Source organism: Gilliamella sp. A7 (genome assembly GCF_002142015.1).
GTDB classification, from domain to species: Bacteria; Pseudomonadota; Gammaproteobacteria; order Enterobacterales; family Orbaceae; genus Gilliamella; species Gilliamella apis_A.
Map to the genome: position 1 here is coordinate 1 of NZ_NASN01000001.1, position 57,671 is coordinate 57,671.

Genomic DNA, 57,671 nt, shown 5'->3' on the forward strand with positions numbered 1-57,671 from the left:
TTAAATGACTATTTAAGATAAATTGATAAATATGGGATCTGTCTTCCATAAATGAACATTAATAATATTTATGCTTGATTAATTATATTTTTTTGTTCTAAAAAATTGCGGTTATTTGCAATTGCTCAAACTTAGTACAAATCTTAATATTTCTTTAAAAAAGAAAAGCGGTTTTTACATTGTTATTATGTTGTAATAATTATACAATCAATAATAGTTAATTTAATGGTAGATATTCTTATCAAGATAAATCAACATGTTTAAGAACGTTCTTATATTACTGTTTATGTTTTTTACATCCACTGCATCAGCCGATAAATTAGCACTGATTGAAGCGTTGACATCTTGTAATCCTGACTTTTTTAAACATGTATATGAACACAAAGATGAGCTAAAAAATCACACTAACGTTGAAACTTTTAATCAGAATCAAGCCTATATTCCTGTTGAAAACCGTGGTGATACAACAAAAAACTTCGTTTATTTTAAAAGTCCAATCACATATAAAAATCTTAAGCTTATAGGTTACTATGATAGCGCTATGGATTTAAAAAAAATGGGAAAATATTATTTTTGGGGTTTCATTATTGAAAATGATATCAACCAAATCCGCGATAGCTTAGATTTTTTAGAATGGAAAAATATGGAAGAAAACCTGCTATATATTGCTAATCCCAAAATCAGAAGTATTAATGACGATATTCAAGTTTGGCATAAAAATACCGGCTCTGTCGTTGGCGTAAAAACAATTCCCGCACCTAACACAACTGAAAAGCTATTATTACTTGAAAAAGGCGAGAACATGCATCTTTTAATTTGTTCAATTCAAGGCATTGTTACTAATAATCTACTTAAGCAAGAACGCCCTGATATTTATGCTGATATGATAATTAAATAGCCGACTCATCCATCTCGCCAGTGCGAATACGGATCACTTGCTCAACGTTATAAACGAATATTTTACCATCCCCAATTTTACCTGTTTGCGCTGTTTTCATAATAGTTTCAATACATATTTCTAAAATATCATCAGGTACAACAAGTTCTATTTTTACCTTTGGTAAAAAATCAACCATATACTCTGCACCACGATAAAGTTCAGTATGTCCTTTTTGACGACCAAAACCTTTCACTTCTGTCACAGTCATACCTGTAATGCCTTGATCAGCAAGTGCTTCTCGAATATCATCTAATTTAAAAGGTTTGATGATTGCTTCAATTTTTTTCATATCTCTTTACCCTTAATTCGAGATTACCAATTCTTAAATCCAAAAGCAGAAGAAATTGGATAGCGTCTGCCTTTGCCAAAGTTACGAGCAGTAATTTTCGGGCCTACTGCTGATTGTCTTCTTTTATATTCGTTAATATCAACTAATTTAATAACACGTCTTATTGTTATTTCATCATAACCTTGTGCAACTAGTTGTTCAATCGAAAAATCCTGTTCAACATAACCCTTTAATATTCCATCTAAAATATCATATGGTGGTAAGCTGTCTTCATCTTTTTGATCTGGAGCAAGCTCAGCTGATGGCGGACGAGTAATTACACGTTCTGGAATAACATAAGAGCGGCTATTTCGATATTTAGACAATGCAAATACCATAGTTTTAGGTACATCTTTAAGTACATCAAAACCACCCGCCATATCGCCATAAAGTGTTGCATATCCGACAGACATTTCACTTTTATTACCTGTAGTTAATACGAGTCTACGACGTTTATTTGACAACGCCATTAAAATAACACCGCGACAACGTGCTTGTAAGTTTTCTTCGGTGGTATCTTTTGCCGTACCTAAAAACATCGGTGTTAAAGAGGTCATGAATGCATCAAACATCGGTTCAATTGAAATAATATCAAACTCAACTCCCAATATTTCTGCCTCTTCCTTTGCATCAGCGATACTAATATCAGCCGTATAGCGAAATGGCATCATAACAGCCTGTACTTTATCTTTACCTAACGCATCAACGGCAATAGCTAAAGTTAACGCTGAATCAATACCACCAGATAACCCTAATACCGCACCTTGGAAACCATTTTTAATAATATAATCACGTGTTGCAAGTACTAACGCATCATAAACAGCCGATAATGGATCGCCATTAAGGTTAGGTATTGGTTTATGATTATCATTGAGCTGAAAAACAGAAATTTGCTCTTCAAACGAATTTAATCGATGGACGATATCACCCTTCTCATTACAGACAAACGAGTTACCATCAAAAACAAGCTCATCTTGACCACCAATTTGATTCAAATAAACAATTGGTAATCCGGTTCTTACTGCATGTTGTTTAATAAGTTCTTGACGATACTTCGGTTTTTCATAGACATACGGTGAAGCATTAATCGAAATAACCAAGTCGGCACTGTTTGCTGCAATTCGATCAATAGGTTCACATTGCCAAAGATCTTCACAGATTAATAAGCCAACTTTTTTACCTTTAAAATCAACCACACAAGTTTGCTCACCAGCAGCAAAATAGCGTTTTTCATCAAATACATCATAATTAGGTAATTGCTGTTTGTGATAACACGCTAATTGTTGTCCATCGAAAAATAGTGACAATGAGTTATAAACCAAACCATCTTGCCAATGAGGATGACCGACAATTACTCCACATTGTCGACTAGCTTGTTTGATGGCCGATATCGCTTGTTGGCAACGATTTTTAAAGTCATCACGATAAATTAGATCTTCTGGAGGATAACCACAAATTGCAAGTTCAGAGAAAATAATAAGATCATGAGATGAATGGCTTTGCATCAATTCAATGATTCGCTGTGTATTACCTTCAATATCACCTACACGCCAGTTTTTTTGTGCTAATACGAAAGATAAGGACATATAAATTCAACATTACAGATAAAAATTGGCAGTAAGTTTAAATGATTCTAAGTTGCGCTGCCACTTTTTTATCGTTAACATGCAATATTAAATTGGCATAAACTTGTTGGGAAATAATTATGCAAAAGATCTTAAATGTAGCATTAGAAAATCGCAGTTATCCTATTACTATTGGTGAAAACTTACTTAGTCAATTCGAACATTTCAAACTACACAGCGGCCAGCGAGTACTTATTGCCACGAATGACACGATTGCTCCGCTTTATCTACAACATTTGATTGACATGCTTGAGGCTCATGGGATAAAAACAGATTTTGTTATAGTCCCTGATGGTGAACAATATAAAACCATGGAAACATGGAATCAAATTCTAACCGCTCTACTTGCCAACAATCATACTCGAAGTAGCATCCTTATCGCACTTGGTGGCGGTGTTATTGGCGATGTCGCTGGTTTTGCCGCTTCTGCTTATCAACGAGGAATTAAATTTATACAAGTACCAACAACGTTATTATCACAAGTAGATTCATCCGTTGGAGGAAAAACAGCCATTAATCATCCTCTTGGTAAAAATATGATTGGTGCATTTTATCAACCACAAGCAGTTGTTATTGATATTAATTGTCTTAAAACTCTACCACCACGAGAGCTTTCAGCAGGTTTAGCCGAAGTAATAAAATATGGCATCATTATGGATTCTGAGTTTTTTAATTGGTTAGAAACGCATATTAATGATCTACTTAATTTAGATGTAAATGCCTTAAGTTATTGTATTTATCACTGCTGTAAACTAAAAGCACAAGTTGTTGCTGCCGATGAAACAGAACAAGACATGCGCGCTATTTTGAATCTTGGTCATACTTATGGTCACGCTATTGAAGCGGAACTCGGCTATGGTAATTGGTTACATGGTGAAGCAGTTAGTGTTGGAATGTTAATGGCGGCACAAACAGCTAAATTGCTTGGGAAGTTGACAGATAAAGATATTGAACGAATAAAAAATCTATTAATTAAAGCTAAACTACCAGTTAAAAGACCGGAACAAATGACAATTGAATCCTATATTCCACATATGCTACGAGATAAAAAAGTTCTGTCAGGACAAATTAGATTGGTCTTACCAACTAAAATAGGTGCAGTTGAAGTCATTGATGTTGTTGATAAACAATTGATTTTAGAAGCAATCACATCTATTTAAATTCTCATTTTTTTCATATAACCTACCATATTCAATATACGGATGCATAGAATTCTCTCACCGCATCCGTACATATTTATTTACATTCACTGAAGTTAAATTATAAACAACCGTAAACATTACTTTACAGAACATCAATTAATCTAACAATAAGTTAATTTTTGATTTACTATTCCGTAATTTTGTGTTTACATATTGCTTGTTTATGTAATTAATATTTTACATATAAAAATATGAATGATTTTAACAAGGAAAATCAAATGTTAAAAGACACACTAAATAATGTTCGAATCAGAGATGAGCATATGTTAATCACACCCGAAGAAATAAAAAACCTTTATCCATTGTCATCTGAATTAGAAAATCAAATTGCTTCATCCCGACAAATCATTGTTGATATTTTAGAACGTCGAGATCACCGATTACTTATAGTTTGTGGTCCTTGTTCTATTCATGACCCTGATGCAGCTATTGAATATGCACATAAATTAAAAAAACTTTCTGATGAAGTAAAAGATAACTTATTTATTGTTATGCGAGTTTATTTTGAAAAACCAAGAACTACTGTTGGTTGGAAAGGTATGATTAATGACCCTCATATGGATAGCTCGTTTGATATTGAACATGGCTTAAAAAAAGCACGTAAATTGTTACTTGATATCACTAAGATTGGATTACCAATTGCAACAGAAGCATTAGATCCAAACACACCGCAATATATTGGTGATTTAATCAGCTGGTCAGCTATTGGAGCGAGAACAACTGAATCACAAACTCATCGAGAAATGGCTTCTGGACTATCAATGCCTGTTGGTTTCAAAAATGGCACAGATGGTAGTTTAGACGTAGCTATTAATGCAATGAAATCAGCTTCAATGGCACATCGATTTGTTGGTATTAATCAAAAAGGGCAAGTTACAGTATTACAAACTTTAGGTAATCCGCATGGTCACGTGATTCTAAGAGGCGGAAAAACACCTAATTATGATGCTGAAAATGTTGCTTTATGTGAACAGCAAATGGATAAGGCTAAATTAGTCCCTAACTTAATGATAGATTGTAGTCATGCCAATTCCAATAAAGATTACCGCAATCAACCTATCGTTGCAGACTCGATTATTGAGCAAATTAAGCAAGGCAATAACTCAATTATTGGAGTAATGATAGAGAGTAATTTATTTGAAGGTAATCAATCATCTGAACAACCAAAAGAAAATTTCAAATATGGTGTATCCGTTACTGATGCTTGTATTAACTTTGAAACGACTGAGCAATTATTGCGAAGAATGGATAATGATTTAGCTAAACCATTACTTAGTCGACAAAAGCAGACTATCTAAATTTAGACTATTTTCTATTACAATAAGTAAATTAGCCGACCATTGGTCGGCTAATTTTTTTTAACCAAGTTGTTTACGTGCATTACGGAAAATTCGCATCCACGGGCTATCTTCTCCCCAATTATTAGGATGCCACGAATTGGTTACGGTTCTAAATACTCGTTCAGGATGCGGCATCATGATTGTTGCTCGCCCATCACTAGATGTCACCGCAGTAATACCGTTTGGCGAGCCATTTGGATTAGCAGGATACTCTTCTGTCACTTGACCAAAGTGGTTAATATAACGTGCGGCAATCAGACCTGAGTTTTCTAAATCAGTTAAATGCGCTAAATCATAGGTTTCAACTTGACCTTCACCATGTGAAACAGCAATCGGCATATGCGATCCAGCCATATCAGTAAAGAGTAATGAAGGGCTAGACTGAATTTGAACTAGACTAAATCTAGCCTCAAAACGTTCCGATACATTACGAACAAAACGAGGCCATAACTCAGCACCAGGTATCAGTTCTTTTAAATTCGACATCATCTGGCAGCCATTACAAACACCTAACGATAAAGTATCATTGCGTTGGAAGAATTGCTCAAACTCATGACGAACTTGTTCATTAAATAAAATAGACTTAGCCCAACCTTCACCGGCCCCTAATACATCGCCATAAGAAAAACCGCCACAAGCAACTAAAGTATTAAATTGATTCAAAGTCACTTGACCTGATAATAAATCCGTCATATGAACATCAATTGACTCAAAACCCGCTCGAGCAAATGCTGCGGCCATTTCAACATGTGAATTGACACCTTGTTCACGTAAAACTGCAACTTTAGGCTTCACGCCTTTGACTATGTAAGGTGCAGCAATATCTTGCTCAATATCAAAAGTAAGATGAACATTTAAGCCTGGATCATCACCATTTTGCTTAGCTTGGTGTTCCTGATCTGCACATTGTGGGTTATCACGTAAGCGTTGCATTTGCCAAGTGGTTTCTGCCCACCATGTTCTTAATGTCAATCGCGATTCGCTATACACCACGGCGCTATTATTACGAATAATAAATTGCTGTCCTGTTTTAGCTGTTCCTAATGTATGAATCGACTGAGATAACCCAAACTGCTTAAAGCATGTCATGACTTTTTCTAAATCACTATTACGAATTTGAATAACCGCGCCGAGTTCTTCATTAAATAGTGAGGCAATGATATCACTACCAAGTGAATTAATATCAATATCTATACCACAATGTCCTGCAAATGCCATTTCTGCTAAGGTTACCAATAAACCTCCATCAGAACGGTCATGGTAAGCAAGTAAGGTATTTTGCGCAACTAAACTTTGGATGGCCTGATAAAAAGCGGCTAATTCTTTAGCATCATGAACATCAGCTGTTCTTTGTCCTAGATGACGATAAACTTGTGCTAATGCTGTTGCCCCTAATGCTTGATGACCTTTAGATAAATCAATAAATAGTAATAGATTATCCTCATCTGTACAAAGTTGTGGGGTTATTGTTTTACGCACATCTTCAACTCGAGCAAATGCGGAAATCACCAATGATAACGGTGAAGTTACCGTTTTTTGCTCACCATCTTGTTGCCATGTCGTTTTCATTGACATAGAGTCTTTACCAACCGGAATAGCTAATCCTAAAGCAGGACATAACTCTTCACCAATGGCTTTAACAGCTTGATAAAGACCAGCATCTTCACCTGGATGACCAGCTGCAGCCATCCAGTTAGCTGAAAGCTTAATACGTTTAATGTCGCCAATATTTGTCGCAGCAATATTGGTAATTGCTTCACCAACCGCTAATCTAGCTGATGCAGCAAAATTAAGCAGAGCAACAGGAGCTCGTTCCCCCATTGACATGGCTTCACCGTAATAACTGTCTAAACTTGCTGTTGTCACCGCGCAATCGGCAACCGGTACTTGCCAAGGTCCAACCATCTGATCACGAGCAACCATACCTGTTACCGAACGATCACCAATGGTAATTAAGAAAGTTTTTTCCGCCACAACGGGCAAATGTAATACTCGTTTCACCGCATCATATAAATTGATATCGGATGTTGAAAAATGATCGCCTTGTGCTTGGCTAGATTTAACATCTCGCAACATTTTTGGCGTTTTACCCAACAGCACGTCTAACGGTAAATCTATTGGATTATTATTAAAATGTTCATCATGTAACACGACTACTTTATTAATTGTAGCTTCACCAATTACTGCATAAGGTGTACGTTCACGCTTACAAAGTTCATCAAACAATTCTAAGCTTTCTGGGTGAATAGCTAGTACATAGCGCTCTTGTGATTCATTACACCAAATTTCTAACGGTGACATACCTGGTTCGTCACTTAGTATTTTGCGCAATTCAAACTGACCGCCACAACCACCATCACTAACTAGTTCAGGCATCGCATTGGACAAACCACCAGCACCAACATCATGAATAAATAAAATTGGGTTTTTATCACCAAGTTGCCAGCAACGATCTATCACTTCTTGGCAACGACGTTCCATTTCTGGGTTATCACGTTGAACTGAAGCAAAATCAAGATCAGCATCTGATTGTCCTGATGTCATAGATGAAGCAGCACCACCTCCTAGACCAATATTCATGGCAGGCCCACCTAATACAATTAATTTGGAGCCGATAGGAAATTCGCCTTTTTGAATATGTTCACGACGAATATTGCCCATACCACCTGCTAACATAATCGGTTTGTGGTAACCTCTGACTTCATCACCATTATAGCTATTTACTTTCTCTTCATAAGTACGAAAATAACCAAGTAAAGCTGGACGACCAAATTCATTATTAAATGCCGCACCACCTAAAGGCCCATCCATCATTATGTCAAACGCACTGACAATTCGATCTGGTTTACCAAAATCTTGTTCCCAAGGTTGTTCAAAATTGGGAATTCGTAAGTTCGAAACAGAAAAACCAACTAATCCTGCTTTTGGTTTGGCGCCTTTTCCTGTTGCGCCCTCATCTCGAATCTCACCACCACTACCCGTTGCCGCACCCGGCCATGGTGATATTGCTGTTGGGTGATTATGGGTTTCCACCTTCATTAAAATATCAGCATATTCCTGATGATAATCATAGCTTCGACTATCATATTCAGCAAAGAATCGTCCAACTTTCGAACCATCCATAACAGCGGCATTATCCTTATAAGCGGATGACACATAATCTGGCGTATGTTCAAAAGTATTTTTGATCATTTTAAATAATGATTTTGGTTGTTTAACACCATCAATAATCCAATCAGCATTAAATATTTTATGACGACAATGTTCAGAGTTTGCTTGACCAAACATATAAAGCTCAATGTCAGTCGGATTACGGTTTAATTTCTGAAAATTCTCAACTAAATAGTCAATTTCATCTGGTGCTAAAGCCAAACCTAATTTTAGATTAGCTTCCTCTAATGCTTGACGACCTTGTCCTAACAAATCAATAGTTGTTACTGGTTTGGGTTGATCAGCCCTAAATAATTGTTCTGCTTGCTCGAAACTGCTTAAAACGGTCTCCATCATTCGGTCATGTATCAAACCCAGAAAAGCATTTTTTTGAAAATCAGTTAACGGAGAACTAGCTTGCACATAATAAGCAATACCTCGTTCTATTCGATGGATTTGTGATAATCCACAATTATGTGCAATATCAGTAGCTTTAGATGACCATGGCGAAATAGTACCTTCGCGTGGAGTAACTAAAAAGAGTATTTTACTGGCTTTATCTTCGACATTTATTTGCGCACTTTTAGGGCCATATTGTAACAATTTATCTAAGGTTAATTGTTGTTGAACGGTTAATTCATCACTTAAATCAATAAAGTGAATGTATTGGGCTTCAATATTTGTTATAGGGATAGATTGTTCACGACAAGAGGATAAAATTTTATTAATACGAAATGCAGATAGAGCAGAAGAACCAGCTAAAATTTTCATGCTAAGAGTACTCTTTTTAAGCCAAAATAGGAAAAAAATAGAACAACATTATAAAATAAACTGAACAAAGAGGCTATCTTAAAAATCATAATATAATGTAATTAAAGAATTTTGAGGAAAGGGGTTTTTTAATGTTCAATTCGGCTTTTTATGATTATTTAAAACACTACAATTTTTTAAAATAAATCTTTAATGTTTATTATTAAATTAAGAAAATTTTTAATTACAATCTGTTAGTAATCATTATTATTGAGGATTATATTCATACTGCAAAAGTAAGCCAAACTAAGCTTCTGACGATGATATCAATAAAAATATTAAGTAGAGTGGATTAATACGCCAACCAAAGTTGGCGTATTGATTATGATTAAGCTTCGTTCCAACTGTCTCTTAATCCCACTGTTCGATTAAATACTAAATTATCTTCAGTGGCATATTTACTATCAAGACAAAAATAACCTTCACGTTCAAATTGATAAGCGTGTTCTGCTTCAGCTTTTTGCAAACTAGGCTCAACAAACCCATGTTTAATAATTAATGAATTTGGATTGATAGTTGATAAAAAATCCTCTGCACTACCTGGATTTGGAGTATTAAATAGCCGATCATAAAGACGAATTTCAGCTGGCTTTGCAAATTTAGCTGACACCCAGTGAATAACTCCTTTAACTTTACGTCCATCTTCAGGATTTTTATTTAATGTAGCAGGATCATAACTACAATAAATAGTTTGAATATTACCGTCCGCATCTTTTTCAACACGTTCTGCTCGTATCACATAAGCATTACGCAAACGAACTTCTTTACCTAATACTAAACGCTTATAATTTTTATTTGCTTCTTCCCTAAAATCAGCTCGATCAATATAAATTTCACGCGTGAATGTCACTTCTCGATGACCTAATTCTGGGCGATTAGGGTGATTTGGCATGCTAAGTACTTCATCAATTGTTTCCGAAAAGTTTTCAATGACAACTTTAACAGGATCAAGTACCGCCATTGCTCGTGGCGCATTTTCATTGAGATCTTCACGAATACAGAACTCAAGTGTACTCATTTCAACCGTATTTTCTTGTTTAGTTACACCAATTCGACGACAAAATTCACGAATTGATGCCGGTGTATAACCACGGCGACGCAAACCCGATACGGTAGGCATCCGAGGGTCATTCCAACCGTCAACAATTTGTTCAGAAACTAACTGGGTTAATTTTCGTTTAGAAGTAATAGCATATTCAAGATTTAGTCTTGAAAACTCATACTGATGTGGTCTTGCTTCAATAGTAATATTATCTAAAACCCAATCGTACAAACGACGATTATCTTGAAACTCAAGCGTACAAAGTGAATGAGTTATATTTTCAATGGCATCCGAGATACAATGTGTAAAATCATACATTGGGTAAATACACCATTTATTGCCAGTTTGGTGGTGCTCAGCAAATTTTATACGATATAACACGGGATCACGCATAACAATAAATGGTGATGCCATATCAATTTTTGCTCTTAAGCAGGCTTTACCTTCAGCAAATTTACCTTCCTTCATTTGGATAAATAATGCTAGGTTTTCTTCAATGCTTCGATCACGATAAGGGCTATTTTTACCTGCTTGTGTTAATGTTCCACGATATTCGCGGATTTCATCAGCAGACAACTCATCAACATAAGCAAGACCTTTATTAATCAGTTCAATTGCATATTCATATAAACGGTCAAAATAGTCAGATGAGTAACAGATTTCACCATCCCATTGGAATCCTAACCAACGAACATCTTCTTTTATAGATTCAACGTATTCAATATCTTCTTTGGCAGGATTGGTATCATCAAAGCGTAAATTACATTTACCCTGATAATCTTGCGCAATCCCGAAATTTAAACAGATAGATTTTGCATGACCAATATGTAGATAACCATTAGGCTCAGGCGGAAAACGAGTATGGGTTGTTTTATATTTTCCTGCCGCAAGATCTGCATCAATAATTTGACGTATAAAGTTAGTTGGACGAGTTTCGTTCTCTGTCGGTAATACACCGCTCATAAAAAACCTCTAATTATATATGTTTACTCATGACCAATTTAGAAATGAGATTTTTCACTTTTATCATTTGATCAAAGAATATAGCAAATTTTTTGTTTTTTCGAAACGTTAAAAACGAGAGTTTTAAGTTATCTGAAAAAATATTGTTATTTAAATCTATATCTTTCTTAATAATTTTTGATTAAATTTTATTAAATCTAGCTTGATTATTCTTCACCTGATTTTATCGAAACCACAAATCTAGCACCCCCTAATGGACTAGTCACCACAAATGCTTTACCGTCATGAAATTCAGCCATTAATTTTACATAAGCAAGGCCTAACCCATATCCGCCGGTTGAACGTGTGCGGCTAGTATCAAGTCGAGCAAAAGGCATAAAAATTTTTTCACGAGCATCAAAAGGAATACCAGTCCCATCATCATCAATCTCTAAAATCACTCGATGATCCTGTTTTGTGATATTCAACACCGCTTTATGTGCAGCATATTTAAACGCATTGAGTAGTAAATTTTTGACAATGGTTTCAGCCAAATTAGTATCAATTTTAGCTTCGACATTTTGGCTATTACAAATTAATTCAAACCCTTTTGGTTTAAATAGTGCTAATGATTGACAAACTTTTTCGCCCCATTCTTTCAACGATACATTAGTAAGATTTAATTCGATATTACTCTGCTGCATTTTGAAATAATTCAAACTGGCATTTATCAGCGTTTCAAGTTCATTAATATCATCGCTCATTCCTTTTTGCAGTAATGCTTTTTCATGCTCATCGCTGGACTCTTCAAGCATACTTAACTCAAATCGCATCCGTGCAAGTGGCGTGCGTAGTTCATGAGCCATCGCATGTGAAATCGTTTGATTGGTACTAACTAAATGTTCTATGTGAGTCCCCATGTTATTAAGTACATTAGCTAACGGTTTAAATAACCAACCTTTTACATTTTCAGTACGCGCTTTTAAATTTCCTTGTCCCAATTGCTCTGCGGTTTGACGGATATTAACCAGATCTTTCCAAACTGCACTGAAAGCAAAATAGATTAAAATAAAAAAGACTATGGCACTAAACAAGGCCCAAATAATAAGAAATACACCCAACGACATGGTATTTGATTCTAATATATCTCGCATTAAAATCGGACCTAATTGCAATAAATGTCCATCCTTTAAATCAATATAGACAACCTCGTCATCACCATCATAAGCAAAACCAAGTTTTTCTAACTCTTTTTTAACTGAATGAGACAAAATAGTCTGTTGTGGTAAAACTTTTATTGGATAACCAAAAGAAGGCTGTAATTCATTAACTACATCTTGCAATGGACGTTGCTTATTTTCATCTATGTGTTTACGAATTAAGTTGACAGTTCCGCGTTGTGATTCACGAAAAACAAGATGATCATCGGGCATATCAGTTAATGACGAAGGTAATGAGTCAAATACCAATAATGCACCATAAGCAATAATACATTGTAACGAAAGCAAAATAACAAGGTAAAAGACTATGCGGCGATTGAAAAATAGCGGTTTAGCTAATAATTGTTTCAATGGTTTTCCCCTTCACGCATAAACAAATAGCCTTTTCCTCGCACTGTTTTAATCCGCGATGAATTATCGGGATCATCTAATAATTTGCGTCGCAATCGAGAAATGCGAGCATCAATTGATCGATCGCTACCGTCAAAATCAATACCTCTTACTTGGGAAAATATATCGTCTCGCGATAAAATTTTACCAGCGTTATTTGCTAATAACCAAAGTAAATCAAATTCTGCCGTAGTCAAATCGATATCTTGCCCATCTAATAAGACCTTTCGATTTTCACTATCAATCACTAAATTATCAAAGACCAGTGTATTATTATTAAACGTAGCTACTAGCTCCTTATAGCTTTCTTTATCGGTTTCGATCTGTTTTCGTCGCAACAATGCACGAATACGAGCAAGTAATAACCGCGGTTCTACAGGTTTAGCTAAATAATCGTCTGCACCTAATTCTAAACCAACAATTTCATCAATATTGTCTTCACTCGCGGTCATAATCAAAATATAGTTTGTAAACCACGAACGTATATCTCGACATATATCAAATCCAGATTTTTCTGGCAGCATGACATCTAAAATAACTAGATCTGGGTTGATCTGTTGTATTTTTTCCTCGGCACCTGCACCACTATTATGCCAATCAACCATATACCCTTGACGGATTAAATAAACTTGGATTAAATTAGCTAATCTTTCATCATCTTCGATGATTAATATACGTTCACTCATTTTCGGTTCTCTTTACCGTATAATGTGTACTTCAAAATACCTTATTATACAGGTAAATGAAGCCTCGTTACAAAAGATATACAAAGAGCCTACAAAGTTTACGACCTCTATATGAGAGAATTGGCGCCAATATCTATAACTAAGCAATTTTTACGTTAACTATGAATACTTTTTCATCAATTACTAATCATCTTTTTCAGCCATCTTATACTCACCACCAAAACCCTATTATTTTATGTGATTTTGATGGCACAATTAGTGTTAAAGATGTTACTGATACTTTACTTAGTCAATTTGGTCAAGATGGTTGTGATGAACTTGAGGAATTATGGGTTAGTGGCAAAATCGGCTCTCAAGAATGTATGAGTAAACAGATTGCACTAATGGATGCTAGCTTAGATGAAATCAATCAAGCATTAGCAAAAATTGAAATTGATGATAATTTTAAAGCATTTATTGATTACACAAAAAAAAATCATATTCCAGTTCATGTAGTTAGTGACGGCTTAGATTATGCTATTCAGTTTGTGTTAAAACACCATGGTATTGAGCATCTGCCTATTTATGCCAATAAATTGATGCATGATAATCAACGAAGCTGGCGTCTTGAATTCCCGTTTGCCAATAAGGATTGCATCAAACAAAGCGGTAACTGCAAATGCAATCATGTTAAACAGCAGCAACATTTTCCTCAAATTCTATATGTTGGTGATGGCACTTCCGATTTTTGCGTTTCTCATCATGTTGATCTCGTTTTCGCCAAAGATAAATTGATAAATTACTGTGAAAAAAACAATATTAAGCATAGTGCTATTGAGAGTTTTGCTGATGTAACCGAAACGTTAAAACAGATGCTACAAACACTAATTCCAGTGATGGTGGTAAAATAAAGGAATAATAATGAGTACAATTGAAGATTTATCTTATTTTTTACCTGGTAATAAAAATGGTGTGCTATTAATTCACGGTTTAACTGGTACACCAAACGAAATGCGTATTTTAGCCAATGGTTTACATAAAGCTGGATTTACTGTGTATGCAATACAGCTAGCGGGTCACTGTGGTACAGAAGCAGATCTTTGCAAAACAACTTGGCAAGATTGGTATAAAAGTGTTCAAGATGGCGCTGATTATTTAGCTCAACATGTTGATAATCTGTTTGTCGCTGGTCTATCTATGGGCGCATTATTAGCTTTAAAATTAGCTGCCGATCGTCCAAATCAAGTTAAAGGTGTTGGTGTTTTAGCACCTACATTTTATTATGATGGCTGGAGTATGCCATTTTGGGCTAAAAAATTGTTCTTTTTATTAGTCTATTTCAAAAAACTTGGTATTTTTCAAAAAGTATCTTTTATTGAAAAACCACCTTATGGTCTGAAGGATGAGCGGATTCGGGCAGTTGTGTCAGAAAGTATGTTAAGTGGTGATGCCGCCTCTGCTGGACTGGCTGGTAACCCTTTCCCAGCTTTAGCAGAAATGCAGTTATTAGCTAAACATATGCGTCAGGAGTTACCTAAAGTTACCTCGCCGTGCTTAATCATGCATTCAGGTAATGATGACATTGCCAATATTGAAACAAATGCAAAATTAGTTGAAAAACGCGTATCAGGCCCAAAACAATTAATTGTATTAAATGATAGTTACCATTTAATTACCATTGATAGCCAACGCCGAGAAGTAATTAAAGAATGTGCTTCATTTTTTAATAATCTTGTAGAAGGAAATCAAGCATCATGTCATCCTTAGTTATTTTTCTTTGGGTCAGTAATATCTGTTTTGATACGTTAGGGCAAGTAGCCTTTAAATATGCAGCAATATCACCGACCAATCGAGATGGTTGGTACTATTGGTTGGATTTGGCTAAAAATCATTGGATTTGGGTAGGAATAGCATCTTACATGGCCGAATTTTTATTGTGGCTAGCCTTTTTGACCTTAGTGCCACTTTCTCAAGGCGTGTTACTCGCCTCATTTAATATTATTACTATTATGTTAGTTGGTCGAATTCTTTTCAAAGAATTACTTACCCTTTATCGCATTATTGGTATGTTATTAATAACTGCCGGTGTAATTTTTGTGGGGATGTCTTAATATGGCTAAGTTCTATTTGATTGGTTTTACCGTATTATTAATGTTTGATACTATTGCCCAGTGCAGCTTCAAATTAGCGGCTGAGCATGCCCAACCGCTTGCGATGAGCTTTGAATGGATTGTTAGGGTATTTTCTGGACATTGGATCTACGTATCAATTGCAGGTTATATTTTTACTTTCTTTACTTGGATGACTTTATTAAAAAAGGCACCTGTAGGACCCGCTTTTGCAGCGTCTCATTTCGAAGTTGTCACAGTAATGATTGCATCAGTTTGGCTATTTAATGAACCGATAACACTATTTAAATTAATCGGAACAATATTGATTGTTTCAGGAATTATGTTTCTAGCATTGGCGGAAAGTAAATTAACCAATAGAAACACTCATAATAGTTATTAACCAAATCTAAATCAAAAATCAAGCCTAGCTATATTTTATTAAAGAATAATAGGTTAACAATACTAGGCTTTTAAAGCATTTAATAATGTTAAATTGAGCTGATGCTGTTCTTGTTGCCAACTATTTAAGTTTTCTAATGATATTTCTGGTTGTTTATCTAATGAACTAAGCAATCGTTTAAACCAGCTTTTTGGTTGCCAGATTGATAACTCACCAGTGATATCACTTCCAATAATTCGTGGTTTAATTGAGGAAATAGTATCCAACAAGTGATAGGTTTGAAGTTTTCCTTGATCCCAATTAGTATGAATAACATCTTCACTTAATACATCTTTATCTATCGATAAATAAATTGGTTTTGCATTACGATATTGCTCAGATAAAAATTGGGTAATCAAATCATCAGGCGAATCAAAATGACGAAAAGCATGATTCAAACCAATTCTTTTCGCCCAAGAAACATTGACATCTAAGCTCCAATAAGTCAATTTTTTATGAAATAGCGGTGACCACCTATTTTCCCAAAAATGCCATAATCCAATATCATTAGAAGTTATTCCTAACACATGCACATGACTTACGAACGGTAAACTTGCTACATAGCTTACCCATGAGCCACAGTGAACACCAAATAGATAACGCATATTGTCTGGATGATTATCAAAAATAATCACTTCAATTGGATTATCTGCTGAATATTGCTTAGCGAGCTGTTCAATTAGTAATAACGAAATATGATGATAATCACCACTCCCCATCAACACTGTGCCATAGTTTTCTGGTAATGTTTGTTGTAATTGTATTTTAAATTTTTGGAAATTTTTTTCATTACAACCAAAGCGAATGACATCTTGCCACTGCGTAAAATCAATCGTTTTAGCGTTATTAATTTCACCTACGCTTTGATCAAAATTAAGGATAACTGGCAATGTCATGCTACTTTCTCCTTATCAGTTTCAAAATGGCCTATTAATTTACGTAAAATTGCTCTTAATAAAGGATTTCGAATATAAACTAAATGTTTGGTTAAAGTAAAACTAGCACCTAACGAAGCTTTAACTTCGGGATCTGTCCAACCTGCGACATAACTACTTAGCTTCTGTTGTAACGCATATTCAAGATTAACAAACCAGCTAACAAAATAGAGATTCAACTCCCGTGCCTGTGGATAAACCATACCGATATATTTATCAATTAAAACATTATTCACTACAAAACAGATGTTATAACCTATTAATTCGCCATTATAATGATAAGTGAAAACACGACCATTTGATGCTTTACTTTGCAGTAATTGGACAAAAAATGGTTTGGTTAATAAATCAAAATGTATTTCACTTTGTGAATATACATTAAGATAAAGCTGATAATATAAATCAAGATTGGCATCATCAAAAAAACAGTCATCACCAGTTTGTAAGATATTAATCTCCAACTTTTCACGAGATTTCAGCTTTCTTCTTAAATTCTTACGACGGCTATATGATAATTTTGCCAAAAAGTCATTTATCGATTCAAAATCGATTGGAACCCAGGCTAAAGCTTGTCCTTCAACTTCAATAAAACCGTTATCTTTTAATGAACCAATAACCTGTTTAGAATATTGATTATCCTGCTTACTAAGTAAAGGCGAATCAGAAGGTAAATCTTTCACAATAATAAAAGGATATTTCTTTGCATATGCCGTTTTAACATTTTCAGCTAATTGCTGTGCATTCACGTTATCAGTTAACAAGCTGTATTCTGAAACTGTCGTTCCGACAAAACATGTTTTTGGTTGTAACCAATGTCGCCATTTCCGATAAAAGGGCAATTTATGAACTTTATGTTTAAAATCATCATCGGCAGTTGTAAGCAAATCAAACTTAGCTGAAAAAGCGGGTACACCATCTTCACTCATCCAGCTCGTAAATTCTTGTGGCGGATGAGAAATAAAATTATTGATTAATTCATTTGGTTCTAGTTGGTTGATATATCGCATAACTTTCTATAAAGGATCGGGTATAACTAGAGTCCCGCTAATGCAGATTAGCGGGATTATTTTGCTTTAAGACTTAAAGTTCTTTTTTAGCTCGGGTAATTAATTGATCGAGTAGTTCAATACCTTGGTCAATTTCTTGACGAGTAATATGTAATGAAGGAGCAAAAGTGATAACATTTTTATAATAACCACCAATATCAAGCACTAAGCCCATTTTATTACCTTTCCAGTCAAGATCACCTGACATACCAATATCAACCATTTTATCAACTAAGGCTTTATTAGCTGTAAAACCGTCATCGGTACAAATTTCAGCGCGTAACGCAAGACCTAAACCATCGACTTCACCAATTTCTTTGTGTTTCTTCTCAAGTGTTTTTAATCCTTCAAGGAAGTATGCTCCACTTTCCATCACCATTTTTTCATAATCGGTTTCGGAAGTCATTTTTAATACTTCTAAACCAACCGCTGTACCTAATGGATTTGAAGCAAAAGTTGAATGTGTTGAACCAACTGGGAATACTTCAGGATTAATTAACTCTTCTCGAGCCCATAACCCACCTAATGGATTTAAACCATTAGTTAATGCTTTGGCAAATACCACTACATCTGGTTTGACATCAAAGTGTTCGATTGACCATAGTTTACCAGTACGATAAAAGCCCATTTGAATTTCATCCACGACTAATAAAATACCATATTGATCTAAAACTTTTTTCAAACCTTTAAAGTAGTTACGAGGAGGAACAATATAACCACCTGTCGCTTGTAAAGGCTCAGCGTAGAAAGCAGCATATTCAGCTTGACCTACTTTTGGATCCCAAACACCGTGATATTCTGTTTCAAATAAACGAGCAAATTCAGCAACTAAATGTTCACCATACTCTTCTGAGGTCATTCCTTTAGGACGACGGAATGGATATGGGAAAGGAACAAACATAGCACGATCACCAAAATGACCATAACGACGACGATAACGATAACTAGAAGTAATTGATGATGCACCAAGAGTACGACCATGGTAGCCACCTTGGAAAGCAAACATTAAAGATTTACCACCAGTCGCATTACGAACTACTTTTAATGAATCTTCAATACATTGTGAACCACCAACATTAAAATGCACACGGCCTTGGTAACCAAATCGTTTTTCCATACCTTGAGCAATAGTTTTTGCTAATTCAATTTTAGTTGGATGAAGATACTGACTTGCACATTGTGGTAAAGTATCAATTTGTTTTTTAAGTACATTATTTAAACGCTCATTGGCATAACCAAAGTTACAAGCTGAGTACCACATTTGTAAATCAAGAAAGGCTTTACCTTCTTTATCATACATGTAGCTACCTTCACAGCCATCAAAAATCTTTGGCGGTTCAACGTAATGCACGGTATCACCAAATGAACAATATTTTGCTTCATCAGCTAATAATACTGCATCATCAGGGCGGCTATTAATCATTTCTATTGTTGGTTTACTCATAATTTATCTCACTAATCCATATTCAAATATGACAAAATGTGGCATTATTATCGGAGAAAAGAGATTGTAACAATGTACAATTACTGTATAGATTTTGTGACGGACAGGCCTGAGATAACTTAATCACAATAGTTGTCGTAAACCATATCACTATGAATAGGTATTAAAATGAAAAGAATAAGCTGTATAATTTCGCTATTATCAATGTGCTCTTTAGGATATACGGCAATTGTATCAGCAGAACCTACTTCATTGGGAATCGGTTTAGGCTGGTCAACTTCACCATATAAAAGTTATAGTTCAAACTATTATCCTATACCACATATTGATTATGATGATGGTTCATTTTTTATTGATAATCTCTCTGCTGGAGTTTATGCACTCAATGATGATAATCAAAGTCTATCCTTTGGCGCGCGCTATTTAGCTAATGAATTTAAACCTCACGATTCTGATAATCATAAACTAAAACAGCTTGCTAGTCGTCACTCCACCTTATTAGCTGAGATTGAATATTCACTTAATACCAATTGGGGAGTTTTTTCTAGTAGTATTGGTGCTGATGTCCTTGATAATAGTAATAGTATATTAATTAATGCCGACTATACCGCACCTTATATTAAAGATAATTTGATTATTGCACCAACTATCGGTATAAATTGGGCAAATCGTAAACATAATGACTATTATTATGGAATCTCTCATAAAGAATCTGTACGTTCAGGCTTAGGTTATTTCAATGCTGATAGTTCTTTTACGCCTTACTTTGAAATTGCTGTCCAATATTCATTTACAGATAATATTGCAACCTTTGGTGGAGTCCATATTGATAAACTAACAGGTGATGCAGCCGATAGCCCAATGGTTGATGATAGTACGGTAACATCTATTTATATGGGTGTATCTTATAAATTTTAAAGAATTTCTTATCAAACCTTATTAATAAGAACAATAATATTATAAATCGTTATGATAAAATAAACGTCATAAAGCAAATTTTTGGAAATATTACACTATGCTTTGGTTTAAAAACGCAATTATTTACCAACTTAATAATGACAATTTACTTGATAAACAAACTATTGAACAAGCGCTTAAATCGGCTTCATTTTCGCCGTGCGGCAATTTAGATACCACTAAGATGGGATGGGTATCGCCTTATAATGATAATAATTTAGATGATTTTATTATTGATATGCAAGGGCATTTCCTTTTACGGATAAAAAAGGAAACTAAAATATTACCCGCGCCAGTAATCAAACAAGCACTAAATGATAAAATTGACCAACAAGAGAAAGCATTAAGTCGAAAACTTAGTAAAAATGAAAAAGCAACATTAAAAGATGAAGTGATGATCGATTTAATGCCTAGAGCATTTAGTAAATATAACCATTATTGGTTATGGATCGATACTGAAAATAAAAGAATTATTATTGACTGTAGTAGTTTTAAACTAGCTGAAGATATTTTAGCAATTTTACGTAAAGAACTTGGTTCGTTAGCATTAACCCCATTATCAATCGATAAACCACTTGAAAAGATAATGACCACTTGGGTTAAAGAAAAGTTAAATTTCCCTCCTTTTATATTAGGTGATGAAGCTGAGTTAAAAGATCCACTGGAAGGTAATGGAATTATTAACTGCAAAAATCAAGATATTACTAGTGACGAAATGTTAGTTCACTTAGATTCCGGTAAATGGGTGACAAAACTTAAAATCATTGATGAACGAGGCATCAATTTTATTATCAATCCAGACTTAACATTGAAAAAAGTAAAATTTGATTCTATTATAATGGACGAAAATGAAGATATTGGTTCTGATGAATTTGACAAGCGGCTTGAAGCTGATTTTTGCATTATGGCCAATACGTTATCTAACTCTATAAATGATTTATATATTACAATTAATAAAATTAGTTAATGGAATTAAAGCTATTTCATTTTTACCATGTAAAATTATTCTATCTAGCTTTGGGTATTATCTGTGCTATAATTAATATTAGATTATGTGTTACATAATTATTTGTAATGTTATTAATATCTTTTCTAACGAAGTAAATTTAAACAATAAAATTAAATTAAACAACGTCTATAACAACAAATAAGTTGAGGCAAAAAATGAAAAAAACTACTCTAGCTCTAGCAATTGCAGTTGCAAGTTTAACCGCTACTGCCGCTAATGCAGCATATGAAGACACCACTTTTTATACCGGTGCTAAATTAGGCTGGTCAGAACTTTATAAACTAGATGCAAATAAAGTTCGTACATCTGACGATGTAGGTATCAAAACTTCTAATCGTAGTAATATTACTGGTGGTGCTTTCCTTGGCTTCCAAGCAAATCCTTATTTAGCATTTGAATTAGGTTATGATTGGTTAGGTTCTGCAAAATATAAAAGAACTAATCATGCTGATAATAGCAATCCTGGTAATAGCAAAATTTCTGTTCAAGGCGTTTCTTTAACAGGTAAATTAAGCTACCCATTATCATTCATTTCTGATGATTTAGATATCTATGGTCGTGCTGGTGGAATGGTAACTATCGCTAAATGGAAAAATGGTGGTAATGTTAGAGATGAACATAAACTTGATAACGGTACAAAAACTGATTTATCACCTGTTTATGCTTTAGGTCTTGATTATCGTTTTGCTGAAAACTTCTCAACTCGTTTAGAATATCAATATGTTCAACATATTCATACTAAAACTGATGCATCTCCAGACGCAGGTACTGTGAGCTTAGGTATCACTTACCGTTTAGGTTCACCAGCGGTTGCCGCTCCAGTTGAAATTAAAACTGAAGTAAACCGTTATGTTTTAAATGAAGATGTGTTATTTTCTTATGCAAAAGCTGACTTAAAAGCAGAAGGTCGCCAAGCACTTGATAACTTATTAGCAACACTTATTAAAATTAACCCATCTCAAAGTGCTATCGTAGTAATTGGTCATACTGACCGTATCGGTTCTGATAACTACAACCAAAAATTATCAGAACGTCGTGCTCAAACTGTATTAAACTACTTAGTAGAAAAAGGTGTACCAGCTGAAATTATCACTTCACGTGGTATGGGTAAATCACAACCAGTTACTGGTACTAAATGTAATGCACTTCGTGGTGCTAACTTAAAAGCATGTTTAGCACCAGATCGTCGTGTTGAAATTGAAGTTAAAGCACGTAACGTTCAAGAAGTTCAAGTAATTGATCAAACAAAATAATAATTGTTGATTAATAATATCTCTTGAAACCCAGCTTAGGCTGGGTTTTTTTATTTATATATTTTGTTAATTAATAAATTATATCTTGCTTTTAAGCTATAAATTATCCACAAAAAAGATTATAATTATCAAAATATTGTTAGTATCCTAGTTAAAGGAGTAGCCGTGCCTACTGCGATTTGGCAAGATTGTCTTTCTCAACTACAAGAAACTCTTCCTGCAACTGAATTCAACCTCTGGATTCGGCCGTTGCAAGCAGAAATGGTTGAGAATAAACTTTATATTTATGCACCTAATAGATTTGTATTAGATTGGGTGAAAAATAAATATTTAACCACTATTTCACAGTTATTAAATACTCTTTTAGGTAATAATTCGTTAAAATTATACCTTGAAGTCGGCTCCACTCTATCAGTAGAAAAAAAATCTGAAGTTAATCAATCTAAATCTGGTGTTGTTCCTGCGTGGAAAACCACCAAAGAAAGCAATAGTAACCATACTTACTATTCAGGGATTAATCATAAACATACGTTTAATAGTTTTGTTGAAGGTAAATCTAACCAACTAGCTGTAGCAGCTGCAAAACAAGTAGCGGAAAATCCAGGGAAAGCTTATAACCCGTTATTTTTATATGGTTCAACCGGTTTAGGTAAAACCCATTTATTACATGCAGTTGGTAATGGGATTATGGCTGGTAAAGCCAATGCCAAAGTGGTTTATATGCACTCAGAACGTTTTGTGCAAGACATGGTAAAAGCACTACAAAATAATGCTATTGAAGAATTCAAAAATTATTATCGTTCAGTTGATGCACTACTTATTGATGATATCCAATTTTTTGCTAATAAAGAACGATCTCAAGAAGAATTTTTTCATACTTTTAACTCGTTATTAGAAGGTAATCAACAAATTATCTTAACCTCTGATCGCTATCCAAAAGAAATTGATGGTGTTGAAGATCGTTTAAAATCAAGATTTGGTTGGGGTTTAACCATTGCTATCGAGCCACCGGAGCTGGAAACTCGAGTTGCAATTCTAATGAAAAAAGCAGAAGAAAATAATATAAAACTACCTGAAGAAGTAGCATTTTTCATTGCTAAACGCTTACGTTCCAATGTGCGTGAATTAGAAGGAGCATTGAATCGAGTGATTGCCAATGCCAATTTTACTGGTAAATCTATCACTATTGATTTTGTGAAAGATGCTTTGAAAGATTTACTTGCCTTGCAAGAAAAATTGATTACTATTGAAAATATTCAAAAAACCGTCGCTGAATATTATAAAATTAAAGTTTCTGATTTATTATCAAAACGTCGCTCTCGTTCAGTAGCAAGACCAAGACAGGTCGCTATGGCGTTAGCAAAAGAGTTGACAAATAAAAGCCTTCCAGAAATTGGAGATGGTTTCGGCGGTAGGGATCATACAACTGTATTACATGCATGCCGAAAAATTGCGGAATTGAAAGAAGAAAGCAATGATATTAAAGAGGATTATTCCAATTTAATTAGAACATTATCAACTTAACAAAGAATTAACACTATGAAATTTATTATAGATCGTGAAAAACTTATTAAGCCCTTACAGCTTGTTAGCGCACCGTTAAGCAGTCGCCCTACTTTACCTATTTTAGGTAATTTATTATTACAAGTCACCGATAATACATTATCAATGACCGGAACAGATTTAGAGATTGAAATGATATCTCATCTTCCTTTAATCGAATCTTGTGAACCTGGTGCAACAACTGTTCCGGCAAGAAAGTTCCTCGATATTTGCCGAAATCTGCCCAGCAATGCCCAAATTTCGATAAGCGTTGATGATAATCGCTTAATCATTCAATCTGGACGTAGCAAATTTTCGTTAGCCACATTGCCAGCTACTGATTTTCCTAATTTAGAAAATTGGCAAAGTGATGTTGATCTATCCATACCACAAAAGACAATCAAACGACTTATTGATGCAGTCCAATTTTCAATGGCTAACCAAGATGTAAGATATTATTTAAATGGTATGCTATTTGAGATCGAAGACGGATTATTAAAAACCGTTGCAACGGATGGCCATCGTTTAGCTGTATGTGCACAACCCGTAGGCCAAAATATCTCGGAACCCTGTTCAGTTATTTTGCCGAGGAAAGGGGTAATAGAACTAGCTAAACTGGTTAGTGATAACGATGAACTAGTAAATATGCAAATCGGTAATAACAATTTACGTGTTAATCTTGGTGATTTTACCTTTACGTCAAAACTTATTGATGGAAGATTTCCTGATTATAAACGAGTGATGCCGCGTAATCCGGACAAACCACTTGAAGTATCATGTGAAGAACTTAGAAATGCATTATCACGAGTTGCAATTCTGTCAAATGAAAAATTTCGTGGCATAAGATTATATGTACATAATAACCAAATAAAAATTACAGCAAATAATCCTGAACAAGAAGAAGCGGAAGAAGTGATTGATGTGAAATATGAGTCACAAGAACTTGAAATCGGCTTCAATGTAACTTATTTATTAGATATATTAAACACACTAAAATGTGATAGTGTGCAATTATTATTAACAGATGCAACATCTAGTGTACAAATTGAAGATATCAATAATCAATCTGCTACTTATGTTGTTATGCCAATGCGTTTATAATTAATATCTATCAAACTTCCGGCTACGGCCGGAAACTTTACCAACATGACACTTTCACAAATCAAAATCCACCATTTTCGAAACATTGATTATGCTGAATTATCATTATCAAATCATTTCAACTATATAGTTGGTGATAATGGTAGTGGAAAAACCAGTCTACTTGAGGCTATTTATATGCTTGGCCATGGCCGAGCATTTAGACATATTCAATCGAATAGAATCATACAACATGAAAAGCCGGAGTTAGTTTTATTTAGCCAAATAGAGTCATCGCAACAAATTCGCACAATAGGATTATCAAAAACACGAAATAACGATAATACGATAAAAATTGACGGTGATGAGGGATTTCGATTAACTGACTTGGCTAAGCTATTACCTATTCAACTAATTACTCCAGAAGGGTTTGATTTACTTACTGGTGGTCCCAAATATCGTCGAGCTTTTATAGATTGGGGATGTTTTCATCACTATCCAGAATTTGTATCACTATGGAATAATTTAAAACGGCTTTTTAAACAAAGAAATGCATTATTAAAACAATCTTCTAACTATAATCAATTATTGCCGTGGGACAAAGAGTTAATACCAATTGCCGAAAAAATCAGTCAAATTAGAGCTGATTATAGTCAAAATATATTTCCGCAAATTATAGAAACTTGTCGGGATTTTTTATCCGAATACCAACTTAATTGCCAATATTATCAAGGCTGGGAATATGGAATTAGTTATTCTGATATTTTATACAAACAATTTGAGAGAGATAAATTCATTAACTATACCTCATTAGGTCCACATAAAGCCGATATAAAATTACGTATAGATAATATCCCAGTAGAAGATCTGCTGTCTCGTGGACAGCTAAAATTACTCATGTGTGCATTGCGTTTATCACAAGGTGAATATTTTTCAGAAAAAACTGGATTATCATGTATTTATTTAATAGATGACTTTGCTTCTGAACTGGATCAAAATAAACGCAATCTATTAGCCAAACGATTAAAATCAGCTAAATCTCAAGTTTTTATTACGGCGGTTAATCAAGAGCAAATTACCCATATGATCGATGAAAATGATAAGATTTTTCACATAAAATCTGGTATAATTTCTTAAATATATAGAATGATATAAATAATTAAACAAGTCGAGAAATCCATGTCTAACTCTTATGATTCTTCAAGCATTAAAGTACTTAAAGGACTTGATGCGGTTCGAAAACGTCCAGGAATGTATATTGGTGATACTGATGATGGTACAGGCCTTCATCATATGGTTTTTGAAGTGGTAGATAATGCCATTGATGAAGCATTAGCGGGTTATTGTCACCATATTGAAGTTACTATCCATCCTGATAATTCTGTTTCAGTACGAGATGATGGTCGAGGAATACCTACAGGTATCCATGAAGAAGAAGGTATTTCTGCTGCAGAAGTTATTATGACCGTTTTACATGCTGGTGGTAAATTTGATGATAACTCATATAAAGTTTCTGGTGGTTTACATGGTGTTGGTGTCTCAGTTGTAAATGCATTATCGGATAAATTAGAATTAGTTATTTACCGTGAAGGTAAAATTCATAAACAGACTTATCATTTAGGCGTACCGGAAGAACCGTTAAAAGTGATTGGTGAAACAACCGAATCTGGTACTTATGTTCGCTTCTGGCCAAGCCCAGAAACTTTTTCTAATATCGAGTTTGTCTACGATCATTTAGCTAAAAGATTACGTGAATTATCATTTTTAAATTCTGGTGTTTCAATAAAACTTACAGATGAAAGAACCGGTAAAAGTGAACACTACCATTATGAAGGTGGTATTCAAGCATTTGTTGAATATTTAAATAAAAATAAAAATCCAATCCATCCGAAGATTTTTTATTTTAGTACTGAGAAAGATAATATTGGTGTCGAAGTTGCTTTACAATGGAACGACGGCTATCAAGAAAATATCTATTGTTTTACCAATAATATTCCTCAACGTGATGGCGGTACCCACTTAGCTGGCTTCCGTGGAGCAATGACGCGTACATTAAATAACTACATGGAAGCTGAAGGATATAGCAAAAAAGCTAAAATCAGTGCTACTGGTGATGATGCACGTGAAGGACTAATTGCAGTAGTATCAGTAAAAGTACCAGATCCTAAATTTTCATCACAAACCAAAGATAAATTGGTTTCGTCTGAAGTAAAATCAGCAGTTGAATCAGTAATGGGTGAAAAATTAGCCGAGTATTTACTGGAAAATCCATCGGATGCCAAAATTGTGGTTGGCAAAATTATTGATGCCGCTAGAGCCCGTGAAGCAGCACGAAAAGCGCGAGAAATGACACGCCGTAAGGGTGCTTTAGATTTAGGTGGCTTACCAGGTAAACTTGCTGATTGCCAAGAAAAAGACCCAGCATTATCTGAACTTTATTTAGTGGAAGGGGACTCTGCGGGCGGCTCAGCAAAACAGGGGCGTAACCGTAGAAATCAAGCGATTTTACCGTTAAAAGGTAAAATCCTTAATGTTGAAAAAGCCCGTTTTGACAAAATGCTTTCGTCTCAAGAAGTCGCAACTTTAATTACTGCTTTAGGTTGTGGTATTGGTCGTGATGAATATAATCCAGATAAAATGCGTTATCACAGCATTATCATCATGACCGATGCGGATGTGGATGGCTCACATATTAGAACGCTATTGTTAACCTTCTTCTACCGTCAGATGCCTGAAATTATTGAACGAGGTTATGTTTATATTGCACAACCACCACTTTATAAAGTAAAAAAAGGCAAACAAGAACAATATATTAAAGATGATGATGCAATGACTCAATTCCAAATTGCTCTAGCTTTGGAAGATGCATCACTACATGTTAATGATCATGCCCCTGCTTTAGCTGGTGAAGCTTTAGAAAAATTAATTGCTGAATACCAAAAAGTTGAAAAACTAATTACTAAAATGGAACGTCGCTATCCTAGAGCATTGTTATCAGAATTAGTCTATCAAGAAGTATTAGACGAAGATATTTTAAAAGAGCAACAAAAATCTGAACAGTGGGCAAAATCAATTGTTGAAAAATTATCAAATAAAGAACAACATGGCAGTAGCTACCATTATAGTGCAGATTACAATGAAAAAGCAGAATTATATATACCTGTAATCAAAGTAAGAACGCATGGAGTTGATACCAGTTATGCTTTAGATCAAGTATTTATTCATAGTAATGAATACCGAAATATTTGCCATTTAGGCTCACAATTGAAAGATTTACTTGAAGAAAGTGCATTTATACAACGAGGCGAACGAAAACAACCAGTAAGCTCATTCGAAGAGGCTGTTGATTGGTTAATTCGAGAATCTCGCCGTGGATTAACAATCCAACGTTATAAAGGTTTAGGAGAAATGAACCCCGAACAATTATGGGAAACAACCATGGATCCAACCAGTCGTCGTATGTTGCAAGTTACCATTAAAGATGCAATTGAAGCAGATCAATTGTTTACCACATTGATGGGAGATGAAGTCGAACCTCGCCGACTATTTATCGAGGAAAATGCATTAAAAGCAGCTAACTTAGACTTCTAATAACAATTGTTTAATAAATAATAAAACCAGACATTTTGTCTGGTTTTTTACTATTTTTTAATAGTTATTTTTATTAAAGATAACTATTGAGTAAAATCTAGTACCAATCATTCAGCATTATCAATTTTATTTACCTGTTTACTGACAAACCGGACGATTAATTTTTAAATCAGATACCGCTTTATTCATCTGCCTAATCATGTCTTTAGGGCTTTGTGCAATATAAACTTTACCTCGAGTAGCATTAGCAACACAATCTATTTTATGTTCACCCGCTATATCAACGATATTTATTTTGAGTCGAGGTTTTTGAGTTGCAATATAATTAGCTAAAGTACAAATATTATTTCGTGAGCAGTTATCATCACCATCACTAATTATAAGGATATAATCATCTCGTTTTACACCATCAAGCATTTTACTTGCTTTTTCTAATCCGCTATAAAGTGGTGTGCCCCCGCCACCAGCTGCACTTGGTGTTAATCGATTAATTTTACTTTTTAAAGCGCCTCTGCCCGAGTAATTATAAAATGGTGTTGTATCTGCCGCTGGACAACTATTTAATGCCACTAATGCTATATTAATATTTTGTTGAATTTTATCGATACTAGTCAATGCCACTTTTTTACTGGTTGATAAACGAGTCGGTAGTCGAGACATCCGTTTTTCATACGCAATTCTTTCTGATGCAGGCATATAGCTAGGATAGCCATGGGTTAAATAGTTAAAATATTGCTGAACTTGTGAAGGAGGCTCTGTTAATGTTACCGTCATTGATAAAGAATTATCAAAGATCAACGCCATTTTGGATGGATTAGAATTTTTTACCAATTCTTCCTTAGTAATACAATTTGGTGGATTTTTTACTTTTGGCGCTGGTTTAGGTTCTGATTTGCTAACAGACTCTGGTGTTGGGTCAGGTACAACTACAGGTTGTGGTTCTAGTTTTAATTCAGGTTTAAGTTTAAGAACAAGTTCTGGTTGTTTAGGAAATTCAACGGATAGTTCCGTTTTTTTCGTTTCAATTGATTGTGTAATTGCAGGTTCGACAATTGGTTCTATCTTGCTAGTTTTTTTGAACGGATTAAAAAACAACCATATCAAACCTAAAATTAATAATAAAAGTAAAACTAAAATTAAGGTGTACCACCATCGCCAAAAACTTTTTGGAACAACAATAGGTGGTTCAGGTAATACCATTGGTTCAAAAGTATCAATAATAACTGGTTCATTATTAATTACATAAATTTGATTATTTGGACTTTTAATTCTTGATAACCATGAAGAGACTAAAACTTTTTGTTGATTATTTAAAGGAATTAATTTTACTGTTGTTTCAATATCATTAATTCTAGTAAGTAAAGCATCCTCAATTATTGCTTTTTGCGAAGATTCATTTATATCACTAAGTAGTATAGGTTGACCTTCAAGATGTGTATACCAAGCAATATATTGGTTATTTTCTATTAATTTTGGTGAAGCAAAAATTGAAAATGTTCTTGCGGTCAAATGAGGTTTAAGTATCGAAAGTAAAGAATTATACTGTTCCAGTGACTGCATCTTGTCTACATTATTTTGATCAAAAGCAATACGAGTTATTCTTTGCATCTCTCAACTTATTCCTTGTTACAAAAAAACATTATAAATGTCTATTGGTTAACTAGATATTTTAATTTATAAGTTATCCATTAAATCAAAATTATTATATCTTATTTACAAATAGGTTTACTAATATTCATATCTGAAACAGCATTACTCATTTGATTGATAAGCTCGGTTGGATTTTGAGCTATATAAACATTACCGCCAGTGCTTTTGGCTACACAATCTATTTTATGCTGCCCAGCAATATCAACAATATTAATTTTTAAACGCGGTTGTGCTGTGGATATTTCATTAGCAAGAGTACATATATTACTTTTAGTACAATTGTCCTCACCATCACTAATAATCAATATATAATCATCACGATTAATACCATCAAGCATTTTACTTGCCTGCTTAACGCCACTATATAATGGTGTAGCACTATTATACTCTAATGGCTGCAATCGTTTAATTTTGCTTTTTAATTTTTCTCTATCTTCATAATGATAGAATGATGTAGTTTGTGCAGCCGGACAACTTGTTAACGTGACAAGTGAAATATCTATATTTTGCTGTATTTTATCAATACTGGTTAATGCCACTTCTTTACTACTTGATAAACGATTAGGTAATCTAGTCATTTTTCTTTCATAAGCTTCGGCTTCTTTTTCTGTCATCGAATAATAATTACTTTTTAAGTATTTATCGATACTTTCTTGTGATTCCATCAAGGTTAAAGTCATTGAGGCTGAATTATCAAATATCATCACCATTTTAGAAGCCGATATATTGTTAGCAGCTTCTTCTTTAGTTATACAATTCTTAACTTCTGTTACAGTTTCGTTTTTTGGTTCTAAAACATTAGTTTGTTCAACTACTGACGTTGATTTAACTCTATTTTTTTCTGTATTTTGTGCAATTATTGATGGCGCATCTGATGCTTTTTCTTTGCCATAAGGACAAAAAAAGAACCAAATAAGGCCAAGCAATACAATTAAAAACAGTGCGAGTAATAAAAAATACCACCAACGCCAAAATGATTTTGATATTGGTGGTATTGCTATAGGTTCAGGTAAAATCGGATCTTTAAATGAATTAACAATAACAGGTTCATCATTAATTACATAAATGGTGTTACCTGAACTCTTTATTTTCGGTAACCACGCAGAGATTAAAGCCTTTTCTGCGCTTGTTAATGACATAGTCTTGGAAATGAGTTCAATGTCATTAATTCTCATATTCAGCGTTTTTACTATCTGCTTTTTATGTTCCTCACTTTCAATATCATCAAGTAAAATAGGTTGTCCTTCTAGATTACTATACCAACCAATATATTGATTATTATCAATTATCTTTGGTTGGCCTAAAATCGAAAATGTTCGCTCAGTTAAATTATTTTTTAGCAATGCTAATAAAGAGTTATATTCTTTTAACAAAGAAACCTTATCAGATTCACTCTGATCAAATATGACTCTTGTTATACGTTGCATCGCTAAATTATTTACCTAAATTTAAAGCTTTTTGTAATTGTTGAAGTTTTTTATTTAACTTATCTAATTCCACTTGTTTTTCAAGCTCAGATGAATTGGAATTATTAACTTTCTTCAACTGTTGCTCAATATCATTAACTTGTGCTTGTAAATCATCACGATTTTTAGCTTTTTGTTTTACTTCATTAGTTAATTGGGTTAATTCTGTTTTTAACTTTTGCAACTGTGTCTGCTTTTGTTTAACACTTAATGAAGTCGAATTTTTCTGTCTTTCAATCGTTGCATAAATTTCTCTAAATTGTGCATTGGCACGTTTTTCATTCTCTAAAATCTGTTCTTTTTTATCAATACGAGCTTGATAGTTACCTGAATAATTGCAACTAATTTTATCCATAATACCAATATTAGTATTAGTTGGATCGCATTGTTCTGGCGTTGTCGAACATCCGGTTAAAAGTAACCATGGACTAAATAAAAATATAAAAGATATCTTTTTCATAATTAGCTCACCCTTACAGCTGAACGTTGTTGAGTAACAATGTTAATTTGTTTTTCAAGTACAGCAATTTGTTTATGTAACTGGTTAATTTGATTATCAAGTTTTGACACATTTACACCTGATTGTCGTTCTTGCGAAGAAAGTGAAACCCATTCATTTTCTACTTTTTTCATACGTGATAATTTATCGTTCAAATAGGCAATGTTAGCATCTATTTGTGACAGTTCTTTTTTGGCTTGTGTTTTATTTACAGATTGAGAATTAATTTGTTTATTTAATGAGTTTAATGTTGCCAAATTTTTATCTAATACAGCTCTCGCACTTTCAGTTACAGCTTGTACTTCATAGGTATTTTGCTGCACATCTTGAATATAAACATCAAGTCGCATTTCCGCATCAGCATATTCAGCTCGTTTAGTATCAAGATAATAATTGGCCCCCATCATTACACCACAGCCAACAGCAGCTGAAGCCAAACATGTCCCGGTTTTACCTCCCAATAATACACAACCAATACCACCTATTCCCGCACCTACAGCACAAGACTGCCATGCTGATTTACTGAAAAATTTGGCACTATTACTTTTACTTAAATCTGGATCAACATCTTTTGAACTTGCACCACCTGATGCTTGACAACCAGACAGAATCAAGGAGATACACAAAGTCAATGTTACAATTAATTTATTCATTATTATTTTCCCTTTATTTCATTACACGTCTCAAGCCAATTTTTTCGGTCAATATTCCCTGATTCAATATATTTATTAATATGTTTAAAATAGAGTTTTAAGTAATCACTCATATTGGCTTTACCACTATTTTCAAGTATAAATTGCGTAGGCTTAGATTGATTATTAATGGTATCCTTCTCATAATTTGTTGCAGTATTTACAATAGTATCTGAATAATATTTTAATATAAAATCACGTGCATTTTTAGATTCATTTAGGACATTTTTTAAATCATTTAGTTTCACTTTGGAACACATATTATCTACATTCAATGTTTCTATTTCGTTTGGATCACAGACCTCATTAGTCATAATTTCATATAAATTATTATTATATTCAAATTTTGCATTCAAATCGGAAACATTAGCACATAAAAAGGCCCCTAACTGTAATGCTGACTGAATAGATCGATCTCTTTGTTCATCACGTGCTTGATTAGCGCTACGTAAAAGCGCATTAAGTTGATTTAATTCTTTTTTAGTTTTTTTATCATCAACTTGCTTGGTAATTTTTTCCAGCTCACTAACCACATTATCATCTTTGGAAAGACCCTCTTGATTACCCAGTTCATTCCATTCTTTGTCCAGTTCTTTTACTAGATCATTCGTCTGCATAACTTCAGTTGTATAAACTATACGAAATCCAACATCTTTGCTTCTATAAGCACTTTGAACGTCATAGTAAGGTTTCTCTATTTTAAACGCAGTAGTTATTGATGCTTCTGGGGTTAAATAGCTTCCACCGCGAACAGCCATACCTCCTTGCTGACCATGGTAGCGATCAAGTTTATTCATCCGAAATGAATCAAACATCATTTCACTCGCATTACCCAAAATGTCATAAAGACCAAGCGGATTGGCATCTAATCGACCAATAAGTTGCAATTTACCATTGGCTGATTTTGCACCAGAAAACCATGCATAATTTTCTAAACTATTTGCCATAGGAAATCTTGATTCACGGAATTCTGATTCGCTAACTTTAGAACCACCTCTTGCGGCATATTCCCATTCAGTATTAGTTGGTAAACGAACATATCCTTTGGGTAAGTCTTTTGATCTATTTTTTGTTTGTTTAATTAACCAACGATTATATTTATCAGTAAAAGCCACGGCATCAAACCAACTGATATCAGTAATGGGGAAAGCAAGATTTGTTTTAGCTGTTGGACAGTTATCATTCATAACTGATTGATATTGAAGAGCGGTAATTTCATATTTACCGATAAGATAATATCTTTCGGCACCATCATTAGAAAAACTACCTGAGATATAATTAGGTGTTGCATACTCAGCGAAACCAAGTTCTTTTTGGTTATTACCTAACACAATTTTAACATCATCCAATGGTTTACGTGTTGGTGTAAAGACTTTCTTCATCACCAAACTACCTTCACACGGCATGGGAAGAATAACATCATCATTAGCCGGTTTAGGGTTATAAAATTTACTATCCCATGGCTGAGCATATCCAATACTAGGAATAAAACTGAAAGCAATTACCCAAAAAATAGGGTTAAACTTACGCTTCACGTAGGCTTTCTGCTGGTTGAATACTGATGGCACCCCGTCCTCCTATCGCAACAACAATGAATGATATTAATAGTGTTAATATAAATGCGATAATGAAATGATAAAATTGTAATTGACTAACGATTGGTTGTGAAACTAAATTTTTACCTAAAACAAGATTAAATGCACAATTTCCTAATAAAAATAGCAAACATGATACGATAAAAGCTAAACAGCTTAATGTCATTGCCTGTATCAGTAAATAGAACATAACCTGCTTAGACTTAAATCCTATAAGCCTCATAAACGCAATATCCTTACGTTTTCGTTCTATATTAGATAAAAATGAACCACTGAAAGATAATATACATCCAAAAATTGCCGTAATAGCAATCACACTAAAAATAAAACCTAAGACTCGATCAATAGCTTGCATATTTTCAATCGCATTTGCTTGAGTTCGTGTTTCTATATTTCTTTCACGCAATTTAAAGGCTAAAGGAGCAACATTATCAAGTGAATTAGCATAAATTCGAGCTCTTGCAAATGAGTTAGGAGAAGAAGAATTAATTAAACCCGTTCCGGTTGGAAAAATTTCACTTTGATAACCATCATAAAAATGTTCCATCTCAATTAAAAGATTTAAGCTTATAAAGCCTGCAACACGACTATAATACGTTTCAGGAATGATACCAATAACCTCTAATTCAGTTATCCCTTTTTCCAATTTACCATCTAGTTGTCTGGTGATGACCATCTTTATTCGGCTACCAATTTTTGTTTGCATTTTCTCTGCAGCTAAAGAGCTCAATAAAATTTGGTTTTGTTTTTCAATCAATGGCATATCTTGAGTTATTGGATCACCTTTTGCGGTTGGAATAATTTCAGCATTATTAACAAAATGGCTAGAATCTTTAAGCAAATCCGCTTGAGTATTCAAAGAACGAGTAAGCGGAATAACAAACGCTGTTTCAGATTGCTTTGCAATCCAATCGAACATTTGCTGATTAAGTTGTAAATTACCGACAATTTTTATCTCTAAATTTTGTGGATCATTAAGTAATTGATGGCGTAGCTGAGCAACAACGCCATACTTCAAACTAAACAACAGCAATAATGGCGTAATAACAGATATTATAGATGCGATAATACAAAATGATACTTTCTTGTCATACCATAAATCGGCCAATGATAACCTAGTGATAAATCGCCATTTTGATGTTACATTATCCATTTTTTACACCTTACTTTATAACGGTAAAAATTCTGATGATTGCATAGAGGTTAATTTTGCCGATAAAGTAAACAGTTCTTTATTTTCAATCCGTTGCCAATCATGAGTGACAATCAGAGCTGAAATATTATCTTCTTGAGCTTGCTCTATAATTAAATCAAATAGTAAATTAGCATTATAAGGATCAAGTGCAGAAGTTGGTTCGTCGGCTAACAGTAACGCAGGTTTATGAATAATCGAACGTATGAAAGATGCTCGTTGTCTTTCACCTATTGATAACTGTTTAGGATATTTATTTAACAAATGACCAATATTCAATTTATCAATTAAATAATCAAATCTGGTAGGATCAATATTTTTTTGTAATAACTTCGCTGATAATAAAATATTATCTTTAATATTTAAAAATGGTAATAATCCACCCGTTTGTAACATAAATCCTAAATATTTAGCTCGTATAGTCGCTAATTCATTTACATCATTGCATTGAATCACATTAGCAATATCGTAATTTTGATTATCAACCATAAGATGATAATGGCTAATTTCATCAGGCTGCAGAATCATACCGATCATTTCGAGTAAAGTACTCTTACCACAGCCACTATCACCTTTAATGACAACAACTTGACCAGCTTTAACAGAAAGCTCTGGTAGGCAAACTTTAAAAAAAGATTTGCCTATCGGTCTGGAAATTACCAGATTATTAATAGTTAACATTTTTTATGGCAACATTTCTAATGGTACTGGATAAACATTTTCGCGCGGATCACTACCTTCAGATAATGAAATCCAACGATCAACATCAGCATTACATTTTTGATAATAGCGTACTTTACTATTTAAATTACGAATAAACTTCTCTTGTTCAATTCCACTCATACTTTTCCATGTTTCTTGATCAAGACCTGTTACATCACTTTTATAGGGAATATTATCTAAATATTCACCAAGTAAACCTAAATCAGCAATTTTAGTAACTGAATCTGATTTCAACTTGTTTGGATCTTGTCCCATTGCTGCAGCGACAGAGCGTAATTGTGAAAACATATCATCGGCAGAAATCAATCCATCATTAGCTGCGTTAGCAATTTTAGTCACAATATCACTTAAATCACTTAATTGCGATTTAGTTAATAAAATTCTCGGTTCCGCAGTTGGAATAGTCGGTTTAACAAAATCTTTATCAGCAATCCATGCTTTAAAAACAGTTGGCGCTTTAGTTCCTTTAGTATCACCTAGATAAGCTAACTGCATCGCCTTACTCAATAGTAAAGCATCTTTTAACATATCAGTATTGTCATCTTTAGCATTAAGCGCATTACCAATTGATAATTCCCCTTTATAAGCTAATTTAACTTGTTCTGATAAAGCTTGCGCTAATGAATCTACTTTCTTACCAAACTCATTAACATCACCGGCATTAACGGGATAATACAATGATTTATGAATAAAATCGTTATAAGTCAGGTCAGAATATTGAGCTGCAGCCACTTGATGATCTTTTTCACCACTTTTTGTTTTTAAATGTAAGGCATAAATTGCAACACCTTTATGTTGTGCTTCAAGTCGTAATTGAGCAGCATCCATACCAGTACTTGAAAGCTTATCATCACCAGGAATAGCACTTGCATCAGTAATCAAAATCATATATCGAGCACCAAAGCTATTCCAATTAATATCATTTAAAGCTTGTGATACACCTGCATAAGAATCCTCGGCAAAATAAGCGGTGGACACTGATGCTTGTTTGAGTGAAGCACTCAATTTTTTAAAATCATTTTTATTTTTTACTTTATTTGGATCAGCAAAAACTTTACTGACAAACTCTAGTTTATTTGAGGCTTTTAAACTTGAGCGGAATGAAACCAAACCAAATTTAACCTGATCTTGTAAATGTTCTTTTTCAATATGCTGATAAACTCTTTCCACCGCTTCTTTGGTCCTAGAAATATAAGGATCCATTGAAATAGTTGAATCAATGACAAATACAATCGCAGCCTTAAATGGGGCAACTTGATTCGTTTTATCATCAGAAGATTGATTAATAGACTTGTTATTATTTTTAACTACTGTTTCTTGTTTACTAACTGAAGCAACCTCTAAAATTCTTTCATAAAAGCCTTGGCCATTCATTACCTCTTCACCTTGTAAAATAGGTAGTAAATAGAAATTACTTTTAAAATCAATAAATTCTTTCGGTTCTTGTGCCACCACTTGAGGTGCCATTTTATTCTTTTTTAATGCATCACGAATAGGTTTTAATAATGTTTCTGGTTTATCAGAATCAACAATTGTTGATAAGGAGGCTTTATCTTTGAAAAATAATAAAGGATCACGTTCAACAGGATTAGTAAAAACTAAAGTCAGTTGCATATTCCAAGCAACAGTACAGGAATTATTAATCCAACCAACAGTTTTGCCATATGAATCAGGACCCACATTCAACCATTCTTGATTATTTAGATTTTTCCGTTCATACACATAATAACGAGAAAAAGCAGGTACTGATTGACCAGTAGTATCATTAATATTTTTTTTCAGCTCACAAGTTGGTGTACTCAAGACTCGCTGATAAAGTGTTGTTTTACCAGTTTGCTTTAATGGTTCTAAAGCCGAACTAACCAAAGGTAAGCAAGTCAGGCTAAATCCAAAAATCAATGTTGAGATTACTGTTTTTTTCATACCTGCACCTTAATTATTTTTGTAATTCAGCTAACCGCTCTTTAGCTAAAGAGTTGTTAGGGTCATTATTTAATGACGTTTCATACCAATAAATTGCTGTTTCTTTATCTGCCTTGAAGCACTGGTTATCTTGATAAAACTTCATATCGTATTCTTTTGCATAAAGTAAGGCCACTTTAGCATTCAATAAAGATTGATTGGCATATAAACGCTGTGCGATATTACATTTATTAGCTTGTTTAGCCTGATTTATGACATCAATTACTGCATCAGTATTAGGTTTACTCTGTAAACATTGTTGAATAAAAGATAAATCATCAGTTATTGCATTAGCAACATTACATTGACTATTACTTTGAGTTAGAGAAGTTAAAGGATTTTTATCTTGAGAGAATAAAAAATACCATACTGCAAAGCCAATCCCAGCTAAAGTCAGCAGAATAACAAAAATAATAATAATCAATCCTAATTTACTTTTTACTTTAGTGGGTTGTGGAGCTGACACTGCTTGTTGTGTTATTGTTGGTGTTGGCGTTACCTCTATTTCAGATTCTATTTCCATTTCAGGCTCTGCTATTACCTCATTTTCCAAACCAATTGTTTGTTCTTCTGTTTCAGGTTCTACAGGCTGAGAATCATCAGATTCAACAAGGTTAGAGGCTACGTTATCCGGCTCAAAGGTATTTTGTTCAATCTCATCAAATATTGCTGGCGAGGTAATTAAAGCAGATGAAGGGAATACTGTTTCAGCGATATTGAGTACTCCTCTATCAGTATAGCTTTGATTCTGTTTATCACGAATTTCAGCAAGAAATCTAACACTATTTTCTTGAGATAACAAAGAATCAACTAGCCATTCACCGATGAGACCAGTTAATTGCTCATTCTCGACAGACATGCTAGTTATAGTATGCCAATTCTTTTCTGGTCCCCATTGATTAAGACCGGACAAATAATAACCATCTTGGTTACGTTGAATAAGTATATCAATATCAGCACTTCCACTCCATTTTTGCGCCAAAAATTTAGCAATACCGGGTTTATCACCTTCTAATTCAATTCTTAATGCCATGATATCCTCTATTTCATCACTATGATTGCATCAATATGATTTGATAAATATTTCATAATGTAAGGTAGTTTTAAAAAACTACCTTATTGTTATTAAATTGTTGTCTTTAAATATATTCACAATAATACTATTGTATTTGTGATTGCTTAAAACAAGTTAAAATTTCACCAAGTCGAGAGTTTTGTTCTTGACTTATTTCACGACCAGCATGGTGACCAACATTTTCTTGAGCAAGCATTGCAAAAGCAATAAACCAATCAAATATAGCAAACTGAGAATAATTTTTTGTCTTATCATCAAGTACTGGTAATGGATGTGATAATTGACTTGAAAATTGGCTCAATGGTGATGAAAATATCGGTTTACCTTGATTAACACGGCTGGTAGGAATATCAATTTTTTGCCCAGGAATAAAACCAAGCCAAGCAATAAAATCAGCTAACAACATATGGATTGTGCTAATCTGCCGAGACTCAAGCTCATCACGCTTACTGCCTACATTTTCATTAGCTAAAACTTTTTCAGTCAAGCTGGTTTCAATTTTCAAACGGTTAGCACCAGTAATCAACTCTTCAATAATAAAAGAGAGAGCTTTTTGCTCAATACCAAAAAATTGTAGAATATGCTTATCTAACACAATATTTCTTAAATGCTCTAACCATGCAGTAAAAACATTCTTGGCAAATTTTGATTCGCTAGCAATATTAGCAACTGCTTTTGGTTGTAAAGGTGAATCTACTTCTGGAAAAAGTTCAAAGTCGGTATTTAAGCCAAAATCGTTTGAAGAATTATCGATTACGTCATCACCGCTAGTATTGCTGATATCATTATCCATATGGCTAGAGTGATACAAGGCTCGAATAGTTTGATCCGGTAATTCTAAAACTTTAAGTAATTCACCTAATAATAACGCTTTTCCTTGTAGTTCTTTAATAACGTTACTAATAATCTGTTTTTTCTTACCCAGTTCTTCATCACTATCAGCTTGATACCAAGTATCAAAACGCATATTGAGAATATAATCGATTTTTTCATTGAGCTGCTCAACGATCCGCTGTTGCTTAACCTCAGTAATGGCAACTTGTTCTAAATACTGGCTAATTCGACTAATGCCACCATCATTTAGTTTCAACATCGCATCCCAAGCTTGTCCTGGATCGTTTATATACTCTTGAACTTCTGGATTTTCAACAAATGTGTTTTTCAACATTAACATTTCTTTTTGATACTTATCACTGTAGGACAATTCAACATTTGCCTTAGCATCAACATCTAAAAATGCAACATCAAATCCTGGTTTACGGACCAAGAATACATTGTTAAATTTACCATTATTTGACCAATTGGATAACCAATCATAACTACCAAAACGTTCTAAAATGGTTTGCTGTAATAAGCCACCTTTACCCCAAGTATTTTTTAAATTATCTTGAGATAGCGGCAATGATGCGCCAATACGCTTATCAAACATTGTTATAGCCCATAGCAATCCGGCTTTCTTTGTTGCTCTTTTCTCAGCTGTTTCGCCTTGGGTTTTATCAATCCATCTTTCTAATACTGGACCAACATCATTAACATCTGATTGTTTATCCGATGGCGTACAAACCACCAAAACATTCATCTCTTGGCTATCAGTGTATTTCTCAAAAAGATAAGCAACTTTACCGCGCAATAAAAGTTGAGCGACAGGGTTACCCTCTTTGACGTCAGAAATAGAAGTTAAATTTAATCGACCTCGATACCCTGGAAAATCAAGCAAATCGACATTCTCAAAAGTAGGTACACGAGTTTGATTCACTAATGGGAAAATTAATTCTGCTGTTAAAAAGGCTAATTGCGCTAATGATATTGAGGTTGGCATTCCATTAAGTGGTGTAACGGTTACCGATGAATCATTTTCAGTATTTAACCTTTCAAGCATATCGACATTCATGATACTATCAATCTGCGACTTGGTACCATCCTCATTGTCCTTAACTAACACGGTGAGCGGCGCATAAACGGTATTTACATGATTTAAGCTTGATAAGGTTGTCGCCAATTGAATATAAATCGCCGTAAGTTCACTGATACCACCCCATAACACAGAAAATAAACTACCACGGTCGGTAATCGAAAGATAAGGTAGCAATGACATTGCTTTTTCCCAATAACCACCTTTCAATCCTTCAAGTGAATTGCCAAAATTTTCAGATAAATAATCATACAGATCAACGATATCATCTTCAGTTATACCGCCAGTGTAATCAGCTTGCTTTTTACTTTCGATACGTTGAATAACTTGGTTTAACTCTGAAAACTCAACTTTATTGATAACTTTCTGCTGATCAAAATCTTTAAAATAAGCGTTAATTAGAATTTTAACGATTTCTATTTCTTGAAATAGTTTTAGCTCTAGTGGATAGTTGGCAATACCACCTTTAGCAGTACGACTAAATCTAGTAACGAGTCCTGTTGCCTCTTTACCCCCACCAACAGGATTGACGTGCTCAATAAAATCTAAGATTTCATTATCAACCACTGTTTCAAGTTTTCCATTTTCACCGGCTGCTAATGCTGAAATAAGGTAAGATTTACCTGCTTGTGACAAACCAAAAAAACCGACAGCAACGGATTTAGTCGATACATCACCTAAACGTTTAGCACTATTACGTAATCGGCGTAGATCAAGAATTAAATTATCAGCTTCATTATGCAAACGTTTTGATGAATCTCGGGTTTGATTGACCCATTCAATTGCCTGTGCTGATGCTTGATAAATCTTTTCCCAAGATTTAGGAAGTTGTTCGTTTAAATTTTTCATCGTTTTATTATTCCACTATCAAGCCAATATTGTGTGCTAATTAAGCCAGAATTTACCATTGTATTTAGACTAAGCTTTATATCCTTGGTTTTACTGCAAGCACGCCCATCTGAAGCTTTGACGTCTTTAATATAGAAATTCTCAACTGTTTTTTGTCGATTTTTTATCCCTAATGTTACTTCTAAAACTACCCCTTCAGCACTTAGTCTTTTAGCAACATCACTATTTTCAATCGTTAAAATATAAATTGGTGAGGCAGGCCAACGGTCAGTGTCTAATTGTTTAAAACCAAGCCTTGTTGTGCCTCGAATTTCAAAAGAGAGTTCAGGAAAGTCATAATCGGGATCATCTAAATCTATATCTTGATAATAAATATTTTCTTTTTTTATCATATTTAGATTATCTAATAAACCAATGTATTTAACTGTTGAGTACAACTCCATATTTGCCGATCTAAAATAAAAATTCGCCAATCTTAGGTTTTTACTCAAGAAACATAACATGGCACCAACTGCTGCTGTAGTTTTTGGATCATCAATGCGCTCTTGTTTATGGAATGGATACCATCCACCAGTATAATAACCATGTAATGGTAAAACACGACCAGCAGGGATAGATAAACGTGAACGGAAGTAGCTTTGTACGCCAGGTAAACGCGACGGTCTCCCTGTTAATAATAGGACATCGCACTGGTAACAACTAATAATTTCAGATAAAGCATCAAACGTTTTACAAATATTATAATAATCACCACGAATAAATAAGTGATGAATACGTTTAAGATTTATTTCAACATTTAAATCAAGAACGGAAAATTCAGGATTATTTAGAGCTCGACGAACCGGTTCATTAATAAAATTCAGAACATTATCTGTCATCACATTATTTTGTAATAGCTCACCAAAAGTCATGTTATAAACATGTTTTTCAGCATGTAATGGTTCATAAAGTTCATAGAGTTTTAATACCTGTAACCCTACTGGCGTAAACAACTGTAAAGTTAATTGTTGCCGTAACACAGCATCTTGAATTGATACCTGCTGTGAGCCGATAATTGTCGATAAAATCAGATTAGGATCAACAAGTCCAATCTGTTTTAATCCAGTAGTTAATGACGATAAAACAGTATCTTGGATGATATCAAGCAAAATATCATCACCAGCAACTTTAAATCCATCACGAAAACGTTGCGTTGGAACAAGATAAGCATTGCTACTATTAAGTTGTTTATTGGCACCATAATCCAGTTCGTAATCATTGATGACCAAATCTGTTGTTCCACCACCAATATCAACTGTGGCAATTGTTAGTTTTTGTTTATTGGTTTTGTCTGGTCGTACCATTGAAGCAATAAATTCTTCTGAACGACCATTATAATTGTTCTGCGTTTCGTTAAAGAGATAAACAACTTGACCGCATGTTGCTTCATCCCATTGAATATAAACTTCAGGAATATTTGGCCAGATACTTTTTAATTGTTCAGGATTACTAAAATCAATATTATCATCAGAATTATCCCAACCTAAGCTTTTCCAAACTAAGCCAATAGCTTGATAAACACAGCTTTTGAATATCGCTTGTTCTGGTTTAGGCATTGCCGGTGGAATGGTAAGAATAATAGAACGCAAATTACGCGGTGTTCTTGCGTGTTCAAGCTTATTACGCTGAGCGACACTATTGATTTGCATTAGAGCATGCATCAATACTTCACATAGCATAAATGTCATTAGTGAACTACGTGAATATTTGGGGTGGAAGACTGGCATTTTTCGGTCAAACTCTTCCTCAATTTCATTACTGAGGATATGCAGAGCTTCACCATACTCGTTGATTAGACTAGAAAACGGCTCTGCCGTTGCAAATGGTTCATGATCACTTTTGACATAATGTGAATTAAAGCGCCAGCCTTGCTCATACTTTTCTTGATCCCATAAATAACGTTTCGGGCTTGAAAGTCCAGTTGCCCCTTCATTTCCTTCGCGGCGACTAGCTAGACGGCTCGCTTCTTTTCCGACTCGAACAATACTTGGCCAGCGGAATGTATCTCGTCTTCCACTTTGTAGCGAAAAATGTTCTTTACCAAAAAAAGTTTGCGCAAATTCTACTCGACTTTCAAATGGCTCATTATAGATATGTTCGGGTTGGGTTAAATCTCGAATTTCAAGCTCATAACGACGATTTAAACTATCTTTATCTTGAACGTGATCTTCAATTAAGATACCACAGGTTCTTGAATTACCAACATCTAAAATCATATCAACAGGAATCGATTTAATCACATCATCTCGATTATTTGAAACAATTTTAATTTTTGGTAACTGTAATGAATTAGCAAGCAAATTAAGAATATTTAAATAATGGCCATAATATGCTTTATTAGCTATTTCTAAATCAATATCATCTTTATGTACTTTTAAACGTTCAGATTGAGGGGCTAATTCTTGAAATAAATCAATTAACCAACTGGTGATCCATTTTTGCTCTAAATACCATGAAACTTGATCTGAACGATGAGCTAAACTAAATACAGCTCCAGTTTTCACATCATTTTCCGTTGGTGCCAAATAAGCAACATCCTGCATATTGGTAAAAATTTTTGTATCAAAGGCAAAAGTAATACGATGAGTATTGCCATCTGGGTCTTCACCTTCTGGAATACTAATAATTCGTACTCGACTCCAGTTATGAGGACCTTTATCAAAACGCTCTGGCGGGATTGATCTAAGAATTGGTACCGGCAACCAAATACCATCATATAGTTTTAAAGATTGCTCAACACTAATTTCTTGAGTAGGTGTGACAGCAAAAGAAAGATTATCTGGTGCAAAAAATTTACCATTATCGATATCTTCAATTAATCTAACTAACGCTCCACTTTCAGATGGATCAATAAAACAGCCATTCACTTTACTGCGCCATTGATTATCTTTCCAATCTATTTTTAATGCAAAATCAAGAAATTGAATACCACTATTCATGATAAGTGTAACTTCTTGACCATAGTTGCGTATTTCTGGAAGCATATACAATCCTATTGTTTTTTCATCGTAATTGGGAACGAAGTCCCGTTATCATAAATTCCCTGACAATCAGCTTGATTGTTTTTGCCTGATTTACACTGAATTTTTGGTAATTGATATTTAGTATTATCACTGCAAATGGCTTCGGTATTACCAGTAATATTTAAATTAGCATTTTGGATACCAGAGCCAACATTACCAACACATTTAACGCCATCACTACGAGTAACCGTAACTTCGCCATTACCTTGATTAAAATTATAACTTAATTGTAATGGTTTACCTGTTGCTTTATCTTGAATACCAGCACCAACCGACCATTGACCATTTAAGAAGTTTGTTGATCCTTTTTTTAACGCGTCAGCAGGCAAAGGTAAATTATTTGCTTGATTAGCATTTGCATTAGCTTGATTGTCTTGCTCAGAATTACTATTCGTTACTTCAGGTTTACCATCTAAATCAGGCGTTGATGGCACTTGTGCATTTTTATCATCAGAAGGATTAGCATTACTGCCTTTATCATCTTTATCAACCTGATTTCCCTGTTCACCTTGCTCTCCATTATTTCCTTTATCATCAAGTGGAGGCGTAAGTTGTGGTTGATCTGTAATATCATCTGGATTTACATTATTAGCCGTTCCTTGATCTGGTGCGATTGCTGCTGAGTTATCAACTACAGCTGGATTTGTAGCAATACCATTAACTGGCAGTGTAGGATCTACTGCTACTTTTCCATTTGGTACTACGCCATTAACGATAGTAACAGGTTTATTATTAACCTCTTTGATTTCTGGCTCGGGCTCTTTTTTCTCTTGTTTGTCCTCTTTATCATTTACCACTGTTGGCACCGGAATATCAACTTTACCATCTAATGATATTTTGGGATCGATAGATATACTTGGGTTCCAGCTACAACCTTTTAACCAAAAAATTGCTAATAATAGTAGTAATAACAAAGGTAATAATCCTAACAACCATATCCACCAGCGTTTCCACCAAGGTTTTTTAACAATAACAGGCTCTTGTACTGGAGCGGTAGCTACAACCTTTGGAGCAGCTTTTCGAAATGCTTCTAAACAGTAAAAAGGTGAAGTCGCTTGTGGCGTCTGAGGATTAACAAATCCCCAAAAAGTAATAACAGGTTTACCATTAACAATATAGACAAATTGATTACTAGGAAAGCGTATCGCCATCAAATTCGGTCCAAGACTATCTACATTTTGTTTTGGATCGTAAATCAATCGACTAAAAAGCAATTGATCGCCTTCTAGATTAGGATTGCTTGCTAATTTTTGTCCTAACTCAATGACTTTACTTTCGAATTCTTTTAGTAAAACTAGAGCAGACTTTTGTTCGTCTTCACTAGCTGAAGTCCACGGGATAATATCATATTGACCATCAGGTTGCTCTGAATCAAAGGGAATATACCAATCAACAATATTACCCTGATCATTACGCTGGGGAATAGCTAAACAATCAGAGTATTGGCGACCTAATTTAACTCGAAACATTTCACGAATTTGCGAAGCGACAAGATAAGCAGCTTTACCGTCATGTCCGAGCATTTTAAAATCTTTAATATCGCCACTGCGCAATAATGTATTTGCCATATATCCTGATATTCCTTTATTTTAATTATATTTTTTATAATTATTATTTGTATTAGATCAATTCTATCAAAAAAACTAAGTTATTGTCATTGTCGTTGTCAATCAAATAGATATAATATTTTTAGTTATTTTTAATAAAATAAACATAGCTTAATTAGCTATGTTTAATTAAATAACAAAACTTACCATCTGTCATTGATAAATTGAACGATCAATTTGGCAAATTATGCTTAAAAAACCCCTTTCCTCAACTTTTTTTGTAAAGTTGTTTAATAAATTCTTCATCAGTTAAGACTCGTAAAGGCTGCATATCACTTTCCCCTCTTATAACTAAAGAGGGATCAGAACGTAAACAAGCACCGCCATAATGGCCGCCAACAGTAAATGTACAAATTTGTAAATAACGATCATCAACTTTAGGTAAACACCATAGCTCTTGATAAATGTTTTCTTGTTTAGAGAATTGGCCAACCGTTTTATCCAATATTTGCTCATGACGACCAACTAACTCTATATCGCTACCTCTACGCCCAGCAATCGGTTTAATTGCGTAACCTTTTTTAATTAAATTGTCATTGAGTTCAAATGAAGACTCAAGTAAATAACGGTGATTAGGAAATAATGACCACAGCACCGGCAAAATAGCTTTATTACTTGGAATGACCGTCCATAAAGGTTCAAAAACCGATACCTCGGGTCGAAGTAATACATCTATTAATCTTACCGAATTATCTGGATGCCATGTTCTAATTGGTAACCCTGCCACTTGAGCTTCACTTTCTTGGCGAAGTTGTTCAAGTACAGTTTCCCATGCCCAAGTTTTCCATACACAAGTGACCTGACGTTGCTCATCATCAACTAATCGTCCTCGTTTATCCCAACTGAGTCCCGATAGTCCGCGTAAAATTTTACTTTCAAATCCGGCTTGAGTTAGTGCTTTTTGCATAAATAATGCATGATAGTTTTCTTCACTATCATTATCTTGCATGATATGTACAAACGCTTTTGCATCACTATGTTTCCAGCTGTCGGCTAATGCATTAAGTAAACCTGCACTAGGATTAATGCCAGCATTTAATTCGGCTTGTATTGCCCAACTTTGCAAAATTTGTCCTGCTTCGGTATGGCATGAGGCTGAATCTGCATTATATTCATAAACTTTAAAGCCCCTTTCATCCATACAAAAATCTAACCGTCCGGTGATCATCTGATAACGGCGTTGTTGCCATGATAATCTAAGCCGAGGCCAAAGGATTTCAGGAATATTGAAATTACACAATAAATTATCATTTTTTAAAACTTTATCGGTAGCATGCAAATACATCAAATGAAGTTCGTTTGTTGCACGAATAAGCTCCAGCTCAGCGCTTTCCGAAATAGTAAAATAACGATACTGATCATCATGGCTGATGGCGTGTCCAGTTGCTGACACATAGGCACTTTCTAATGTATCACTTTCGTTCAACCATTTCTTATCAAATTGACCATGATTTTCGATATGGACACTATGAATATCAAGTAAATGCTTAGCAACATTCGGTTGTGGTAAGCTATGAAGAGTATTCTCAGTTTGAATCATCCAGCCTAAAATTTTGGTATCATCGAAAGTATCGTGTAAATAATAGCCATCATTAGATACCGTCATTTTTAATTCTCGAGTCCATTGTTGACCAATGGGGAGCCGAGTATGGACAACATTTTGTTCGGCAATTCTAATTTTATTATCAAAAACTTCAGTAATAATCGCTACATGACCTGTCCTATCGAACATACCGCCATCATCCCATATTAACAATGCTCCCGCTTCTGGCATTTTTTTGCTACCATTAGCAAATGCTTGCAATGGTAAAATGGCTTCATTAATCACTTGACGAAGAAACCTTAACGAAAATATTTCATGTGCCATACCGACATCGGTAAAGGCTATCCCATAATTTAGAAATAAAAATCTTCTAGCAAATTCGACACATTGCCACTTATAACCCATATACTCATGACCTGAATAACTTCGAAATGATGCATCATTAGGGTATTGTTCAGGATCCAATGTTTCATAATCAGAAGAGTAAATAGCAACACCGCCCGGCGCATAGCCAAGTAATGTACCAAAAGGTTCTTTGTTAGCTGATTGGGATAACATGTTATTTTAGCCTTTTAAAATAATAGTAAGGTAGGTTTTACTAAGCTATGTTAGAATTTGACTATCATAGATCAAATTATAGGCTTTAAAAAGTAATGTTTATTATTCTGAACTTGAAGAATAATAAACTGACTATATATATGCAATATATTTAATAGCTATACTGATAAAACGAGAAAAAGACTATTATGCAACAAACAAAATTAAATGAATTATTAGATTTCCCTTGTTCTTTCACTTATAAAGTAATGGGTGAAGCAAAACCAGAACTAGTTGATAAAGTTGTATCTGTGATTCAACGTCATGCACCAGGGGATTATACGCCGTCGATCAAACCAAGTAGTAAAGGTAATTATCATTCAGTATCCATTACCATTAATGCAACCCATATTGATCAGGTAGAAAATCTATACAAAGAATTAGGTGAAATCGATATCGTAAGAATGGTTTTATAATCCTTTACTTTTTAGTAATTCTTTGCACAAAATAAGAGCCTTATAGTTGAAAAATAGTTATAAATATGAGGCTCTAACATGAAACCAGAAACGATTGCTTTACACGCAGGCTATACCCCTGAACCAACAACCCATGCCGTCGCTGTTCCGATCTATCAAACCACATCTTATGCATTCGATGATACCCAACATGGCGCCGATTTATTTGATTTAAAAGTTGCTGGAAACATCTATACACGGATAACCAATCCAACTAATGCTGTACTTGAAGCGCGTATTGCCGCACTAGAAGGCGGTATAGGAGCATTAGCGGTAGCTTCTGGAATGGCAGCAATTACTTATGCTATACAAGCCATTACATTTGCTGGTGAAAATATTGTATCGGTTTCCAAACTCTATGGTGGCACCTATAACTTATTGGCTCATACCCTGCCTAATTTCGGTATCACAACAAAATTTGCACCACACAATGACTTAAATGCGATTGAAAAGCAAATTGATGACAAAACTAAAGCCATTTACTGTGAAAGTATCGGTAATCCAGCAGGTAATATTGTTGATTTATCAGTACTGGCTGATATTGCCCATCGCCATGGTATACCGCTAATTGTTGATAATACAGTTGCCAGCCCTGCGCTTTGCCGACCATTTGAATTTGGAGCTGATATAGTAGTACATTCATTAACTAAATATATTGGTGGGCATGGTAATAGCTTAGGCGGAATGATTGTTGACTCAGGTAAATTTCCTTGGAAAGATCATGCAGATAAGTATCCAATGCTCAATCAACCTGATCCTTCTTATCATGGTGTTTCATATACTGAAAGCTTTGGAAACGCAGCTTATATTGCTCGTTGCCGAGTAATACCACTACGTAATATGGGAGCAGCTTTATCACCATTTAATACCTTTTTATTATTACAAGGTCTTGAAACACTCTCTTTACGCATTGAGCGACACTGCCAGAATACGATTAAAGTAGCCAATTATTTGGCTTCACATCCTCAAGTTGAATGGGTCAATTATGCAGGTCTGGCTAATCATCCTGAGCATAATTTAGCGGTAAAACAGATGGACAATGGTTTACCTGCTGGCATTTTATCCTTTGGTATCAAAGGAGGTAAACAAGCGGGAGTCAAATTTATCGATGCTTTAAAATTGATTATCCGTTTAGTTAATATCGGTGATACCCGTTCATTAGCTTGTCATCCGGCATCAACTACCCATCGACAACTTAATGATGAGGAATTGCAAAAGGCTGGAGTAAGTCAAGAAATGATACGCCTCTCAATTGGTATTGAACATATTGATGATATTATTGCTGATTTAGAACAAGCGCTTAAGTTAGCGAAATAATTGATTGGTTAAGATGAGGGATGAAAAAGTCTATCATCCCTCTTAATAGCAACTAGCCTAAAATTTTAGTCAATTCATTGGTCACAGATGAAACAGCTTGTGTCCCATCAATACGGAAATATTGAGTTCGGCCTTCTTTGGCTTCATGTTGATAATATTTGACTAATGGTTTAGTCAAATCATGATATTCAACAAGACGTTTACGGACGATTTCTTCACTATCATCTTTACGAATAGTTAATGGCTCACCCGTTACATCATCAATATTTTCAACTTTTGGGGGATTATGACGAACATGGTATACACGCCCTGAACCAGCATGAATACGACGACCACTCATACGATCTATAATCACTTCATCAGGTACATCAAACTCAAGTACATAATCAACATTGATACCCGCTTCTTTCATTGCATCTGCTTGTGGCACAGTACGAGGAAAACCATCTAATAAAAAGCCATTTTTACAATCGCTTTGCGCAATACGCTCTTTGACTAATGCGATAACTAACTCATCAGTAACAAGCTTACCATTATCCATTAGCTCTTTTGCTTGTAAACCTAATGGACTCTCTGCTTTTACTGCTGCACGCAACATATCGCCAGTTGAAATTTGCGGAATTCCGTATTGTTGCATAATAAATTGTGCTTGAGTTCCTTTTCCTGCTCCCGGTGCGCCTAATAAAATAATTCGCATAAAATAACCTCTTATGGCTTTAAATATAGATACAATTTTCTATTCTGGTAAATAATGAAATATCACTTTACTGCTGGAAATTAAGCCATCAGTGTGACAAATATAGTTAATAGCGCCACAGCCTTTAACCATTTGCACATTTTGTCGGCAAATTGGGCAAATATGCTGTTCTTGATAATGCTGTTGGCAATGAGAACAATCATAATATTGTGGCGAAACAATACTCATTCTATTATGACACTTAGGACAAATACCTTCTTGCCCACCATCGATTATTTTTGTTTCTGTCATAAGTTATTTACGACCTCGTACATGTTTCATTAAACGACGACGTTTACGTTGTTGCGAAGCAGTCAAACTATTTTTTCGACCTTCGAATGGATTGGCCCCTTCTTTGAATTGAATTCGTATTGGCGAACCCATAATTTTTAATGAACGTCTAAAATAGTTCATTAAATAACGTTTATAAGAATCAGGTAAATCTTCAACTTGATTACCATGAATAACCACAATTGGAGGATTATAACCGCCGGCATGGGCATATTTTAATTTTACACGACGTCCTCTAACCAATGGTGGTTGATGGTCATCTTGTGCCATTTGCATTATTTTAGTTAATAATGCGGTATTAACACGACGTGTAGCACACTCATATGCTTCTTGAATTGAATCAAATAGGTTACCTACGCCACTACCATGAAGAGCAGAAATAAAATGTAGACGAGCAAAATCGATAAAATCAAGTCGATCATCTAACGTAGTTTTCACTTGTTCTTTAATATCTTGTGATAATCCATCCCACTTATTAACAGCAATAACCAGTGAGCGTCCACTATTAATAATAAAGCCAAGCAAAGACAAATCCTGATCAGAAATACCTTCTCGGGCATCAATAACCAAAATTACGACGTTAGCATCTTCAATTGCTTGTAACGTTTTAATAACCGAGAATTTCTCAACAGTTTCCGTTACCTTACCTCGTTTACGAACACCAGCAGTATCTATCATGATATATTCACGATCATCTCGTGTCATTGGTATATAAATACTGTCACGAGTTGTACCTGGCATATCATAAACTACAACCCTTTCTTCGCCTAGAATCCGATTGGTTAGTGTTGACTTACCAACATTTGGTCTACCAACAATAGCAACTTTTATTGGCTGATTAATCAGCGATTCTTCATCATCTGCGTCATCTTCAAAATCTTCATCACACATCTCATTTTGAAGATCTGCTGCTGAAGTATCAATTTCGTCGCTTTCAAAATGAAAAATAGGATCTAAAACTGTCTCGATTAGTACGCTAACACCACGACCATGACTCGCTGCAATCGGATGAATATCACCTAATCCTAAACTATAAAAATCAGAAATTGCACTATCTGCATCAATACCATCAATTTTATTAGCAACTAAAAACGTTGCTTTTTGGCGAGATCGAAGATGTTTAGCAATTGCATGATCAGCAGGCATAGCACCAGCTCTCGCATCAACAAGAAAGAGCACGATATCGGCTTCTTCTATTGCTTGTAAGGATTGTTCCGCCATAAAGCTTTCAACCCCATCTTCAGTGCCATCAATACCACCTGTATCAATGACTATATATTCGTGCCCTTTGATTTCAGCTCGGCCATACTTACGATCACGAGTTAATCCAGGAAAATCAGCCACTAAGGCATCTCGAGTTCGAGTTAATCGATTAAATAGAGTCGATTTTCCTACATTCGGACGACCAACTAGTGCGACAACAGGTACCATATTTATTCTCTAATTACCTTAATTTTTTGTAAATGCGTATATATCACCATTTTTAGCCTGGACAATAATTTTATTATCTACAACTAATGGCTTCGAAATCAATCCACTGCTACTTACTTGTGTTTTAGCAGCTATCTCACCATTATCTTTATTTAACCAATAAAGATAACCCTCGAAATCACCAACCACAACGTAATTTTGATAAATAACTGGATCGGTTAATTGACGATGTAATAAACCAGTCTGAGTCCATTCTACCGCACCACCATTTTTAGTAACAGCTTGAACATTGTCATCTTGATCAACGACAAATAACTGATATGAATCAACAGCAAAACTATGCGTTGAGCCCATTTGCTTACGCCATACAACTTGGCCACTACTTAAATCAAGTGCGACAACATTTCCATTATAGCCAATTGCATAAGCTAAATTACCTTCGACAACTGGCGTTGAATCAACATCATTCAATTTAGCAATTTCAGTCGATCCACTTGGTTGAGATATACGTTGCTGCCAAATTAGTTGTCCATCATTAATATAGTAAGCATTCACATGACCAGTGTCATCACCAAATATGGCGGCACCATGAGCAATGGTTGGTGTTGAGTTACCTCTTAATGAAAGCGATGGCACTTCAAGCATTACATCCCAGACCTCTTCACCAGTATTACGGTTCAAAGCTTGTAAATTACCACTAGCTGTATAAATGATTAGTTTATCCTCTGAAGAGACTGGACGAGCAAGAACTTCACCTTTTACCGATTTATCCCAAACCACATTACCATCATTACGATCTAATGCGTAAACAATTGCACGTTCACTACCGACATAAACATATTTATCATCTGCACTTACACCGCCAGAAAATAATGCTGTTTTACTGCTAAATAATGTACTTTGTGATAAATTTTTGTCCCATATAGTATGGCCATTTGATAAATCAATTGCTTTAACTTGCCCACTACGGCTCGCAACATAAATAGCATTATTGTAATTAATAGGTCCTAATAATGAATAAATATGTGTATTGCCTGCTGTACTATTTCGCCATACTTCTTGAATTGGAAATTGGTTATCCACTTTTGGTGAAGGTGAAATCTGGACAATTTCCTCTTCTCCACCAAACAATGAACACCCTACAAGTGATAATATGAAAACACTCATAAACAGACATTTTGATAACTTCATTGTATAGATCCTTATATCAGGATAAATTAATCTTCATTTTCTTGAGCTGCGCTTTTTTGGGCTTCAGCTTCTTGCTTAGCTTTTTCCTTAGCAGCAGCTTCTTCTTGTTTAGCTTGTTCAGCTTGTTGCTTATCTTTAAGATATTGAGCTTGATTTAACTTCATTTTGATATTTTGCTCTAAGTTTTTAGTCGGTGATGAACTTAATGCAACATTGTAAGCTGCCACCGCATCATTGTAATTATTCATTTTCACCAATATATCGCCCCGAATATCATTAACTACTGGCGCCCAACTTTTTTCGCTTACTTTATCTAAAGTAGCCAAACTTTCTTGATAATGTTCAAGTTGATATTGTATTTTTGCAATACGAATATAACTTATTGATTTAATAATATCTGAATCAGTTTTACTTAATGTATCTGTAAGTAATTTTTCTGCTCCAGCATAGTCTTTTAATTGTTCGACATAAAATTTTGCGGCACGGAAATTAGCAAAAACACTATAAATAGTATTGTTATCTTTAGCAAAAGAAACTAATTCATTAACTGAATCAAGGTTGTTGTTATCTAATTTAGCAATTAATTGTTCATAACGATCTGAAGATTCTATCGCTTTTTCTAATTTGTAAGATTGCCAATAACGCCAACCATAAAAAGCCAGTAATCCAATTACAATAACCGCAACAATGATTTTCCACTTTTTAGCAAGAAATTCTTTTATCTCTGAAAATTGTTCTTCGCCAGATAATTGATAACTCACGTTTTTCTCCTATTTCCTTTAATTTACAATATCGCTAAACAAGTTTGAACAATCTCTTTTTCTGCAACTTCAACTTGTTCGCCTGTTTGTAAATTTTTAATTGTAACTGATTGATTAATAATTTCGTTTTCACCAATAATTACAGCTATTTTAGCACCTAATTTGTCAGCTTTAGCAAATTGTTTTTTAAAATTGCTACTACCATAATTAGTCACAATTCGCTTACCAGATAACCCATCACGGAGCACTTCTGCCATTTTTTGGGCTGCTGCTGTCGTTTTTTCATCACCCGAAGATATCATATAAATATCAATTGAACTATCTCGATTTAATGAAGGATTAACCGCCTGTACTAATAATACTAACCGTTCAACCCCCATGGCAAAACCAACTGCAGGCGTTGGTTGTCCACCAAGTTGGCTAACTAGACCGTCATAACGACCACCGCCACAAACTGTACCTTGAGCGCCTAAACTACTCGTTACCCACTCAAAAACAGTTCGGTTATAATAATCTAAACCACGTACCAATCTTTGGTTAATATTATATTTTATTCCTGCACTATCTAATAATTGACACAAGCCATCAAAATGAAGTTTAGATTGTTCATCTAAATAATCAAATAATTTTGGTGCTTGATTAAGTAGTTCTTGAATAACAGGATTTTTCGAATCTAACACCCGTAATGGGTTAGTATACATTCTACGTAAACAGTCTTCATCTAATTTATCTTTATGTTGCTCAAGAAAACTGACTAAAGCATTACGATAATTAGCTCTTGCTTCAACAGAACCGATTGAATTAAGTTCAAGTGTTGTATGTTCTTCAATACCAAGTGCCTTCCAAAAACGTGCTGTTAATAAGATAAGCTCGGCATCAATATTTGGCCCTTCAAGGCCAAAAACCTCTACACCAAATTGATGAAATTGACGATAACGCCCTTTTTGTGGTTTTTCATAACGAAATGCTGGCCCTAAATACCATAGTCGTTGTTCTTGGTTGTAAAATAGGCCGTGTTCAATACCAGCACGGACACAACCAGCTGTAATTTCAGGGCGAAGAGTAATACTTTCATCATTACGGTCGTTAAAAGTATACATCTCTTTTTCAACAATATCGGTAACTTCACCAACTGCACGTTTAAATAGTGCTGTATCTTCAACAATAGGTGTTCTAATTTCATTATAACCGTAACTATTTAGTACACCTTTAACAATTTTTTCAATTTGTTGCCATGTTGCACTATCATTCGGGAGTAAATCATTCATTCCCCGTATTGATTGGATTTTTTTCTCTGCCATTTGTTTATTCGCTATCTAATAAGATTATAGTTCAGTGGTTGCAATTCTATTTTTTAAAATTGATGCCTTAGCACGAATTTTAGCTTCCAACTCATCTATCATTTGTTCATTATCAATACGCCCTATGCGCACACCATCTTCATAAAAACCGCTTTTATTGTGACCACCAGCAACCCCCATTGTGGATGCTAATGCTTCCCCCGGACCATTCACAACACAACCAATAATTGATACATCCATTGGTGTTATAATATCTTCTAGTCGCTGTTCTAAGGTATTAACGGTACTAATTACATCAAACTCTTGCCTTGAGCAGGTTGGGCAAGCAATAAAATTAATACCTCTTGCTCGAATACGTAGCGATTTTAAAATATCAAATCCAACTTTAACTTCTTCCGTTGGATCGGCCGCTAATGAAACCCTTAATGTATCACCGATCCCTTCCGATAATAATAAGCCAAGTCCAATCGCTGATTTTACCGCACCACTACGCACACCACCAGCTTCGGTTATACCTAAATGTAAAGGTTGTTTAATTTGTTTTGCCAATAATCGATATGAATCAACGGCAGTGAAAACGTCTGATGCTTTTACACTTACCTTAAATTGGTCAAAACCTAGTCTATCAAGTATATCGACATGTCGCATAGCTGATTCGACTATAGCTTCAGGTGTCGGCTCGCCATATTTTTCCTGGATATCT

General features: G+C 34.5%; 45 protein-coding genes (1 of these 45 running past the window's edge). 16 read left to right on the forward strand and 29 right to left on the reverse strand.

Going from position 1 to position 57,671, the window contains the following annotated elements; genetic code table 11:
• Positions 1-256: 256 nt before the first annotated feature.
• Positions 257-898 carry a hypothetical protein gene (locus tag B6D18_RS00005; RefSeq protein WP_144063932.1) on the forward strand — a complete coding sequence of 214 codons (642 nt, stop codon included), beginning with the start codon at positions 257-259 and terminating at the stop codon, positions 896-898.
• Here B6D18_RS00005 and glnB read toward each other — a convergent pair.
• Positions 891-1,229 carry a nitrogen regulatory protein P-II gene (gene glnB / locus B6D18_RS00010; protein ID WP_086362590.1) on the reverse strand — a complete coding sequence of 113 codons (339 nt, stop codon included), beginning with the start codon at positions 1,227-1,229 and terminating at the stop codon, positions 891-893. The genes B6D18_RS00005 and glnB overlap by 8 nt on opposite strands.
• A gap of 23 nt (positions 1,230-1,252) precedes the next feature.
• Positions 1,253-2,860, reverse strand: a complete 1,608-nt coding sequence (locus B6D18_RS00015; protein WP_086362591.1) for an NAD+ synthase — start codon at positions 2,858-2,860, stop codon at positions 1,253-1,255.
• Between the two features lie 113 nt (positions 2,861-2,973).
• On the opposite strand from B6D18_RS00015, the gene aroB reads away from it, so the two are divergent.
• Both aroB and B6D18_RS00025 read left to right on the forward strand, forming a co-directional pair.
• Positions 2,974-4,053, forward strand: coding sequence for a 3-dehydroquinate synthase (gene aroB / locus B6D18_RS00020; protein ID WP_086362592.1), 1,080 nt, complete (start codon positions 2,974-2,976; stop codon positions 4,051-4,053).
• 260 nt (positions 4,054-4,313) lie between these two features.
• Positions 4,314-5,393 carry a 3-deoxy-7-phosphoheptulonate synthase gene (locus tag B6D18_RS00025; RefSeq protein WP_086362593.1) on the forward strand — a complete coding sequence of 360 codons (1,080 nt, stop codon included), beginning with the start codon at positions 4,314-4,316 and terminating at the stop codon, positions 5,391-5,393.
• A gap of 60 nt (positions 5,394-5,453) precedes the next feature.
• Here the strand turns inward: B6D18_RS00025 and purL are convergent, their stop codons facing one another.
• The 4 genes from purL to B6D18_RS00045 form a co-directional block, all read right to left on the reverse strand.
• The gene (gene purL, locus B6D18_RS00030) at positions 5,454-9,356 is read right to left on the reverse strand and encodes a phosphoribosylformylglycinamidine synthase (protein ID WP_086362594.1); all 3,903 of its coding nucleotides are present in this window, start codon (positions 9,354-9,356) and stop codon (positions 5,454-5,456) included.
• A gap of 367 nt (positions 9,357-9,723) precedes the next feature.
• A complete protein-coding gene (glnS, locus tag B6D18_RS00035; protein WP_086362595.1) occupies positions 9,724-11,400 on the reverse strand; it encodes a glutamine--tRNA ligase in 1,677 nt (558 codons plus the stop codon).
• A gap of 206 nt (positions 11,401-11,606) precedes the next feature.
• Positions 11,607-12,950, reverse strand: a complete 1,344-nt coding sequence (locus tag B6D18_RS00040; RefSeq protein WP_086362596.1) for an ATP-binding protein — start codon at positions 12,948-12,950, stop codon at positions 11,607-11,609.
• The gene (locus tag B6D18_RS00045; RefSeq protein ID WP_086362597.1) at positions 12,947-13,675 is read right to left on the reverse strand and encodes a response regulator transcription factor; all 729 of its coding nucleotides are present in this window, start codon (positions 13,673-13,675) and stop codon (positions 12,947-12,949) included. The genes B6D18_RS00040 and B6D18_RS00045 overlap by 4 nt, the downstream gene beginning before the upstream one ends.
• 161 nt (positions 13,676-13,836) lie before the next feature.
• Here B6D18_RS00045 and B6D18_RS00050 point away from each other — a divergent pair, with 161 nt between their 5' ends.
• Genes B6D18_RS00050 through B6D18_RS00065 form a run of 4 tightly spaced genes read left to right on the forward strand, consistent with a single transcriptional unit; the run spans position 13,837 to position 16,165 of the window.
• Positions 13,837-14,565, forward strand: a complete 729-nt coding sequence (locus B6D18_RS00050) for an MtnX-like HAD-IB family phosphatase (RefSeq protein WP_086362598.1) — start codon at positions 13,837-13,839, stop codon at positions 14,563-14,565.
• 10 nt (positions 14,566-14,575) lie between these two features.
• Positions 14,576-15,421, forward strand: a complete 846-nt coding sequence (locus B6D18_RS00055) for a carboxylesterase (RefSeq protein ID WP_086362599.1) — start codon at positions 14,576-14,578, stop codon at positions 15,419-15,421.
• Positions 15,409-15,765: an EamA family transporter gene (locus tag B6D18_RS00060; protein WP_086362600.1), complete on the forward strand. Its 357-nt coding sequence runs from the start codon at positions 15,409-15,411 to the stop codon at positions 15,763-15,765. Before B6D18_RS00055 ends, B6D18_RS00060 begins: the two co-directional genes overlap by 13 nt.
• Before the next feature lies 1 nt (position 15,766).
• Positions 15,767-16,165 carry a multidrug efflux SMR transporter gene (locus B6D18_RS00065; protein WP_086362601.1) on the forward strand — a complete coding sequence of 133 codons (399 nt, stop codon included), beginning with the start codon at positions 15,767-15,769 and terminating at the stop codon, positions 16,163-16,165.
• A 62-nt stretch (positions 16,166-16,227) separates the two neighbouring features.
• Here the strand turns inward: B6D18_RS00065 and B6D18_RS00070 are convergent, their stop codons facing one another.
• The 3 genes from B6D18_RS00070 to B6D18_RS00080 all read right to left on the reverse strand — a co-directional run bounded on the left by B6D18_RS00070 (position 16,228) and on the right by B6D18_RS00080 (position 19,629).
• Positions 16,228-17,100, reverse strand: coding sequence for an arginase family protein (locus tag B6D18_RS00070; protein ID WP_086362602.1), 873 nt, complete (start codon positions 17,098-17,100; stop codon positions 16,228-16,230).
• Positions 17,097-18,146, reverse strand: a complete 1,050-nt coding sequence (locus B6D18_RS00075; protein WP_086362603.1) for a GNAT family N-acetyltransferase — start codon at positions 18,144-18,146, stop codon at positions 17,097-17,099. The genes B6D18_RS00070 and B6D18_RS00075 overlap by 4 nt, the downstream gene beginning before the upstream one ends.
• Before the next feature lie 73 nt (positions 18,147-18,219).
• Positions 18,220-19,629 (reverse strand): aspartate aminotransferase family protein, encoded by a 1,410-nt coding sequence (locus B6D18_RS00080; protein ID WP_086362604.1) that lies wholly within the window; start codon positions 19,627-19,629, stop codon positions 18,220-18,222.
• Positions 19,630-19,797: 168 nt separating this feature from the next.
• On the opposite strand from B6D18_RS00080, the gene B6D18_RS00085 reads away from it, so the two are divergent.
• The 7 genes from B6D18_RS00085 to gyrB all read left to right on the forward strand — a co-directional run bounded on the left by B6D18_RS00085 (position 19,798) and on the right by gyrB (position 29,061).
• Entirely contained in the window at positions 19,798-20,547 is a 750-nt protein-coding gene (locus tag B6D18_RS00085; protein ID WP_086362605.1) for a MipA/OmpV family protein, read from the forward strand.
• 97 nt (positions 20,548-20,644) lie between these two features.
• A complete protein-coding gene (locus B6D18_RS00090) occupies positions 20,645-21,553 on the forward strand; it encodes a recombination-associated protein RdgC (protein WP_086362606.1) in 909 nt (302 codons plus the stop codon).
• A 197-nt stretch (positions 21,554-21,750) separates the two neighbouring features.
• The gene (gene ompA, locus B6D18_RS00095) at positions 21,751-22,848 is read left to right on the forward strand and encodes a porin OmpA (RefSeq protein WP_086362607.1); all 1,098 of its coding nucleotides are present in this window, start codon (positions 21,751-21,753) and stop codon (positions 22,846-22,848) included.
• Positions 22,849-23,013: 165 nt separating this feature from the next.
• Complete coding sequence (gene dnaA, locus B6D18_RS00100; protein ID WP_086362608.1) at positions 23,014-24,372, forward strand: chromosomal replication initiator protein DnaA; 1,359 nt, start codon at positions 23,014-23,016, stop codon at positions 24,370-24,372.
• A 15-nt stretch (positions 24,373-24,387) separates the two neighbouring features.
• On the forward strand, positions 24,388-25,491 hold the full coding sequence (dnaN, locus tag B6D18_RS00105; protein ID WP_086362609.1) for a DNA polymerase III subunit beta: 1,104 nt from the start codon (positions 24,388-24,390) through the stop codon (positions 25,489-25,491).
• 45 nt (positions 25,492-25,536) lie between these two features.
• The gene (gene recF, locus B6D18_RS00110) at positions 25,537-26,607 is read left to right on the forward strand and encodes a DNA replication/repair protein RecF (RefSeq protein ID WP_086362610.1); all 1,071 of its coding nucleotides are present in this window, start codon (positions 25,537-25,539) and stop codon (positions 26,605-26,607) included.
• Between the two features lie 42 nt (positions 26,608-26,649).
• Positions 26,650-29,061, forward strand: a complete 2,412-nt coding sequence (gene gyrB / locus B6D18_RS00115; protein ID WP_086362611.1) for a DNA topoisomerase (ATP-hydrolyzing) subunit B — start codon at positions 26,650-26,652, stop codon at positions 29,059-29,061.
• A gap of 138 nt (positions 29,062-29,199) precedes the next feature.
• On the opposite strand, the gene B6D18_RS00120 is transcribed toward gyrB, so the two are convergent.
• The 13 genes from B6D18_RS00120 to gss form a co-directional block, all read right to left on the reverse strand.
• Positions 29,200-30,669, reverse strand: coding sequence for a VWA domain-containing protein (locus B6D18_RS00120; protein ID WP_086362612.1), 1,470 nt, complete (start codon positions 30,667-30,669; stop codon positions 29,200-29,202).
• A gap of 101 nt (positions 30,670-30,770) precedes the next feature.
• Entirely contained in the window at positions 30,771-32,138 is a 1,368-nt protein-coding gene (locus tag B6D18_RS00125; RefSeq protein WP_086362613.1) for a VWA domain-containing protein, read from the reverse strand.
• A gap of 7 nt (positions 32,139-32,145) precedes the next feature.
• Positions 32,146-32,637, reverse strand: a complete 492-nt coding sequence (locus B6D18_RS00130) for a hypothetical protein (protein WP_086362614.1) — start codon at positions 32,635-32,637, stop codon at positions 32,146-32,148.
• Positions 32,638-32,639: 2 nt separating this feature from the next.
• Positions 32,640-33,329, reverse strand: a complete 690-nt coding sequence (locus B6D18_RS00135; protein WP_086362615.1) for a hypothetical protein — start codon at positions 33,327-33,329, stop codon at positions 32,640-32,642.
• Between the two features lie 2 nt (positions 33,330-33,331).
• Positions 33,332-34,936: an SUMF1/EgtB/PvdO family nonheme iron enzyme gene (locus B6D18_RS00140; RefSeq protein ID WP_216818785.1), complete on the reverse strand. Its 1,605-nt coding sequence runs from the start codon at positions 34,934-34,936 to the stop codon at positions 33,332-33,334.
• Entirely contained in the window at positions 34,893-36,116 is a 1,224-nt protein-coding gene (locus B6D18_RS00145; RefSeq protein WP_086362616.1) for an ABC transporter permease, read from the reverse strand. The genes B6D18_RS00140 and B6D18_RS00145 overlap by 44 nt, the downstream gene beginning before the upstream one ends.
• Positions 36,117-36,131: 15 nt before the next feature.
• The gene (locus B6D18_RS00150; protein WP_086362617.1) at positions 36,132-36,836 is read right to left on the reverse strand and encodes an ABC transporter ATP-binding protein; all 705 of its coding nucleotides are present in this window, start codon (positions 36,834-36,836) and stop codon (positions 36,132-36,134) included.
• Between the two features lie 3 nt (positions 36,837-36,839).
• Positions 36,840-38,801: a vWA domain-containing protein gene (locus tag B6D18_RS00155; RefSeq protein ID WP_086362618.1), complete on the reverse strand. Its 1,962-nt coding sequence runs from the start codon at positions 38,799-38,801 to the stop codon at positions 36,840-36,842.
• Between the two features lie 13 nt (positions 38,802-38,814).
• The gene (locus B6D18_RS00160; RefSeq protein WP_086362619.1) at positions 38,815-39,873 is read right to left on the reverse strand and encodes a hypothetical protein; all 1,059 of its coding nucleotides are present in this window, start codon (positions 39,871-39,873) and stop codon (positions 38,815-38,817) included.
• A 127-nt stretch (positions 39,874-40,000) separates the two neighbouring features.
• On the reverse strand, positions 40,001-42,676 hold the full coding sequence (locus B6D18_RS00165) for a putative virulence factor (RefSeq protein ID WP_086362620.1): 2,676 nt from the start codon (positions 42,674-42,676) through the stop codon (positions 40,001-40,003).
• A complete protein-coding gene (locus tag B6D18_RS00170) occupies positions 42,673-45,699 on the reverse strand; it encodes a virulence factor SrfB (protein ID WP_086362621.1) in 3,027 nt (1,008 codons plus the stop codon). Before B6D18_RS00170 ends, B6D18_RS00165 begins: the two co-directional genes overlap by 4 nt.
• Positions 45,700-45,707: 8 nt before the next feature.
• Positions 45,708-47,306: an SrfA family protein gene (locus tag B6D18_RS00175; protein WP_086362622.1), complete on the reverse strand. Its 1,599-nt coding sequence runs from the start codon at positions 47,304-47,306 to the stop codon at positions 45,708-45,710.
• Between the two features lie 247 nt (positions 47,307-47,553).
• Entirely contained in the window at positions 47,554-49,446 is a 1,893-nt protein-coding gene (gss, locus tag B6D18_RS00180) for a bifunctional glutathionylspermidine amidase/synthase (protein WP_086362623.1), read from the reverse strand.
• 188 nt (positions 49,447-49,634) lie between these two features.
• On the opposite strand from gss, the gene ybeD reads away from it, so the two are divergent.
• Both ybeD and B6D18_RS00190 read left to right on the forward strand, forming a co-directional pair.
• Positions 49,635-49,901, forward strand: coding sequence for a DUF493 family protein YbeD (gene ybeD / locus B6D18_RS00185; protein WP_065577848.1), 267 nt, complete (start codon positions 49,635-49,637; stop codon positions 49,899-49,901).
• A 78-nt stretch (positions 49,902-49,979) separates the two neighbouring features.
• Positions 49,980-51,257, forward strand: coding sequence for a bifunctional O-acetylhomoserine aminocarboxypropyltransferase/cysteine synthase (locus tag B6D18_RS00190; protein ID WP_086362624.1), 1,278 nt, complete (start codon positions 49,980-49,982; stop codon positions 51,255-51,257).
• Positions 51,258-51,309: 52 nt separating this feature from the next.
• Here the strand turns inward: B6D18_RS00190 and adk are convergent, their stop codons facing one another.
• The 7 genes in view from adk to ispG are tightly spaced (at most 39 nt apart) and all read right to left on the reverse strand, a layout consistent with a single transcriptional unit that may run on beyond the window.
• Entirely contained in the window at positions 51,310-51,954 is a 645-nt protein-coding gene (gene adk / locus B6D18_RS00195) for an adenylate kinase (protein WP_086362625.1), read from the reverse strand.
• A 39-nt stretch (positions 51,955-51,993) separates the two neighbouring features.
• A complete protein-coding gene (locus B6D18_RS00200; RefSeq protein WP_086362626.1) occupies positions 51,994-52,245 on the reverse strand; it encodes a zinc-ribbon domain-containing protein in 252 nt (83 codons plus the stop codon).
• 3 nt (positions 52,246-52,248) lie between these two features.
• Positions 52,249-53,715 (reverse strand): ribosome biogenesis GTPase Der, encoded by a 1,467-nt coding sequence (gene der, locus B6D18_RS00205; protein WP_086362627.1) that lies wholly within the window; start codon positions 53,713-53,715, stop codon positions 52,249-52,251.
• Positions 53,716-53,733: 18 nt separating this feature from the next.
• Entirely contained in the window at positions 53,734-54,906 is a 1,173-nt protein-coding gene (gene bamB, locus B6D18_RS00210; RefSeq protein ID WP_086362628.1) for an outer membrane protein assembly factor BamB, read from the reverse strand.
• Positions 54,907-54,932: 26 nt separating this feature from the next.
• Complete coding sequence (locus B6D18_RS00215) at positions 54,933-55,667, reverse strand: tetratricopeptide repeat protein (RefSeq protein ID WP_086362629.1); 735 nt, start codon at positions 55,665-55,667, stop codon at positions 54,933-54,935.
• 23 nt (positions 55,668-55,690) lie between these two features.
• Positions 55,691-56,968 (reverse strand): histidine--tRNA ligase, encoded by a 1,278-nt coding sequence (gene hisS, locus B6D18_RS00220; protein WP_086362630.1) that lies wholly within the window; start codon positions 56,966-56,968, stop codon positions 55,691-55,693.
• Between the two features lie 24 nt (positions 56,969-56,992).
• Positions 56,993-57,671, reverse strand: partial view of a flavodoxin-dependent (E)-4-hydroxy-3-methylbut-2-enyl-diphosphate synthase gene (gene ispG / locus B6D18_RS00225; RefSeq protein ID WP_086362631.1) — the 3' portion only. It continues 431 nt past the right edge of the window; only the last 679 of its 1,110 coding nucleotides appear in the window; its start codon lies off the right edge, out of view; its stop codon occupies positions 56,993-56,995.

What these genes read in the sequence shown, in the direction of transcription:
- B6D18_RS00005 (WP_144063932.1), top strand. Translation starts at nt 257, where the DNA reads ATGTTTAAGAACGTTCTTATATTACTGTTTATGTTTTTTACATCCACT.
- glnB (WP_086362590.1), bottom strand. Translation starts at nt 1,229, where the DNA reads ATGAAAAAAATTGAAGCAATCATCAAACCTTTTAAATTAGATGATATT.
- aroB (WP_086362592.1), top strand. Translation starts at nt 2,974, where the DNA reads ATGCAAAAGATCTTAAATGTAGCATTAGAAAATCGCAGTTATCCTATT.
- B6D18_RS00025 (WP_086362593.1), top strand. Translation starts at nt 4,314, where the DNA reads ATGTTAAAAGACACACTAAATAATGTTCGAATCAGAGATGAGCATATG.
- purL (WP_086362594.1), bottom strand. Translation starts at nt 9,356, where the DNA reads ATGAAAATTTTAGCTGGTTCTTCTGCTCTATCTGCATTTCGTATTAAT.
- glnS (WP_086362595.1), bottom strand. Translation starts at nt 11,400, where the DNA reads ATGAGCGGTGTATTACCGACAGAGAACGAAACTCGTCCAACTAACTTT.
- B6D18_RS00045 (WP_086362597.1), bottom strand. Translation starts at nt 13,675, where the DNA reads ATGAGTGAACGTATATTAATCATCGAAGATGATGAAAGATTAGCTAAT.
- B6D18_RS00050 (WP_086362598.1), top strand. Translation starts at nt 13,837, where the DNA reads ATGAATACTTTTTCATCAATTACTAATCATCTTTTTCAGCCATCTTAT.
- B6D18_RS00055 (WP_086362599.1), top strand. Translation starts at nt 14,576, where the DNA reads ATGAGTACAATTGAAGATTTATCTTATTTTTTACCTGGTAATAAAAAT.
- B6D18_RS00060 (WP_086362600.1), top strand. Translation starts at nt 15,409, where the DNA reads ATGTCATCCTTAGTTATTTTTCTTTGGGTCAGTAATATCTGTTTTGAT.
- B6D18_RS00065 (WP_086362601.1), top strand. Translation starts at nt 15,767, where the DNA reads ATGGCTAAGTTCTATTTGATTGGTTTTACCGTATTATTAATGTTTGAT.
- B6D18_RS00070 (WP_086362602.1), bottom strand. Translation starts at nt 17,100, where the DNA reads ATGACATTGCCAGTTATCCTTAATTTTGATCAAAGCGTAGGTGAAATT.
- B6D18_RS00075 (WP_086362603.1), bottom strand. Translation starts at nt 18,146, where the DNA reads ATGCGATATATCAACCAACTAGAACCAAATGAATTAATCAATAATTTT.
- B6D18_RS00080 (WP_086362604.1), bottom strand. Translation starts at nt 19,629, where the DNA reads ATGAGTAAACCAACAATAGAAATGATTAATAGCCGCCCTGATGATGCA.
- B6D18_RS00085 (WP_086362605.1), top strand. Translation starts at nt 19,798, where the DNA reads ATGAAAAGAATAAGCTGTATAATTTCGCTATTATCAATGTGCTCTTTA.
- B6D18_RS00090 (WP_086362606.1), top strand. Translation starts at nt 20,645, where the DNA reads ATGCTTTGGTTTAAAAACGCAATTATTTACCAACTTAATAATGACAAT.
- ompA (WP_086362607.1), top strand. Translation starts at nt 21,751, where the DNA reads ATGAAAAAAACTACTCTAGCTCTAGCAATTGCAGTTGCAAGTTTAACC.
- dnaN (WP_086362609.1), top strand. Translation starts at nt 24,388, where the DNA reads ATGAAATTTATTATAGATCGTGAAAAACTTATTAAGCCCTTACAGCTT.
- recF (WP_086362610.1), top strand. Translation starts at nt 25,537, where the DNA reads ATGACACTTTCACAAATCAAAATCCACCATTTTCGAAACATTGATTAT.
- gyrB (WP_086362611.1), top strand. Translation starts at nt 26,650, where the DNA reads ATGTCTAACTCTTATGATTCTTCAAGCATTAAAGTACTTAAAGGACTT.
- B6D18_RS00120 (WP_086362612.1), bottom strand. Translation starts at nt 30,669, where the DNA reads ATGCAAAGAATAACTCGTATTGCTTTTGATCAAAATAATGTAGACAAG.
- B6D18_RS00125 (WP_086362613.1), bottom strand. Translation starts at nt 32,138, where the DNA reads ATGCAACGTATAACAAGAGTCATATTTGATCAGAGTGAATCTGATAAG.
- B6D18_RS00130 (WP_086362614.1), bottom strand. Translation starts at nt 32,637, where the DNA reads ATGAAAAAGATATCTTTTATATTTTTATTTAGTCCATGGTTACTTTTA.
- B6D18_RS00135 (WP_086362615.1), bottom strand. Translation starts at nt 33,329, where the DNA reads ATGAATAAATTAATTGTAACATTGACTTTGTGTATCTCCTTGATTCTG.
- B6D18_RS00145 (WP_086362616.1), bottom strand. Translation starts at nt 36,116, where the DNA reads ATGGATAATGTAACATCAAAATGGCGATTTATCACTAGGTTATCATTG.
- B6D18_RS00150 (WP_086362617.1), bottom strand. Translation starts at nt 36,836, where the DNA reads ATGTTAACTATTAATAATCTGGTAATTTCCAGACCGATAGGCAAATCT.
- B6D18_RS00155 (WP_086362618.1), bottom strand. Translation starts at nt 38,801, where the DNA reads ATGAAAAAAACAGTAATCTCAACATTGATTTTTGGATTTAGCCTGACT.
- B6D18_RS00160 (WP_086362619.1), bottom strand. Translation starts at nt 39,873, where the DNA reads ATGGCATTAAGAATTGAATTAGAAGGTGATAAACCCGGTATTGCTAAA.
- B6D18_RS00165 (WP_086362620.1), bottom strand. Translation starts at nt 42,676, where the DNA reads ATGAAAAATTTAAACGAACAACTTCCTAAATCTTGGGAAAAGATTTAT.
- B6D18_RS00170 (WP_086362621.1), bottom strand. Translation starts at nt 45,699, where the DNA reads ATGCTTCCAGAAATACGCAACTATGGTCAAGAAGTTACACTTATCATG.
- B6D18_RS00175 (WP_086362622.1), bottom strand. Translation starts at nt 47,306, where the DNA reads ATGGCAAATACATTATTGCGCAGTGGCGATATTAAAGATTTTAAAATG.
- gss (WP_086362623.1), bottom strand. Translation starts at nt 49,446, where the DNA reads ATGTTATCCCAATCAGCTAACAAAGAACCTTTTGGTACATTACTTGGC.
- ybeD (WP_065577848.1), top strand. Translation starts at nt 49,635, where the DNA reads ATGCAACAAACAAAATTAAATGAATTATTAGATTTCCCTTGTTCTTTC.
- B6D18_RS00190 (WP_086362624.1), top strand. Translation starts at nt 49,980, where the DNA reads ATGAAACCAGAAACGATTGCTTTACACGCAGGCTATACCCCTGAACCA.
- adk (WP_086362625.1), bottom strand. Translation starts at nt 51,954, where the DNA reads ATGCGAATTATTTTATTAGGCGCACCGGGAGCAGGAAAAGGAACTCAA.
- B6D18_RS00200 (WP_086362626.1), bottom strand. Translation starts at nt 52,245, where the DNA reads ATGACAGAAACAAAAATAATCGATGGTGGGCAAGAAGGTATTTGTCCT.
- der (WP_086362627.1), bottom strand. Translation starts at nt 53,715, where the DNA reads ATGGTACCTGTTGTCGCACTAGTTGGTCGTCCGAATGTAGGAAAATCG.
- bamB (WP_086362628.1), bottom strand. Translation starts at nt 54,906, where the DNA reads ATGAAGTTATCAAAATGTCTGTTTATGAGTGTTTTCATATTATCACTT.
- hisS (WP_086362630.1), bottom strand. Translation starts at nt 56,968, where the DNA reads ATGGCAGAGAAAAAAATCCAATCAATACGGGGAATGAATGATTTACTC.